36 protein-coding genes (1 of these 36 running past the window's edge) are annotated in these 48,390 nt (G+C 64.7%); 14 read left to right on the plus strand and 22 right to left on the minus strand.

Annotated elements, in window-relative coordinates; all coding sequences use genetic code 11:
• The 6 genes from parE to OU426_RS13275 all read right to left on the minus strand — a co-directional run.
• Positions 1-1,370, minus strand: partial view of a DNA topoisomerase IV subunit B gene (gene parE / locus OU426_RS13250; protein WP_267634502.1) — the 5' portion only. 592 nt of this gene lie to the left of the window's left edge; 1,370 of the gene's 1,962 nt are visible here — the first part of the coding sequence; the start codon lies at positions 1,368-1,370; its stop codon lies off the left edge, out of view.
• A 317-nt stretch (positions 1,371-1,687) separates the two neighbouring features.
• On the minus strand, positions 1,688-2,311 hold the full coding sequence (locus OU426_RS13255; RefSeq protein ID WP_267634503.1) for a queuosine precursor transporter: 624 nt from the start codon (positions 2,309-2,311) through the stop codon (positions 1,688-1,690).
• A 96-nt stretch (positions 2,312-2,407) separates the two neighbouring features.
• Positions 2,408-3,292 carry an esterase-like activity of phytase family protein gene (locus tag OU426_RS13260; protein ID WP_267634504.1) on the minus strand — a complete coding sequence of 295 codons (885 nt, stop codon included), beginning with the start codon at positions 3,290-3,292 and terminating at the stop codon, positions 2,408-2,410.
• Complete coding sequence (gene mepA / locus OU426_RS13265; RefSeq protein ID WP_267634505.1) at positions 3,265-4,161, minus strand: penicillin-insensitive murein endopeptidase; 897 nt, start codon at positions 4,159-4,161, stop codon at positions 3,265-3,267. The genes OU426_RS13260 and mepA overlap by 28 nt, the downstream gene beginning before the upstream one ends.
• On the minus strand, positions 4,158-5,528 hold the full coding sequence (locus OU426_RS13270; RefSeq protein WP_267634506.1) for an MFS transporter: 1,371 nt from the start codon (positions 5,526-5,528) through the stop codon (positions 4,158-4,160). Before OU426_RS13270 ends, mepA begins: the two co-directional genes overlap by 4 nt.
• Positions 5,529-5,722: 194 nt before the next feature.
• Positions 5,723-6,253 (minus strand): acyl-CoA thioesterase, encoded by a 531-nt coding sequence (locus OU426_RS13275; RefSeq protein ID WP_267634507.1) that lies wholly within the window; start codon positions 6,251-6,253, stop codon positions 5,723-5,725.
• 142 nt (positions 6,254-6,395) lie between these two features.
• Here OU426_RS13275 and OU426_RS13280 point away from each other — a divergent pair, with 142 nt between their 5' ends.
• Together OU426_RS13280 and recQ are read left to right on the plus strand one after the other, a co-directional pair.
• Complete coding sequence (locus tag OU426_RS13280; RefSeq protein WP_267634508.1) at positions 6,396-6,689, plus strand: YggT family protein; 294 nt, start codon at positions 6,396-6,398, stop codon at positions 6,687-6,689.
• A gap of 3 nt (positions 6,690-6,692) precedes the next feature.
• Positions 6,693-8,735 (plus strand): DNA helicase RecQ, encoded by a 2,043-nt coding sequence (gene recQ, locus OU426_RS13285; RefSeq protein ID WP_267634509.1) that lies wholly within the window; start codon positions 6,693-6,695, stop codon positions 8,733-8,735.
• Positions 8,736-8,776: 41 nt separating this feature from the next.
• On the opposite strand, the gene OU426_RS13290 is transcribed toward recQ, so the two are convergent.
• On the minus strand, positions 8,777-9,826 hold the full coding sequence (locus OU426_RS13290; RefSeq protein WP_267634510.1) for a hypothetical protein: 1,050 nt from the start codon (positions 9,824-9,826) through the stop codon (positions 8,777-8,779).
• Positions 9,827-10,038: 212 nt separating this feature from the next.
• A complete protein-coding gene (locus OU426_RS13295; RefSeq protein ID WP_267634511.1) occupies positions 10,039-12,270 on the minus strand; it encodes an ATP-binding protein in 2,232 nt (743 codons plus the stop codon).
• Positions 12,271-12,427: 157 nt separating this feature from the next.
• On the opposite strand from OU426_RS13295, the gene OU426_RS13300 reads away from it, so the two are divergent.
• Complete coding sequence (locus OU426_RS13300; protein ID WP_267634512.1) at positions 12,428-17,902, plus strand: alpha-2-macroglobulin family protein; 5,475 nt, start codon at positions 12,428-12,430, stop codon at positions 17,900-17,902.
• A gap of 1 nt (position 17,903) precedes the next feature.
• Positions 17,904-19,964, plus strand: coding sequence for a penicillin-binding protein 1C (pbpC, locus tag OU426_RS13305; RefSeq protein ID WP_267634513.1), 2,061 nt, complete (start codon positions 17,904-17,906; stop codon positions 19,962-19,964).
• A gap of 131 nt (positions 19,965-20,095) precedes the next feature.
• On the opposite strand, the gene OU426_RS13310 is transcribed toward pbpC, so the two are convergent.
• The 6 genes from OU426_RS13310 to OU426_RS13335 all read right to left on the minus strand — a co-directional run bounded on the left by OU426_RS13310 (position 20,096) and on the right by OU426_RS13335 (position 26,493).
• Entirely contained in the window at positions 20,096-21,271 is a 1,176-nt protein-coding gene (locus OU426_RS13310) for an acetyl-CoA C-acyltransferase family protein (protein ID WP_267634514.1), read from the minus strand.
• A 30-nt stretch (positions 21,272-21,301) separates the two neighbouring features.
• The gene (locus OU426_RS13315) at positions 21,302-22,159 is read right to left on the minus strand and encodes a metallophosphoesterase (RefSeq protein ID WP_267634515.1); all 858 of its coding nucleotides are present in this window, start codon (positions 22,157-22,159) and stop codon (positions 21,302-21,304) included.
• A complete protein-coding gene (locus OU426_RS13320) occupies positions 22,156-22,890 on the minus strand; it encodes a metallophosphoesterase family protein (protein ID WP_267634516.1) in 735 nt (244 codons plus the stop codon). Before OU426_RS13320 ends, OU426_RS13315 begins: the two co-directional genes overlap by 4 nt.
• A 76-nt stretch (positions 22,891-22,966) precedes the next feature.
• On the minus strand, positions 22,967-23,560 hold the full coding sequence (locus OU426_RS13325) for a dimethylsulfonioproprionate lyase family protein (RefSeq protein ID WP_267634517.1): 594 nt from the start codon (positions 23,558-23,560) through the stop codon (positions 22,967-22,969).
• 103 nt (positions 23,561-23,663) lie between these two features.
• Entirely contained in the window at positions 23,664-25,259 is a 1,596-nt protein-coding gene (gene serA, locus OU426_RS13330) for a phosphoglycerate dehydrogenase (RefSeq protein ID WP_267634518.1), read from the minus strand.
• Between the two features lie 88 nt (positions 25,260-25,347).
• Complete coding sequence (locus OU426_RS13335) at positions 25,348-26,493, minus strand: phosphoserine transaminase (RefSeq protein WP_267634519.1); 1,146 nt, start codon at positions 26,491-26,493, stop codon at positions 25,348-25,350.
• 214 nt (positions 26,494-26,707) lie between these two features.
• Between OU426_RS13335 and serB the strand changes: the two genes are divergently transcribed.
• Positions 26,708-27,580: a phosphoserine phosphatase SerB gene (gene serB / locus OU426_RS13340; RefSeq protein ID WP_267634520.1), complete on the plus strand. Its 873-nt coding sequence runs from the start codon at positions 26,708-26,710 to the stop codon at positions 27,578-27,580.
• A gap of 24 nt (positions 27,581-27,604) precedes the next feature.
• Positions 27,605-28,363, plus strand: a complete 759-nt coding sequence (locus tag OU426_RS13345) for a TSUP family transporter (protein WP_267634521.1) — start codon at positions 27,605-27,607, stop codon at positions 28,361-28,363.
• A gap of 190 nt (positions 28,364-28,553) precedes the next feature.
• Here OU426_RS13345 and rpoC read toward each other — a convergent pair whose 3' ends face one another.
• From rpoC to secE, 8 genes are all read right to left on the minus strand, one after another.
• On the minus strand, positions 28,554-32,795 hold the full coding sequence (gene rpoC, locus OU426_RS13350; RefSeq protein ID WP_267634522.1) for a DNA-directed RNA polymerase subunit beta': 4,242 nt from the start codon (positions 32,793-32,795) through the stop codon (positions 28,554-28,556).
• A 54-nt stretch (positions 32,796-32,849) separates the two neighbouring features.
• Positions 32,850-36,986: a DNA-directed RNA polymerase subunit beta gene (gene rpoB / locus OU426_RS13355; protein WP_267634523.1), complete on the minus strand. Its 4,137-nt coding sequence runs from the start codon at positions 36,984-36,986 to the stop codon at positions 32,850-32,852.
• Positions 36,987-37,234: 248 nt separating this feature from the next.
• Complete coding sequence (gene rplL, locus OU426_RS13360) at positions 37,235-37,612, minus strand: 50S ribosomal protein L7/L12 (RefSeq protein WP_267634524.1); 378 nt, start codon at positions 37,610-37,612, stop codon at positions 37,235-37,237.
• Positions 37,613-37,679: 67 nt separating this feature from the next.
• Positions 37,680-38,195: a 50S ribosomal protein L10 gene (gene rplJ / locus OU426_RS13365; RefSeq protein ID WP_267634525.1), complete on the minus strand. Its 516-nt coding sequence runs from the start codon at positions 38,193-38,195 to the stop codon at positions 37,680-37,682.
• A 258-nt stretch (positions 38,196-38,453) separates the two neighbouring features.
• Positions 38,454-39,152, minus strand: a complete 699-nt coding sequence (rplA, locus tag OU426_RS13370) for a 50S ribosomal protein L1 (protein ID WP_267634526.1) — start codon at positions 39,150-39,152, stop codon at positions 38,454-38,456.
• Between the two features lie 3 nt (positions 39,153-39,155).
• Complete coding sequence (rplK, locus tag OU426_RS13375; RefSeq protein WP_267634527.1) at positions 39,156-39,608, minus strand: 50S ribosomal protein L11; 453 nt, start codon at positions 39,606-39,608, stop codon at positions 39,156-39,158.
• A gap of 87 nt (positions 39,609-39,695) precedes the next feature.
• On the minus strand, positions 39,696-40,229 hold the full coding sequence (gene nusG / locus OU426_RS13380; RefSeq protein ID WP_267634528.1) for a transcription termination/antitermination protein NusG: 534 nt from the start codon (positions 40,227-40,229) through the stop codon (positions 39,696-39,698).
• Between the two features lie 196 nt (positions 40,230-40,425).
• A complete protein-coding gene (gene secE, locus OU426_RS13385; RefSeq protein WP_267634529.1) occupies positions 40,426-40,617 on the minus strand; it encodes a preprotein translocase subunit SecE in 192 nt (63 codons plus the stop codon).
• Positions 40,618-40,801: 184 nt separating this feature from the next.
• On the opposite strand from secE, the gene OU426_RS13390 reads away from it, so the two are divergent.
• The 8 genes from OU426_RS13390 to fusA all read left to right on the plus strand — a co-directional run bounded on the left by OU426_RS13390 (position 40,802) and on the right by fusA (position 48,236).
• Positions 40,802-41,689 carry a DMT family transporter gene (locus tag OU426_RS13390; RefSeq protein ID WP_267634530.1) on the plus strand — a complete coding sequence of 296 codons (888 nt, stop codon included), beginning with the start codon at positions 40,802-40,804 and terminating at the stop codon, positions 41,687-41,689.
• An 85-nt stretch (positions 41,690-41,774) separates the two neighbouring features.
• Positions 41,775-42,500 (plus strand): glycosyltransferase family 2 protein, encoded by a 726-nt coding sequence (locus tag OU426_RS13395; RefSeq protein ID WP_267634531.1) that lies wholly within the window; start codon positions 41,775-41,777, stop codon positions 42,498-42,500.
• 22 nt (positions 42,501-42,522) lie between these two features.
• The gene (locus OU426_RS13400) at positions 42,523-42,813 is read left to right on the plus strand and encodes a lipid-A-disaccharide synthase N-terminal domain-containing protein (protein WP_420712601.1); all 291 of its coding nucleotides are present in this window, start codon (positions 42,523-42,525) and stop codon (positions 42,811-42,813) included.
• Positions 42,810-44,243, plus strand: coding sequence for an ArnT family glycosyltransferase (locus OU426_RS13405; protein ID WP_267634532.1), 1,434 nt, complete (start codon positions 42,810-42,812; stop codon positions 44,241-44,243). Before OU426_RS13400 ends, OU426_RS13405 begins: the two co-directional genes overlap by 4 nt.
• Positions 44,243-44,944: a phosphatase PAP2 family protein gene (locus OU426_RS13410; RefSeq protein WP_267634533.1), complete on the plus strand. Its 702-nt coding sequence runs from the start codon at positions 44,243-44,245 to the stop codon at positions 44,942-44,944. Before OU426_RS13405 ends, OU426_RS13410 begins: the two co-directional genes overlap by 1 nt.
• 295 nt (positions 44,945-45,239) lie before the next feature.
• Positions 45,240-45,611 (plus strand): 30S ribosomal protein S12, encoded by a 372-nt coding sequence (gene rpsL / locus OU426_RS13415; RefSeq protein ID WP_107674699.1) that lies wholly within the window; start codon positions 45,240-45,242, stop codon positions 45,609-45,611.
• A 12-nt stretch (positions 45,612-45,623) separates the two neighbouring features.
• A complete protein-coding gene (gene rpsG, locus OU426_RS13420) occupies positions 45,624-46,094 on the plus strand; it encodes a 30S ribosomal protein S7 (protein ID WP_267634534.1) in 471 nt (156 codons plus the stop codon).
• 24 nt (positions 46,095-46,118) lie between these two features.
• Positions 46,119-48,236 (plus strand): elongation factor G, encoded by a 2,118-nt coding sequence (gene fusA, locus OU426_RS13425; protein ID WP_267634535.1) that lies wholly within the window; start codon positions 46,119-46,121, stop codon positions 48,234-48,236.
• The last annotated feature ends 154 nt before the right edge of the window (positions 48,237-48,390 follow it).

The raw sequence follows: 48,390 nt of genomic DNA on the forward strand, positions 1-48,390 counted from the left end.
AGCGCCTGGTTGGTGCGGTCGCGCGCCATCTTGGCCGAGCCGCCCGCGCTGTCGCCTTCGACGATGAAAAGCTCGGTCCCCTCGCGGTTGGTTGCGGAACAATCGACAAGCTTCCCCGGCAGGCGCAGCTTCTTGGTGGCAGATTTGCGGGCGGTTTCCTTTTCCTGCCGGCGGCGCAGGCGTTCTTCGGCGCGCAGCACAAGGAAATCGAGGATGGCGCCCGCCGATTTGGTGTCGGAGGCGAGCCAGTTGTCGAAATGGTCCTTGACGGCGCCCTCGACCAGACGCGCGGCTTCGGTCGTCGCAAGCCGGTCCTTGGTCTGGCCCACGAATTCCGGCTCGCGGATGAAGCAGGAGACGAGCGCGCAGCCGCCTGCCACCATATCCTCACGCGTGATGAGCTCGGCCTTGCGGTTCTTGACCAGATCGCCATAGGCGCGGATGCCTTTCAGGACCGCGGCCCAGAACCCCGCCTCATGGGTGCCGCCCTCGGGCGTCGGCACGGTGTTGCAGTAGGAATGGATGAAACCGTCGACAGAAGGCGTCCAGTTGATTGCCCATTCGACCTGACCGGGAACCCCGAATTTTTCCTGGAACGAGACTTTTCCAGCGAAGGGCCGGTCGGCATAGGTCGAGGCTTTCTGGAGCTGTTCGGAGAGGTAATCGGCAAGGCCGCCGGGGAAGTGGAAGGTGGCCTCCTGCGGGGTTTCGCCGTCACTGATTGCCGATTTCCAGCGGATCTCGACGCCCGAGAAGAGATAGGCCTTGGACCGCACCATCTTGAAGATGCGGGCGGGCTTGAAACGGTGATGGCCGAAGATCTGTTCGTCGGCATGGAAGGTGGTGGTGGTGCCGCGGCGGTTCGGGGTCTGGCCGATTTCCGTCACCGGGCCCAAGGGAACGCCGCGGGAAAAGCGCTGTTCGACGATCTTGCGGTCGCGGGCGACCTGCACGACCATCGAGTCCGAGAGCGCATTGACGACCGAGGCGCCGACGCCATGGAGGCCCCCCGACGTCTGGTAGGCGTCGCCGCCGAACTTGCCGCCGGCATGCAGCGTGCAGAGGATGACTTCCAGTGCCGACTTGCCGGGGAATTTCGGGTGCGGGTCGAACGGCATGCCGCGGCCGTTGTCGCGGATGGTGATCGCATAGTCCTCGTGCAGTTCCACCTCGATCCGGTTGGCATGGCCCGCCACCGCCTCGTCCATCGAATTGTCGAGGATTTCCGCCACGAGGTGGTGGAGCGCCCGTTCGTCCGTGCCGCCGATATACATGCCGGGGCGCTTGCGGACCGGTTCCAGCCCCTCGAGCACCTCGATCGAGGAGGCGTCATAGGTGCCGGACCCGCCGGAGAGGAGATCGTTGGACATGGGGGCTCGCTGCTCGGATCTGTTCTTGGTGGGCCAGATTAGACCCGGGGCGAGCGGGGGGCAAGCGGGCCGCCAAAGGAAAGGGCCGCCCCGTTTTCACGAAGCGGCCCCCCGAGTTCCAAGGAGATGGCCCAGTTAGGGTGCCGGTTAAGGCATGGCCCAGCCATGGGTTACAGCCTGTGAGTTTGCCCTCAGGCCACGGCCCCCCTGACTGTCCTGACACCTCTCTCCAATATCACTCTAGACACTGGATCACCTCCTTTCCTGGTTGCCGTTAACCAGAAGCGTGCCACAGATTTTGTGGTTGTCAAAAGAAATCACGCAACCCTTTTGGTAAAATTCGAAACAATGAGTCTGAAAGGTATCAACGCTATAGCGGCGAGCGCGAGTTTCACCAGCCAGTCGCCGAAACCAAGCGAGACCCAGAACGGGACAGACGGGCCATGGCCGAGAAGCGGTTTCATCTCGGCCGCCCAGGAGACGTCATTGGACGGCTCGATGACGCTGAGCGCCGAGGCGAAGGCGACGGTGAAGAAGACCGCCGTGTCGAGCGAAGCACCGGCGAGCGTCGAGACGAAAGGTGCCTTCCACCAGCTGCCGTCGCGCAGGCGGTTGAAGACATGGATGTCGGTCAGCTGCGCCAGAAGGAAGGCGAGGCCGGAGCCAAGTGCGACGCGCAGGGTCACGAGCGGGCCAAACTCGCCCATGATCTGCGAGCCGATGAGCGAGCAGACGAGGCCCGCGACAAAACCCGCGATCACCACGCGGCGCGCGGCGGCGGCGCCCTGGAAGCGGTTCGTCAGGTCGGTCACCAGGAAGGAGAACGGGTAGGTGAAGGCCCCGAAGGTCAGCCAGTCGCCATAGGGAAACTGCACGAGGATGTTGGAGGCCACGACAATGGCGGCCATGGCAAGAATGCCAGGAAGAAGCGAACGGGTCATGTGTCTTTCCGTTTTTTACAAGGTCGCGGAGACTTGGCTTCCGCGCCCATCGCGGAAACAGCGCGCGCCATACGCCGCGCGCGAGGCCCGGTCAAGTCATTCCTCGATGCGGACCTCGACGAACTCGGTCGACATGACGGGCAGGAAATTGTTGTCGGCCACCATCGTGGCGCGCAAGCTGCCCGCCGCATCCTGCCAGACCGACAGGCCTTCGAGATTGCCGAAAGCGCCCGCGCGGCTTTCCATCAGGATCTCATCCTGCGTGGGCTGCCCTTCTGCGAGCGTGATCCGCCGCAGGCGCGAACGGAAGCCTACCAATCCCCAGAGATCGCGTTCGAGGATATAGAGCCGACCGTCCGGTCCGAAGTCGGCCCCGACCGGTCGCCAGTGATGATCCTCGGGCAGCCGGAATGCCTCAGACCAGGTGCCATCCGCATAGCGCCAGACCGGGAAAGACCGGACCCCGCGCCCCGGCCCTTCGGGCATGGTGTAGAGCGCGCCGTCCAGCGCCATCGCCAGCGCCTCCAGCCCGTCATTGTAGATCGTGCTGAACACGGTGAAGACAGGCATGCGGTCGATGAGGCGCCCGTCGGCCGCATAGCGGGCGATGCGGTTGCGGAGTTCGAAGGACACATAGAGCGACCCGTCCGGCGCGAGCGCCAGACCTTCGGCATCATCATGCTCGCCATCAAGTGCCGCGCCGTCCGGACCGGTCAGCGCCGCCCCCGGCCCGTCGAGCGTGATACCGGCGATCGCACCTGCGCCATCCCGCCGGAAGCGGCCGTGAAACAGCCGCGCCGAATCCGACAAAGCGATGAAGCCCGCGCCATCCGCCGTCACCTCGATCGCCGACAGGCCGCCGAACCTGTCCGCCGCCTCGGTCGCGTCGTAGGTGCCGACCACCACGGCGCGCGGCGCGGCGGCAGCGCCCGAGGCGAGAAGCAGGGCGAGGATCAGTCCGAGTTGAGAACGCCGGTACATGCCTTGGGAAGGTCCGACATGAGATATTCGCGCGGCCCCCGCTTCTTCGGCCCCGGTTCCTTCTTCGGCGGGTTCTTCAGCTCCTCAAGATAGGTGGTCACCCACCACATCAATGTATCGTCGCAGCCGTCGCCGCCGTTTGACAGCTCGCTGACCGTCGGGCTCTGCACTTCGCAGCTCTTCGAGCCCTTTGGGCATTTCAGCCGCACGTGGAAATGATCGTGGTGACCATAGATCGGGCGGAGCTTCTGCAGCCATTTCTTGTCTGAGGCCTTCGCGCTCTTGCACATCTCGATCTTGATCGCGGCGGCGACGAAGATCCGGTCGACGCGCGGGTCCGACGCCGCCATCTTCAGGACGGCGGCGTGTGACTTCGTCCAGTTGCCATTCACCTTCTTCTGATCCTCGGTGCGCACGATCATCGCGCCGAGCTTCTCGCGCTCGCCTTTCGAGAGGCTCAGGGACGGTGGCGGCGTGTACCAGATGTCGGCATCAAGCCCGGTCTGGTGGCTGAGATGGCCCGAAGGGCTCGGGCCGCCGCGCGGCTGGGCGAGATCGCCGATGTAAAGGCCTTTCCAGCCGACCTGCGTGGCTGCCTGCGAAAGGTCGATCAGATATTGCACCAGAACCGGATGGCCCCAGTTGCGGTTGCGCGACAGCCGCATCGCCTGCCAGGTCGGCCCGCTTTCGGGCAGCTGCACCATGCCCGCGCCGCAGCCCTTGGAGTAAAAGCCTATCGCCTCTGCGGTCTGGCCCGACGGTCCCGGCACCGCGCTGAACAGCGCCGCGGCGCGTGCTTCCTTCGCCGTGGCCGTGCCCGCCCCCAGACAAAAGGCGGCCAATAGCATCAGAGCTGCCGTGATCCTCATGGCGTCCGTTCTCCCATCGGCTTGACCCATCTCAGGATCACCATGCCGACAAGGAAGAGCGCGATCAACGGTATGGCGATGCCGATCCGCTGAGATCCGCTGATGGTGGTAAAGAGTGCGATTGAGAAGGGCGCGATGAAGGCGGTGCATTTGCCCGAAAGGGCGTAAAGCCCGAAGCTTTCCGTCGCGCGTTCTTGCGTGGTGTGGAACACCATCATCGTGCGGCTCGACGATTGCAGCGCGCCGCCCGCCGCCCCGATCAGGCAGCCGCAGGCATAGAAGATATAGTCGGGCCAGGGCGAGCCTTCGGCGAAAGGCACGCCATAGAAGGCCTCGCGCGACATGCCGGCGATGACGAGGCAGACGGCGATCAGCACATACATCGACAGGTTGATGACCGGCTTCGGCCCCCGCGCACTGTCCATCTTGCCGCCGACCCAGCTGAAGATCGCGGCCGCCACGGCGCCGACGATGCCGAAGATGCCGATCTTGATCACCGACCAGCCCAGCACGCCCGAGGCATAGACCCCGCCGAAGGCATAAAGCGCATTGAGCGCGTCGCGATAGAACATCGAGGAAAGCAGATGCGCGCCTAGGCTCGTCCGCTCCTTCAGCGACTTGATGAGGCGCCAGAGATCGCGCATCGCCGCGCCAAGGTTCACACGCCGCGCCGGGCCCTTCGGTTCCCGCACCCACAGAAAGAAGGGCACCATGAAGATCACATACCAGATCGCCGTGATCGGCCCGACCGCGCGCGTTCCTTCGCGCGCCGACGCATCAAGACCGAACAGCGGATCGGCCCCGATCAGGGTCTTTCCGGTCGCTGCATTCTCGGCGAAGAACAGAAGCATGATCACCAAAGCGATGATCCCGCCGAGATAGCCGAAGGCGAAGCCAGAGCCCGATATCTTGCCCATATCCTCGTCGCCCGTCAGATCGGGCATCAGCGAATTGGTGAAGATAGTGGCGAACTCCATGCCGATGAGGCCGAGCCCGAACCAGATGAGCGCCCAATGCAGGTCGGACGCGCCCGGGAGCAGATACCAGAGGCCCCAGGAGCCTGCGACATAGAGGATCGAGAAGATCCAGATCCAGATCATCCGCTTTCCCGAGCCATCGGCAATCGCGCCAAGGATCGGCGCCAGCAGCGCGATGATCACCCCCGAGATCGACTGGCCCCAACCCCAGTAGGCCTGCGCCGCGGCGCCCGCCGCCTCGGCATCCATTCCCTGGGCGCCGAAATGCGCCCGCGCCACCTCGGCGAAATAGGGGCCGAAGACGAAGGTCAGGAGCAGCGTATTGTAGGGCTGGCTCGCCCAGTCGAAGAACCACCAGCCCCAGATCCGCTTCTTCGCCGCCGCGTCCATCCGTCCCTCCCTTGGGTCATGCCCGGCTCTTCCGGCCCGGTTTTCGGCGGATCAAGCCCGAAAGCCGTCAGGATGGCAAGCGCGCCGTGGCGTCCTTTCCGAAACCCGCCTCTCTTTCATCTTGGCGAAAATACCTCAGGGGGTCCGGGGGACAGCGTCCCCCGGCGGGTCGGCCGGGCGCAGCCCGGACGAAATCACTTTTCCGGCGGCCAGGGACGCAGGCCCTCGGCGGCGATCCAGGCTGCGACCCAGGCGGGCAACGCGGGGCTCTCGCGGCTCACGCCCATTTCCGCCAGCACCTCCGCCACCGGCACGATCCCCGCTTTCGAGGTCACGGCCGAGCGGATCACCTGCTGGCTGGTGCAGTCCTCGCCCTTCCACATGCTCTGTTCCATGTAGAAGAACCGCGCATCCCAGCCGATGCAGCGGGTGCGGATCGCAAGCCGGTCGAAGGCGCGGACCCGGCGGCGGTAGCGTATGGCGCTGCCAGCGACAGCGATGCCCCAGCGACGGCGCGAGAGTGCCGCATTGAAACCGGTCCGAAGCCCCAAAGGCACGCGGCCGAGGTCAAAGAGCGTCAGCGTCCGGCCGTTGTTCAGTTCCAGAAAGAAATCGAGATCCCAGGGCCAGCAGATGTGATGGCTCACATGCGTGTCCAGAAGCCCTATCTTCGGCTGTCTCCGCCCGAGCCAGATTTCCTTCGCCATGCGCACGAACGGATACATCGCTCTCTTCCCATCTTGTCTAGGGTCTCGTGGGCGTCTCGTGACGCCGGGTGACGCAAAGGTCAACCGGCGACGTGGCGTTAGCGGCTTGCGGGGCGCGGCGTCAGCCTTTACCTCTGACCCAAACCGGCAGGAGAGGCAGATGGTTTCGCTCTATCAGGCATTGGACGTGATCCTTCAGGTCATCTGGTTCGTGATGATCGCCCATATCATCCTGTCGTGGCTTCTGAGTTTTCAGGTGCTGAACCCGCGCCAGCCGCAGGTCGCGCAGATCTGGTTCGGGCTGAACCGCCTGCTGGAGCCGATCTATGCCCCGATCCGCCGCTTCCTGCCGCAGACGCCGGGGCTCGATTTGGCGCCGCTCGTCGCCTTCGTCATCCTGATCATCCTGCGCCAGACGCTTCGGAACAACGCGGGCTTCTTCTACGGCGCCTGAGCGATGCAGGCGCCAGAGGAGCTTCTCGCCTCCGTCTTCGGATTTCATTCCTTCCGGCCCGGCCAGGCAGAGATCGTCGCCGAAGTGGCGGCTGGCCGGAATGTGCTTGCGATCATGCCTACGGGCGGCGGCAAGTCCCTGTGCTTCCAGCTTCCGGCCCTGATGCGGCAGGGCGTGACGGTCGTCATCTCGCCCCTCATCGCGCTGATGCGCGATCAGGTCCGCGCCCTGCGCGAAAGCGGGGTCGAGGCCGGGGCGCTGACCTCGGGCAATACCGAGGAGGAAACCGAGAGCGTTTTTCAGGCGCTCGACGCGGGGCGGCTGAAGATCCTCTACATGGCGCCGGAACGGCTTGCTTCGGGCGGCACATTGCAGCTTCTCAGACGGATCGGCACCTCGTTGATTGCAGTCGACGAGGCGCATTGCGTCAGCCAGTGGGGCCATGATTTCCGCCCCGATTACCTGCGCATCGGCGAGTTGCGACGCACGCTGAACCTGCCGCTCGCCGCCTTCACCGCGACGGCGGACGAGGAAACACGGGCCGAGATCGTGGCACGGCTTTTCTATGGTGCGGCACCCCGGACCTTCCTCAGGGGCTTCGACCGGCCGAACATCCATCTGGCCTTCGGAGTGAAGGACCAGCCGCGCCGCCAGATCCTGACATTCGCCGCCGCTCGGCGCGGGCAATCGGGCATCGTCTATGTGGCGACGCGGGCCAAGACCGAAGTGCTGGCGCAGGCGCTGCGCGAGGAAGGCCATGCCGCCTGCCATTATCACGGCGGCATGGAGGCCGAGGCACGGCGCGATGCCGAAGCGCGGTTCCAGCGCGAGGACGGGCTGATCGTCGTTGCCACCGTCGCCTTCGGCATGGGGATCGACAAGCCCGATATCCGCTGGGTAGCCCATGCCGACCTGCCGAAATCCATCGAGGCCTATTATCAGGAAATCGGCCGGGCGGGCCGCGACGGCGCGCCGGCCGAGACGCTGACGCTTTATGGTCCCGAGGATATCCGCCTTCGCCGGGCGCAGATCGATGAAGGGCTGGCGCCGCCTGAACGCAAGGCCGCCGATCACGCGCGGCTCAATCATCTTCTGGGGCTGGCCGAGGCGACGGGCTGCCGCCGCCAACTGCTGCTGTCCTATTTCGGCGAAGCGTCGGACCCTTGCGGCGCCTGCGATCTCTGCGATGCGCCACCCGAGACCTTCGATGCGACCGATGCGGTCAGGAAGGCGCTGTCGGCGATGCTGAGAACCGGCGAGAGCTATGGCGCGGGCCATCTGATCGACATCCTGACCGGCACGCTGACCGACAAGGTGCGGGGGCGGGGGCATGAGGCGCTGCCGACCTTCGGCGTCGGGCGCGAGCTGACCAAGGCGGAATGGCAGGCGGTCTTTCGCCAGATGACCGGGCGCGACCTGATCCGCCCGGATGCCGAACGCGCGGGCGCCTTCCGCATGACCGAGGCCGCGCGGCCGATCCTGAGGGGCGAGGAACCGATAACGCTGCGCCGCGACACGATCCGCAAGGCCGTGGCGCGGCCTATGGTCAAGGCCCTGGTGTCGGAGGAGGATGCGCCGCTTCTCTCGGCGCTCAAGGCCAAGCGCCGGGCGCTCGCCGAGGCAGCGCGGGTGCCCGCCTATGTGATCTTCCCCGACCGCACGCTGATCGAGATGGTCGAGGCGCGGCCGGCGACGCTTGATCAGATGGCGCAGGTCTCGGGCGTGGGCGCAAAGAAGCTTGAAAGCTATGGCGCGGCCTTCCTGGAGGTGATCACCGGCGCGGCCGAGCGTTTGCATCCGGCGCGAGCGAAGATCGCGGGGAGGCCCGAGGCCGATCTTTACGACCGGCTGAGCGAGGTGCTGTTGCGGCTGACGCGGGGGGAGGACGGCACGGGCAAACCCCTGTCCTGCACGCCCGCCGCGCTGAGGCGTATCGCCGAGGCGCGGCCGCGAGATATGGCGCAGCTTGGCCGGGTGGGCGGGCTCGACGAGGCCAAGCTCGACCGGTTCGGGCAGGCTTTTCTGGAGGAACTCGCCCGGGATTAGACGGCGCCCCTGATCGGGCGCCGCCTGTCGTCATCCCGCCATCAGGCCGTGATCGTGCCGTCTCCCACCACCGCGACCGAGAAGGCGCCGTCGCCCGAGGCTTTCGCGCAATTGATGGTCGAGGTCAGCGAGCCGGAGGTCGCCGAGGAGCTCATCGCATTGTGACTGTCGGTATCGTTGGCCACCTGCTCGGCCGAGACGTCGAATTCGGTCCAGACATTGTTGTCGACCGAGATCGAGGTCAGCGGCGATTCGGTGCCGATGGCGACCTTCGTCGAGGTTGCCGTGTTGTCGCCATAGCTGTAGCGGAAGCCGAGCTGGCATCCGACCAGCGCCATGTCCTTCTTCTGGCCGGTGACGATGCCAAGCGTGCGGTAGACCGCCGTCACGCCGTTCGTCTGCGGGATGGCGATGGCCGGATTGATCGCGTCAGTCCAGCCGCTGATCTTGCCGTGGACCTCGTAATGATCGACCCAGTTCAGCGTCTTCGACGTGTTGTTCACCACGAAGGACATGATGTAGGCGGGCTTCAGCATGAAATAGAGGAAGGGCACCAGAACGGCGACGACGATGGCCACGACAAGCGCGACCACAGGTCCCGCGCCGCCCGCCGCCGCGATGCCCGCAACACCGGCCTCTACCACGGCCGTGGCACTGCCGATGGTGATGGCGGCGGTGGCGAACATGGCGGTGAAGCCTGCCGCTGTCATCAAATAGCAGCCGGCATTGTACATCTGCACCGAGATCTGGGTGGCGTCCTGCATGTCCTTGATGAAGGAAAGCGAGTTGACCATCGTGGTCATCGTGTTGATCAGATCGTCGCCCGACTGGGTCGTCAGTGTGGTGAACTGCGAAGGCAAGAGCGAATAGACCCCGCCGCCGGTCGGGTCAGACCCGGTCAGCTTGCGGTATTCGGCAAAGGCATGCGTGCGCAGCTCGTCGCAGATCGCCATACGCTCCTTATCGGATTTAGCGGCATGCAGGCGCCGCGAATGGTCGGGAAAGGTTTCATCGAAAATCTTCTTCGCCGGGGCGAGAAGCATCTGGAGTTTTTCGTTCTGGTGCGAAATTTCGGTGAGTGCAGAAGCCATCTTTTACCTTCCATGTCTGGCACCGGACTGGTGCGGTGCCGACCTTGGAGCGGCGGGCCTTACCGTGGAGTTAAGAGGCGTGGCTTTCGGAAGTTCTAGTAAATGAAGGATTTTTCTGGCGTCTGGCCAAATAATGAACGGCCGCCATGCCGCCGGGCGACCGGCCGAATGCGGTGCGGCAGGCCCAAAGTCCGTGACTTTCGATAGTGGCCCTAACTGCCGGGGACGTCCGCGGCGGGAGGGCGGGCACCCTTGGGGCAGTTTGCGACGATCTGCACGCCGATAGCGGCTTTCTTCAGCGGCTTCGTCAGATAGTGATCGACGCCCGCCGCGATGATGCTGTCACTATCGCCATCCATCGCATGGGCGGTCATCGCGACGATGGGGACGTGTTCGCCAAGGCCTGCCTCCGCCTCGGCGGTGCGGATCGCGCGCGTTGCCTCGCGCCCGTCCATGCCGGGCATGGAAATATCCATGAAGATCAGGTCGGGCCGGAAGGTCCGCCAATGCTCGACTGCCTCGCGGCCGTTTTCGGCGAAGACCAGATCGATGTCGAAGGCCTGCACCATCTTGCGGAACACCAGCTGGTTGGTGCGGTTGTCCTCGGCCGCAAGGACACGCATCTGCCTGAGGCTCGCCGGTTCCACCCGGGTCGCGGGCGGTGGCGCGGGGTCCACCGGGCGTGCGGTTTCCGATAGGTCCTGCAGCCTGCGGAAAAGGTCAGATCGCAGGATCGGTTTCTGCATCAAGCCCTGCACCAGCCCCGCCGAGGTGCGGATGTTCATCGGCGCGGTGCTGTAAAGGAGGATCGGCCCGAGATAGCCTGCGCCGCGCAGCTGGGCAGAGATTTCGACGCCCCGACCGGGGCCGGAGGCACCATCGCTCAGATCCTGGTCGATCATCACCAGATCAAAGCCCGGCTCGCGACCCAGGAGGCCAGTGGCCTCGGACGCGCTGCGACAGGTCTCGACCGCGAGGCCCATGCCCGCGAGCTGGCGCGAGAGAATCTCGCGCCCGAGGATCGCCGCGTCGAGCACGAGGGCCCGGCGGAGCGTGATCGGCCTGTTTTCCGGTTCCTCGGGCAGGGGCTCCGCCGCTGCAACGGCGATACGGAAGCCGAAGCAGGACCCGCGTCCCGGCTCGCTGTCCACCCAGATCTCGCCGCCCATGAGTTCGACCAGCTGCCGGGTGATGGCGAGGCCGAGGCCGGTGCCTTCGAACTTGCGGTTCGACTGATCCTCGACCTGATTGAACTCGCCGAAGATATGGCCGACATGTTCGGGCGCGATGCCGATGCCGGTATCCTCGATCGAGATATGCAGATCGTAGCGTCCCCCATCGAGCGGCATGCCGACGACGCGGGCCAGCACATGACCTTCCTGCGTGAACTTCACCGCATTGCCGATGAGATTGGTGAGGATCTGGCGGATGCGGCCGGGGTCGGCCACATAGCGGGTGGGCAGGAAGAGGTCGAAATCGAGATTTAGGCTCACGCCCTTTTCGCGCGCCGACGGTTGGAGAAGCAGCATCACCTCGTGCAGGCAATGTTCGAGGTCGAACGGTTCGGGGTAAAGCCGCAGCTTGTCGGCCTCTGCCTTCGAATAATCGAGCACGTCATTGATGATCTGCAAAAGCGCCTCGCCCGAGGATTTGATTGTCTCGGTGAACAGGCGCTGTTCGTCGCTGAGGTTCGTCTCGCACAGAAGGTCGGCCATGCCCACCACACCGTTCATCGGTGTGCGGATTTCGTGGCTCATATTGGCGAGGAAGGCGGATTTGGCGCGGCTTGCCGCCTCGGCCTTCGCGCGCGCCTCTTCCAGTTCCGCCTCTCGGCGCATCACGTCGGTGATGTCGGAGATGAGGCAGACGAGGTCCCCCGCCTCGCCGCGCCGGTCGATGAATTTCACGAACCTTTCGTCGGTCAGTTTCACGGTCTTTGGCGGGATCTCGTCGCGCATCAGGCGGGCGATCATCTCGTTATGCCAGTCATGCTGGTCGCCACCATCGAGTTCGACGATCTCTTTCTCGGCGAGCATACGGATCAGGTGGTCGTAGCTCTGGCCCGCCTGCAAGTCGCACCGGCCGCGGAAAAGTGCGACGAAGGCGCCGTTGGCGATGATGAGCCTGAGGTCGGCATCGAAGACGGCGAAACCGTCGCGGATGGTTTCCAGCGCCTCCCACATGCGGCGCTGCGCCTGCTTCAGCGCGGCATGGGCGCGGTCGAGTTCCGATTCCACCTGCGCGGTGCGGCCTTTCAGCACTTCGCGCTCGCTTTCCGCCTCGGCGAGCCCGTGGCGCTGTTCGACCACAGTATCGGACAGGCTGCGCGCATGATCTGACAGCCGCGCGTTCGCCTCGTGGAGTTCGCGCGCCTTCTGATCCAGAAGCCGTTCGGCCGCCAGACGCGCCCGCCTTTCCCGCACCAGTTTCTCGGCGATATTCACCGTCCGCCTCCGACTCGCGTCCCAGCTCTCGGCGCAGTTTGGCCGAGCAAGGTAAAAAGGCGCTAAACGCGTGAAAGGTATGGAATACCGCCAAGGGGCCACATTGCTTTCACGGGCAGCGCGTGGCACGCTCTTGGCGCTAACAGTGGAGGGTTCGATGCGCGGTTCTGGTCTTCTTGCGGTTGTCGTGGCAGCGGTCCTGGCGACGGGCGCGCTGGCACAGGACCGGACGCTGATCCCCGAGAAGCGTCTCGTGCTGACCGAGAATACTGATTTCTACGGATCGGACCTGAAATCCCTGTTCGACACATCGCTCGATGCCTGCGCCGAGGCCTGTTTCGCCACCGACGGTTGCGCGGTGATGACGTTCAACGCCAATGCCAATGCCTGTTTCCTGAAAAGCGACGTCACTGACATGAAGCCCTATCAGGGTGCCTTCTCTGGCTGGGTCAAGCTTGCCGACGACAAGGCGATGATCGTGGCGCCGAAGCGGGCGTCGGAGCTTACCTTCCTTCAGGACGCGGATTTCGATCAGGCGCTGCAGCAGGCGCGCGACCTGGCGATGTCCCATATCACCGGCGAATGGCCGGCAGAGGAGCTTTTGAAGGCAGCAGCCCAGGCGCGCGCGGATGGCGATTACCTGGGTGCCTCGCGCTTTCAGGGGGCGGCGCTCAACCTGACGGATGCCGCCAATCAGTGGGTTGAATATGCAGACCTTCTGCTTTCGATACAGACCAACGACTGGAACGAACGGCAGTCGAACGGATGGCGCGCGCTGTCGGCCTCGGTGAACGGCTATCTGAGGTCCGACGGTCCGGCGCTGCAGGCCACCGCGCTGATGGTGATGGCGCGGGCGCTGGAAGTGGTGGAGCGCGGGCGCGACATGATCCCGGCGCTGCATCTCGCGCAAGAGATGGCGCCGCGCGACGATGCAGCGGCCCTTCTGGAGGAGGCGATCGGCAAATACGGCTTCCGGATCGAGGAACATCGGGTCGACAATGATGGCGCGGAGGCGCGCATTTGCGCGACCTTCAACGGGACGCTCGCGCTTTCCGGCGTCGACTATGCGCCTTACGTGGCGCTGCCGGAGGCGGGACTCGCGGTCGAGAATACCGACAATCAGATCTGCGTGACCGGGGTCGAGCACGGCAAGCGCTATCAGCTCACGTTCCGCGAAGGCCTGCCCGCTGCCGATGGCGAGGCGCTGGCCAAGGATATCACCATCAGCGCCTATATCCGCGACCGCGCGGCGTCGGTTCGCTTCCCGGGCCGCGCCTATATCCTGCCACGCGCGCAGGAGGCGGGCATTCCGGTCGAGACGGTGAACGTGCCGAAGCTGGACCTCAAGCTCAGCCGCGTGTCGGACCGCAATCTGGTCGCGGCCTTCCGCGAGGATCTGATTGCCCGCCCGCTCGACTATTGGTCGGCGGACTATTTCAACAGCCAGTATTCCGAAGAGGTCTGGACCGGCGAGGCGGACACAGCGCAGGCCGAGGCCAACCGCGACGTGACGACGCGCCTGCCGCTGGATGCGGTCCTGAAGGATCTGGGGCCGGGTATCTATGCGCTGCAGGCGACGGTGCGTGACAGCGATCCCGAACAAGTGCCGCCGGCGACCCAATGGTTCGTGATCTCCGACCTCGGCTTCACCACGATGCAGGGTACGGACGGGCTCCATGTCTTCGTGCGCAGGCTGGGCGATGCTTCGGCGGCGGAAGGGGCGACGGTGACGCTTGTGTCGCGTGCCAATTCGGTGATCGGACAGGCCAAGACCGACAAGGATGGCTATGCGCGGTTCTCCAGCGGGCTTGTTTCGGGCACGGGTGGCTCGGCGCCCGCCGTCATCACGGTGGAAGAGGGCGAGGATTTTTCGTTCCTGTCGCTGACCGAGCCGGAATTCGATCTGTCCGACCGGGGCGTCGCCGGGCGGCCCGCAGCACCCGCGGTCGATGTGTTCCTCTCGACCGACCGCGGCGCCTATCGCGCGGGCGAGACGGTGAATGCGACGATCCTTGCGCGGGACGCCAACATGGTGGCGATCGAGGGGCTACCCTTGACCGTGCGGATCATGCGCCCCGATGGCGTGGAATACAGCCGCCAGCTTGCGCCCGATGCGGGTGCGGGCGGGCGGGCTGTCAGCTTTGCCATCGCAGGTGCGGCGCCGCGCGGTACCTGGCGGATCGAGACCTTCGCCGAGGGTGAGAACAGCCTTCTCGCGTCCCAGACCTTCCTTGTGGAAGATTTCCTGCCCGAGCGGATCGATTTCGAGCTGGCCTCGGCAGAAGGCCCGCAGCGGCAGGGGCAAGAAACCGAGATCGCCATCGATGCGCGCTATCTTTTCGGGGCGCCGGGGGCCGATCTGCCGGTCGAGGGCGATTACCGGATCAGCGCGGTTTCTGAGCTGCCGGACTTCCCCGGCTATCAGTTCGGCCAGTATGATGTGCCCTTCTCGACCACCTATGACACGCTTTATGACGTGGGCGCGACCGATGCGGACGGCAAGGGCACGATCTATGTCTCGCTGCCCGATCTTGGCGCCGAGGCGAAACGGCCCTTGTCGGTGCGCTATGCGATCCGGCTGACCGAAGGCTCGGGCCGCCCGGTCGAACGGACGGTCGAGCGGCTCTTGCTGCCCGCGACGCCGGTTGTCGGGATCAAGCCCGCCTTCGAGGGCGGCGTCTCGTCGCAGGGGGCGGATGCTGCTTTCGATCTGATCGCGGTCGGGCCGGACGGCAAAGCCGCCCCCCTGACGGTGAAGTGGAAGCTCAACCGTCTTGAGACCCGCTATCAGTGGTATTCGCTTTACGGCCAGTGGAACTGGGATGTGACCACGACCCGCACGCTTGCCGCCTCGGGTGAGGCGGATCTGGGCGCGGCGCCGGTGACGGTTTCGGGCAAGGTCGACTGGGGCTCATACGAGCTGGTCGTCGAAAGTGCCGACGGCTCGCAGGCGGCGGCGTCCTACCGGTTCTATGCGGGTTGGTATGTGCCCGCTGACGCAGCCTCGACGCCCGATACGCTGGAACTGGCGCTCGACAAGCCTGCTTATCTTCCGGGCGAGACGGCGAAGGTCCGGATCGTACCGCGCGCCGATGGCGCGGCGCTGATCTCCGTCATCTCGAACCATCTGATCGCGATGAAGGCGGTGCCGGTGAAAGAGGGCGAGAATACCGTCGATCTGCCGGTGACCGACGACTGGGGCGCGGGCGCCTATGTGACGGCCTCGGTCATCCAGCCGATGGATGCGGCGGCGGGCCGGACGCCCGCACGGGCGCTGGGCCTCTCCTACGCCAAGGTCGACCCGGGCGCGAAGCGGCTGGCGACCACGCTTGAGGTCGCCGCCGAGGCCGACCCGCGCGGACCCTTGCCGGTCGCGGTGAAGGTGGAGGGCGTGGCCGCCGGCGAAAAGGCCTGGGTCACGATTGCCGCCGTCGATGTCGGCATCCTGAACCTGACCGCTTTCAAGGCGCCGGACCCCGAGGATCATTTTTTCAGCCAGCAACGGCTCGGCATGGCAATCCGCGATGTCTATGGCCGCCTGATCGACGGTCAGAACGGCGCGATGGGCGTGGTGCGGTCGGGTGGCGACGCGGGCGGCGTGAAGCTGAAATCCCCGCCGCCGACCGAGGAACTGGTCGCCTATTTCTCCGGCCCGGTCGAGGTCGGCGCCGACGGCTATGCCCGCACAGAATTCGCGCTGCCCTCGTTCAATGGCACGGTGAAGGTGATGGCGGTGGCCTGGTCGAAATCGTCGATCGGGCAGGCGGAAAAGGATGTGCTGGTCCGCGATCCGGTGGTGGTGACGGCATCGGTGCCGCGCTTCCTCGCGCCGGGCGATACATCCACGCTTCGGCTGGAGATCGTTCATGCCACTGGCCCCTCGGGGCGGATGGGGCTCGATGTGACATCGGAAGGCTTGACGCTCGGCGACGGGCCTTCGGGTGTCGACCTCGCGGACAAGGCCAAGGCAACCCTGTCGATCCCCTTCACCGCACCAGATACCGAACAGGACGCGACGATCCGCGTGGCGCTGACCACGCCCGACGGCAAGCAGCTGGTGAAGAGCCTCACGATCCCGGTCCGCGACCTCAGCCCCGAGACGATCCGCCAAAGCCAGTTCACGCTGGCGGCGGGCCAGACCTTCACGCTTGACGCCAATGTCTTCGAAGGCTTCCAACCCGGCACCGCCACGGCGACGCTGGCGCTTGGCCCCATCGCGCGCTTCAACGCGCCGGGTATCCTCGCCTCGCTCGACCGCTATCCTTACGGCTGCACCGAGCAGATGACGTCGAAGGCGCTGCCGCTTCTCTATTTCGAGGAAGTGGCAAGCGCGATGGGCAGCCTGGGCGAGACCGGCGAGATCCATCAGCGCGTGCAGGAGGCCATCGGCGAGATCCTTCTCAACCAGTCCTCGAACGGCGCCTTCGGCCTCTGGTACCCGGAATCGGGCGACATGTGGCTTGACGCCTTTGTCACCGATTTCCTCAGCCGCGCCCGTGCGCAGGGCTATGACGTCCCCGACACCGCCTTCCGCAATGCGCTCGACAATCTCAGGAACCAGATCAACTACCAACCCGATTTCGATGCGAACGGCGGGCCGGTGGCCTATGCTTTGATGGTGCTGGCGCGCGAGGGCGCGGCGGCGATGGGCGATCTGCGCTATTATGCCGATGTGAAGGCCGATGCGTTCGACACGCCGATCGCGGCGGCCCAGCTTGCGGCGGCGCTCGCCTCCTACGGCGACCAGACGCGGGCGGATGCCTTGTTCAAGCGCGCGGCCGAGATGGTCGTCGTCGATATCGAGACGCATTCGAATACGCCCGAGGCCCAGATCTGGCGCGCCGACTATGGCACCAGCCTTCGCGATGCGACCGCGGTTCTGGCGCTGGCGGCAGAGGCCGGATCGACGGCAGTGCCTGCCGACCGGATTGGCCAGGCGGTGGCAGCACGGCTCCTGTCGCGGTCGCTTTCCACACAGGAAGCGACGTGGGCGCTGCTGGCCACCCATGCCTCGCTGTCGGGTCAGGCGGCCGACCAGTTCTCGGTCAACGGTGCGCCCTTCACCGGGCCGCTCGTCCGGGTGATCGAGGATCAGACAGCGGGCGGCGCCGCGCAGGTGATCCGCAATGAAGGGGCGAGCGAGGCGACGCTCACGCTCACCACCTTCGGGGTGCCCGCCGCGCCGGAACCGGCGGGCGGCAACGGCTACCGGATCGACCGCAGCTGGTTCACCATGGACGGCGCGCCGGTCGATCCGTCGGCGGTGAAGCAGGGCACGCGGCTTGTGGCCGTGGTCGAGGTCACGCCTTTCGGCCCCGGCGAGGCGCGGCTGATGGTCAACGATCCTCTGCCCGCGGGCTTCGAGATCGACAATCCGAACCTGATCCGGGGTGGCGACATCGCAGCCCTCGACTGGCTCTCGACCGTCGATTATCCGCGCAATGTCGAGTTCCGGCAGGACCGTTTCCTCGCCGCCGTCGACTGGACCTCGTCTGATCCCTTCCGGCTGGCCTATATCGTCCGCGCCATCTCTCCGGGCAGCTACGACCTGCCCGCCGCGACGGTCGAGGACATGTATCGGCCGGATTACCGGGCGCGGACCACCGAGGGCCGCCTGACGGTGACCGAGTAACATGGGGCCCCGGGCCCGTCGCCCGGGCCTGCACCGGGTGGTCTTTCTGGCGGCGGCGGTCCTTCTTGCCGCCGCCATCGCCCGCGACCGGCTGGACCAATGGGTCGCGGCGACCGACCTGCCGCCGCTTGTGATCGACACTTCGGTCGAGGTGCGCGACCGCGATGGCGCGCTTCTCAGGGCCTTCACCGTCGCCGACGGCCGCTGGCGGCTTGATCCCGGTCCGGTCGATCCTTTGTTCCTGAAAATGCTCGTGGGCTTCGAGGACGGGCGGTTCTACAGCCATTCCGGCATCGATCCGATGGCGATCGCCCGGGCGGGCCTGCAGGCCTTGTGGAACGGGCGCGTGGTGTCCGGCGGTTCCACGCTGACCATGCAGGTGGCGCGGTTGCTGGAAGACAGCGGCACCGGCCGCTGGCAGGGCAAGCTCCGCCAGATGCGGCTGGCGCTGGCGCTGGAGCGGCGGCTGACCAAGGCGGAAATCCTCGACCTATACCTGCGCATCGCGCCCTATGGCGGCAATCTCGAAGGGGTGCGGGCGGCCTCGCTTGCCTATTTCGGCAAGGAACCGCGCCATCTGACCCCGGCCGAGGCCGCCCTGCTGGTGGCGATCCCGCAAAGCCCTGAGGCCCGCCGCCCCGACCGTTTCCCCGGCGCTGCCGCCGAGGCGCGCGCGCGGGTCCTCGCGCGGATGGAAGGGCAGGGCGTCCTGACCGCCGAGCGGGTCGCCGCCGCCGAGACCGAACCCGTGCCCACCGCCCGCCGCCCCTTTCCCGATCATGCCGCGCTGCTGGCAGAGGCGCTCCGCCGCGCCGATCCGGTCAAGCGCCTGCATCTGACGACGCTTGATGGCGATCTTCAGGCCTCGCTGGAAAAGCTCGCCGCCCCCGCCGCAGCCGGCGCCGGCGAACGGCTTTCGGTCGCGATCCTCGTCGCCGATCACAGGACCGGGGAAATCCTCGCCTCGGTCGGCACGGCGGACTGGGGCGACGAACGCCGCCAGGGCTTCGTCGACATGACGGAGGCGCTGCGCTCGCCCGGTTCGACCCTGAAGCCCTTCGTCTATGCGCTGGCTTTCGATCAGGGCCTCGCCCATCCCGAAACCCTGATCGACGACAGGCCGGTCGCCTTCGGCACCTATGCGCCGCAGAATTTCGACCGCGCCTTCCGCGGCACGCTCACGGTGCGCGAGGCTTTGCAGGCCTCGCTCAACATCCCGGTCGTCAGCCTGACCGACGCGATCGGCCCGGCGAACCTCCTGGCCGCGCTCCGCCGTGCGGGCGCCCGCCCGCAGATCCCGGGCGGCCAGCCGGGTCTTGCCGTCGCCTTGGGCGGCCTCGGGATTTCGCTGAAGGACCTTGTTCAGTCCTACGCGGCGCTCGCGCGCCTCGGCCAGCCCATCCAGCTCTCCGCTGAACCGGGCGGCGCGACAGAGCTGCCGCAACGGCTCTTCGCGCCCGAGGCGGCTTGGCTCGTGGATGACATCCTCGCGGGCCTACCGCCGCCGCCGGGCGCGGCGCCGGGGCGCCTCGCCTACAAGACCGGCACCAGTTACGGCCACCGCGACGCGCTGGCGATAGGCTTTGACGGCGGCCATGTCGCGGGTGTCTGGATGGGCCGCGCCGATGGTACGCCGGTGCCCGGCGCCTTCGGCGGCGAGCTTGCAGCGCCTCTCCTCTTCGAGGTCTTCGGGCGGCTGAAGCCGCGCTTCGACCCGCTGCCGCCCCCCCCGCCCGCAACGCTGATCCTACCCAATGCGCGTCTGCCGCAACCCCTGCGCACTTTCCGCCCACGCGGCGCGGCCTTCGCGGAGGCCGCCCCCGACGCGCCGAAAGTGGCCTTCCCGCCAGATGGCGCCACGCTCGACGCTCCCGACGGCGCGGTCACGGTGAAGGTCCGCGACGGCAGCGCGCCGTTTTTATGGCTGGTGAACGGCACCCCCGCCGCCCTCGGCCAGACCGGCCGCGAAAGCCTTCTGGCGCTCGGCGGTCCGGGCTTTTACCGGCTCTCGGTCATCGACGCCGAAGGCCGCAGCGCCGCCGTCGCCGTCACCGTGAACTGATCCACCGCTCTTTCGTTCCGAAAATATCCCCGCCCGAGGCAAACCCGAGTGGCGCGGGCCAAAGCCCGCGCCGCGAGAGATGTCTTGGCCGCGCCTCAAGGCGCGGCCGCAACTGGATCAGGGCTGAACGGTCAAAGCCGCTCGATGGCAAGCGCGATGCCCTGACCGCCGCCGATGCACATGGTGATGAGGCCGTATCGCCCGCCCGTCCGCTCCAGCTCGTGAAGCGCCTTCACCGTGATGATCGCCCCGGTCGCCCCCACCGGATGGCCAAGCGCGATGGCGCCGCCATTGGGGTTCACCTTCGCCGGATCGAGATGAAGTTCCTTCGACACCGCGAGCGCCTGGGCCGCGAAGGCCTCGTTCGATTCGATCACGTCGAAATCGTCAGCTTGCATCCCGGTCTTCGCGAGAAGCGCGCGGACCGCAGGCACCGGGCCGATCCCCATCACCTCGGGGCGCACGCCCGCGACCGCATAACCGACGATCCGCGCGCGCGGTGTCAGGCCTGCCGCCTGCGCCGCCTCGGCGCGGGCCAGCACGACCGCGCCCGCGCCATCATTTATGCCGCTCGCATTGCCCGCCGTCACCGTGCCCTCCTTCTGGAAGACCGCCTTCAGCGCGGCCAAAGCCTCCAGGCTCGTGGCCTTGGGATGTTCGTCGCGATCGAAGATCACCGGCCCCTTGCGCGAGGATATCTCGACCGGCGCGATCTCGCGCTCGAACCGCCCTTCGGCGATGGCCTTCGCCGCCCGCGTCTGGCTTTCCAGCGCGAACGCATCCTGCGCCGCGCGGCTGATCCCGTGCTCGGCCGCCACATTCTCGGCCGTCACGCCCATGTGGCCGGTGCCGAACGGGCAGGTCAGCGCGCCGGTCATCATGTCGACGGCTTTCGTATCGCCCATCTTCTGACCCCAGCGCGCGGCCTGAAGCGCGTAGGGCGAGCGGCTCATACATTCCGCCCCGCCCGCGAGCGCGAAATCGGCGTCGCCAAGCGTCAAGGCCTGCGCGGCCGAGACAATGGCCTGCACGCCCGAACCGCAGAGGCGGTTCACATTCATCGCGGGCGTGCCGTCCGGCACACCGGCATTCATCGCCACCACGCGGCTCAGATACATGTCGCGCGGCTCTGTGTTGATCACATGGCCCATGACGACCGTGCCAATCCGCTCCGCCGCGACGCCCGACCTTTCCAGCGCGGCCTTGGCCGCCACCGTGCCGATGTCGATCGGCCCCATGCCCGAAAGCGAACCGCCGAATGTGCCGATGGCGGTGCGCGCGCCGCCCAGAATCACGATATCCGTCATGGAACCCTCCTTGCCGTGTCTGCGGCAAGGTTAGGCGCTGCCGGTGACCGTGATAAGCGTAATCTCGGGCGGCTGGAAAAGACGTAGCGGCAGACCGGAATAGCCGATGCCACCCGAGACGATCAGATGCCGCCCGCCCTCGCGCACATGGCCCCAGCCGTAGCGCCCGCCGTAGCGCGACGGCGTCATCGGCCGCCAGCCGAAGAGGTTCGCCTGTCCGCCATGGGTGTGGCCGGAGATCTGCAGGAAGGCGCGGGTGTCGCCTTCGGCGAAATAGTCCGGCTCATGGGCGAGAAGGATAGCAGGGATGTCGGATTCGACACTTTCGAACGCCGCCTCCGGCCGGTGAAAACCCGGCTGCGGATTGCGGGCCAGCGGGCGCTGGCTGTCGAGACCGACAAGATGAAACCGGCCATCGCCATGGGGCAGGGCGACGGAGTCGTTCCTCAGAAGCGGGATATCATGGGCCGCCAGCGCCTCGATCACCGAATTCCGCTGAAACCGCGTGACGCGCGACAGCGCGCAATCGCGCCAGTCGTGATTGCCCATCACCGCGAAGCGGCCAAGCGGCGCCCGGAGGGCCGCGAGAGCGGCCATGAAATCGGCCGCCGCGATCCGCCGGCCCGGCAACTGCCGTGCGGCGATGAAATCGCCCGCGAGCAGTATGAGATCGGCGCCGAGCCCGTTCACCTGTCCGACGATCCGTTCGATCGCCGGAACGGTGACCCAGGGCGCGCAGACATGCGGATCGGCGATCACCGCGATGGAAAGCGGGGGAAGCGTCCAGCGCGCATCCGCGACCCTGTGCCGGACAAGGCGGGGGCGCGCGCCGATGGCGACGGGCCGCCAGCGCGCGAAGCGCGCGCCTTGCGCCCCTGTGACGCTCACGGCGCGATCCGCACCCGTCCGCGCGGGGTGAGCTGGAAGACCTCGCTTCCCTCGATCGCGACGGCGCTCATGGGATCGCCATAGCCCGCGCCTGAATCGAGGTTCAGCCGGTTGCCGTAGTGTGTGACGCGGTCCACCGGCGTATGGCCATGAACGATCAGCGCACCATGGTCGCGCTCGTCCTTCAGGAAATCATTGCGGATCCACAGAAGGTCATCCTCGGTCTGGTGGCGCAGGTCCACCCCCGGCCGGACGCCCGCATGGACAAAAAGGCTCGTGCCGCGCAGATGGTAATTCTGCAGTCCGTCGAGGAAAGCGACATGCGTGGCCGGAACCGCCGCCCGGGCATCGGCCTGCAGATCATGCAGAAAGCGCTCGCCCGCGCCTTTTACCCCATAAGAGGCCAGCGTCGCAGCGCCGCCGAGCCGTTCGTGCAGCCAGTAAAGATCGGTCCGGAGCCGCGGGTCCTGATAGTCGGCATCGTCGAGGAAGCCGCGGAACATCCGGTCGTGATTGCCGCGCAGGACGACCCAGTCCGCCCCCCTTGCCCGGCCCGCGATCAGAAAGTCGATCACGCCCTTGCTGTCGGGCCCCCGGTCCACGAGATCGCCGATATGGATGACCGGCGCCTCTGCCGGCCCCTGCGCCGCGCGGTCCTTCTCGATCAGAAGGTGCAGATCCTGAAGCTGGCCCAGATGGCCGTGAATGTCGCCGATGGCGTAGGTGAGCATGTGAATCGATGCCTTGCAGGACAGGTCGCGCGGACCCTACGGGCGGCGCGGCAGGGATGCAATCGGACGGCTGCGATCAGGCGTCGGGATCGGGCAGAATGGCGTAGGAATGGGTGTTGATATCACCGCTCCAGCGCCAAAGCGCCAGAAGGCCCTCGGGCCCGGTGCGGAAAGCATGCGGCATGCGGCTTGGATGATGGATCACGTCGCCCGGCCCCCGTGGTAGACGGTCTTCGCCCGCCGTCCAGTCGGCGCGACCGGCGAGGATGACATAGGTCTCGTCGGCATCATGGTTGTGCAGCGGATAGTAGCTGTCAGGCCGCTGGTAGAAGAGGCCGAGGCGGAAGTCGGCAGAAAGGATCGGCCCCTCAGGGCTCATCAAGGTTGCCACCGCGATGATATCGGCCACGCTGCCAGTGCGGTCGGCGACGGGATTGGTGCCCCAGGGGACCAGTTCTTGCACGGCGAGTACCGCGCGGGCGGCGGGCAGGGGGGAGGTCGCGGCGGTCCTGCGGATTAGCGCATCAAGCGCGCAGGGCGGTTGCGCTTCGGCGGCGAGCACCCCGGCGAGGAGCGATGCCGCTGTGCGCGTCGCCTCCGGGCGGCCCTCGGCGCGGTAGAGCGCCGCGAGGGCGGCGCGCAAGGTTTCAAGACGATGATCTTGGGTCATGGGACAGTCCGGGCCAGTGGATCGGTCCGGACTTTTGCTGTGCTTTTGCGTCCGGGCTGCGCGGAATACGACATTGTTTGTCGCCCTTTGCGCCCCGGCAGGGTCAGGCGACGTCAAAGACGAGTGGCCGGATCTGGTTGAACTTGCCGGTGGCGGCCAGCGACTTCAGCACGTTCTCCCTCGGCGCTTCGTCCAGGTAAAGCAGCGCGATGGCATCGCCGCCCTGGGCCGCGCGACCGAGGGTGAAGTTCGCGATGTTCATGCCCGCGTCGCCCAGCGTCTGGCCGAGCGTGCCGATGATGCCCGGCACATCCTCGTTGGTCGTATAAAGCATGTGTGCCCCGATCTCGGCGTCGATGTTGATGCCCTTGATCTGGATGAAGCGCGGCTTGCCGTCCGAGAAGACGGTGCCTGCGATGGACCGTTCGCGCTTGTCGGTAACAACGGTCAACTTCATGTAGCCGTCGAAGACCCCGCCCTTCTCCTGCCGGGTCGTGGCGATCTGCACGCCACGTTCCTTGGCGATGACCGGGGCCGATACGAGGTTCACGTCGGGGTTCGTCACCTTCATGATCCCGGCAATCGCCGCGCAGTTCAGGGCTGCAAGGTTCATGTGGCTGACCGTGCCGTCGTAAAGGACGTTGATCGCCTTGATCGGTTCGTCGGTCAACTGGCCCGCGAAAGCGCCGAGATGCCCGGCAAGCCGGATCCATGGCCCCATGACGGCAGCTTCTTCGGCCGTGACTGAGGGCATGTTGAGCGCGTTCTGCACGGCGCCGGTCAGCAAGTAATCCGACATCTGCTCGGCCACCTGCAGGGCGACATTCTCCTGCGCCTCGGTGGTCGATGCGCCGAGATGCGGGGTGCAGACCACGTTCGGCAGGTTGAAGAGCGGGCTTTCGGTCGCGGGTTCCGTCTCGAACACGTCGAGTGCGGCGCCCGCAACCTGGCCCGAGGTCAGGGCATCGTAAAGCGCGGCTTCGTCAATCAGGCCGCCACGCGCGCAGTTGATGATGCGGACACCCTTCTTCGTTTTGGCCAGCGCTTCACGGCTCAGGATGTTGCGGGTCTTGTCGGTCAGCGGCACGTGCAGCGTGATGAAATCGGCGCGGTGCAGCAGGTCGTCGAGTTCGACCTTGGTCACGCCGAGGGTCTTCGCACGTTCCTCCGACAGGAACGGATCGTAGGCCACAACCTTCATATGGAGGCCAAGGGCCCTGTCGCAGACGATGGCGCCGATATTGCCCGCGCCAATCACGCCGAGGGTCTTGTTGAAAAGCTCGACCCCCATGAAGCGGTTCTTCTCCCACTTGCCAGTCTTGGTCGAGACCGAGGCTTCGGGCAGGTCGCGGGCGACGGCGAACATCATGGCGATGGCATGTTCGGCGGTGGTGACCGAATTGCCGAAGGGCGTGTTCATCACGATCACGCCGCGTTTCGAGGCGGCGGGGATGTCGACATTGTCGACCCCGATGCCGGCACGGCCGATGACCTTGAGGTTGCTTGCGGCCGCGAGCAGCTTTTCCGTGACCTTGGTGGCCGAACGGATGGCCAGGCCGTCATACTGGCCGATCACTTCGAGGAGCCTGTCCTTGTCCTTGCCGAGGTCGGGCAGATAGTCGACCTCGACGCCCCGGTCGCGGAAGATCTGGACGGCGGTTTCGGACAGCTTGTCGGAGACGAGAACTTTGGGAGCCATTTGGGCATTCCTTCTTGCGAGTGGCTCTTCGTTGCCTCGGGCCACTCATCGCGGGTTACGAAGAGCGCCCGAAGGGCGACGATGAGCGTTACTGGGCGGAGAGTTCGGCTTCAAAAGCCCATTCGATCCAGGGCATCAGGGCAGCGACATCTGAAGTTTCGACCGTCGCCCCGCACCAGATGCGGAGGCCGGCGGGCGCGTCACGGTAGGCACCGGCGTCGAGCGCCACGCCTTCCTTTTCCAGCCGTTTCGCAACCGCCTTGGCGAAGGTGGCGCCGTCCCTGATGCGGGGATCGGTGAACTTCAGGCAGACCGAGGTGGTCGAGCCGGTCGCCGGGTCTTCGGCCAGATCGGCGATCCAGCCCTTGCCCGCGATGAAGCTGCGCACCGCGCCTGCGTTTGCGTCGCAGCGCGCAATCAGCGCCTTCAGCCCGCCGAGGTCCTTCGCCCATTTCAGTGTCACGAGGTAATCCTCGACGGCGAGCATCGAGGGCGTGTTGATCGTCTCGCCCTCGAAAATCCCTTCGATCAGCTTGCCGCCCTTGGTCAGGCGGAAGATCTTCGGCATCGGCCAGGCGGGCGTGTGGCTTTCCAGCCGCTCGACCGCGCGGGGGGAGAGGATCAGCATGCCGTGCGCGCCTTCGCCGCCCAGCACCTTCTGCCAGCTGAAGGTCACGACATCGAGCTTGTCGAAGGGCAGGTCCATCGCGAAGGCGGCCGAGGTCGCGTCGCAGATCGTCAGGCCCTTGCGGTCAGAGGGGATCAAGTCGCCGTTTGGCAGACGCACGCCGCTCGTCGTGCCGTTCCAGGTGAAGACAACGTCCTTGTCGAAGTCGACGGTCGCGAAATCGACGATCCGGCCGTAGTCGGCCTTTTTCACGCTGGCAACGAGTTTCAGCTGCTTGACGATATCGGTTGCCCAGCCTTCGCCGAAGCTCTCCCAGGCCAGAACCTCGACGCCGCGCGGGCCGAGAAGCGACCAGAGCGCCATTTCCACGGCGCCGGTGTCGGAGGCGGGAACGATGCCGATCCGGTAGTCCGCGGGCACCTCAAGCACCTCGCGGGTCAGCTCGATCGCCTCTTTCAGCTTGGCCTTGCCGACGGCTGCGCGATGCGAGCGGCCAAGGGGCGCGTCTGCAAGCATGTCGAGGGAAAAGCCGGGGATCTTGGCGCAGGGGCCGGAAGAGAAGCGCGCGTTAACCGGGCGCACAGCCGGTTTGGTCAGGTCCGTCATGGTATCCTTCCAGATATATGCCCTTCGTTGGGGAAGGGTGTCCCGCCGCCACGCTTACGGGGCGTCACGGGTAGGCGCAAGCGGAAAATGTGTCGCATTTCGCCGCTTTATCGTACGAAAGCGACATCTCACGTTCCATTGCCGGAGAATGGGCGCTGGAAACTCGTCGGTGCCCGTGCTTTACCGCGACCACCGAAAGCCTTCAGGACGCCCGATGTTCACCGCGACGCTTCTTGCCAGCCCCGCCAGCGCCAACCTCGACCGCGCGACCGTCGAATCCCTTCGCGACGCTTGGGGCGGCGGCATGGCGCATTGGCTGAATCCCGGGATCGCTGCCGAATTCCCGCTGGCCGAGGTGCCGAACAACCTCTGGCAGGTCTGGGAGGGGTTGCAGGGGCTCGGGGTCGACTTGGTGGTTCAAAAGACCGAAGGGCGGCGGAAGAAGATGCTTTTGGCCGACATGGATTCGACGATGATCGGGCAGGAGTGCATTGACGAACTCGGCGCAAAGGCCGGCTTCGGCGAACGGATCGCGGCGATCACGGCGCGGGCGATGAATGGCGAGCTGAATTTCGAGGAAGCGCTGATCGAGCGGGTGGGCCTGATGAAAGGCCTTGCTACGTCGGTCATCGGCGAGGTTCTGGCCGAACGGATCACCTACACGCCGGGCGGTGCCACGCTTATTGCGACGATGAAACGCGAGGGCGGATATGCGGCGCTCGTCTCGGGCGGGTTCACCGCCTTCACCGGTCCGGTCGCCGCGCATCTCGGCTTTGACGAGAACCGCGCCAATCTGCTTCTGGAAGAGGGTGGCAGGTTGACCGGCGATGTGGCCCGCCCGATCCTCGGGCGCGAGGCGAAGGTTCAGGCGCTGCACGAGATTTCGGCGCGCCTGGGCCTGACGGCGGACGATGTCATCGCGGTGGGCGACGGCGCAAACGACCTTGGCATGCTGGGGATCGCGGGGGCGGGCGTGGCGCTGCACGCGAAACCCTCGGTCGCGGCCGAGTGCGATATCCGCATCAACCACGGCGACCTGACGGCGCTTCTCTACATTCAGGGCTATGCGGCGGCCGAGTTCGCCTGACGCGCCTAGGGTGCAGGAGATGTCATGTTCGAAGTCACGCTGTCCATCGCGCTTCTCCTCCTCGTCGCGGCTTTCTTCGCCGGGCTGATCGATTCGATCGCCGGGGGCGGGGGGTTGATCACCGTGCCGGCGCTGTTGCTGGCCGGTATCCCGCCGGTGCAGGCGCTGGCGACGAACAAGGTACAGGGCGCCTTCGGGGCAGGCACGGCGGCGCTTGCCTACGCGCGCAAAGGCCATGTCGATCTGCGGGCGCAGCAGCTGCCAGCGCTTCTCTCTTTCGCGGCAGCTTTCGCGGGCTCCCGCCTCGTGCCCTACATCCCGACCGAGGCCTTTCGGCTGATCCTGCCCGTGATCCTGATCGGGGTCGCGGCCTTTTTCGCACTGAAACCGGGCCTGAGCGATGCCGACCGCCACCGGCGACTGTCGCCCGCCCTCTTCACCGCCCTCTTCGTGCCGCTGATCGCGCTTTACGACGGGCTGGTGGGGCCGGGGACCGGGTCGTTCTTCATGATCGGTTTCGTGCTTCTGGCGGGGCATGGCGTGCTGAAGGGCACGGCCCATACGAAGCTTCTGAACTTCGCCTCGAATGTCGGCTCTCTCGCCGCCTTCGCGCTTCTCGGCGCACCGCTCTGGAAACTTGGCCTCGCCATGGGGCTTGTCCAGATCGCAGGCGCGCAGGTCGGCGCGCATCTCGCGATGAGGAACGGCGCGGGGCTGATCAAGCCGCTTCTCGTCGTCACCTCGACCGCGATGGCACTGAGGCTCATCTGGCAGATGCTCTGACGCCCGGAAACCTTCAAAGTTTCCGGCACGATTTCTTTTCAAGAAATCGTTTCCCCCGGCCTGCATCCAATCACGGGAAAACCATTGTCCCGTCGCGCAAGACCGCGCGGCGTCAGCGAACCCGGCTGAGGGCGCCACAAAGAAAAACCCCCGCCATTGGCGGGGGTTTCGATCTTCAGTGCAGGGCCGATCAATCGCGGCTTTCGAGGCTTTCGGCCAGTGCAGCGCTTTCGTCGATCTCGGGCACATCCTCGATCGGGGCAGCGAGGGCCACGGCCTGTTCGGCCTCGGTGCGGCGCTGTTCGATCACTTCCAGATCGCGGTCGTGGGCGATCTTCTTGACGCGGCTCGTCGCCCCGCCGGTGCCCGCCGGAATGAGGCGGCCGACGATGACGTTTTCCTTCAGGCCGACAAGCGTGTCGCGCTTGCCCTGCACGGCGGCCTCGGTGAGGACGCGGGTGGTTTCCTGGAAGGATGCGGCCGAGATGAACGAACGGGTCTGAAGCGAGGCCTTGGTGATCCCGAGGAGCACCGGCTCGCCATTGGCGGGACGACCGCCGCGGGCGATGACCTTGGCGTTTTCTTCGTCGAACTCCTGCTTGTCGACATGCTCGCCCTTCAGAAGCGTCGTCTCTCCGCTGTCAAGGATCTCGATCTTCTGCAGCATCTGGCGGACGATCACCTCGATGTGCTTGTCGTTGATCTTCACGCCCTGCAGTCGATAGACGTCCTGCACCTCGTCGATGAGGTAGTCGGCCAGCGCCTCGATCCCCATGATCCGCAGGATGTCGTGCGGGGCAGGGTTGCCGTCCATGATATAGTCGCCCTTCTGGACATGGTCACCTTCCTGAACCGGAATGTGCTTGCCCTTGGGCACCATGTACTCGACCGGCTGCAGGCTTTCGTCCACAGGCTCGATCGTGATGCGGCGCTTGTTCTTGTAGTCCTTGCCGAAGCGGACATAGCCCTCGATCTCGGCGATGATGGCGTGGTCCTTCGGACGGCGCGCTTCGAAGAGTTCCGCCACGCGGGGAAGACCCCCGGTGATGTCCTTGGTCTTCGCACCTTCGCGCGGGATACGCGCGACCACGTCACCGGCCTTGATCTCCTGCCCGTCCTCGACCGACAGGATCGCGTCGACCGACATCGTATAGGAGACCGGGTTGCCCTGGTCGTTACGCATCGGTTCGCCCGTCGCCGGATCCATCACGATGATTTCCGGCTTCAGATCGTTGCCCTTGGGCGCAGTGCGCCAATCGGTCACGATCTTCTGGGTCATGCCGGTCGCATCGTCGGTCACTTCGCGCACGGCGATGCCCGAGATCAGGTCGACGAACTTCGCCACACCGGCCTTTTCGGCGATGATCGGCAGGGTGTAGGGGTCCCATTCGAAGAGTTTCGCGCCGCGCTTGACGGTCGCGCCATCCTTCACATGGACCTTGGCACCATAGCTGACCTTGTAGGTCGCGCGTTCCTGGCCCGCCTCGTCGATGATCGCGATCTGCATCGAGCGGCCCATCACGACCTGCTCGCCATTGTCATTGGCAAGAAGCATCGCATTGCGGAACTCGACACGGCCTTCCTGGCTCGCTTCCTGGAACGACTGCTGGCCGCCCTGGGCGATGCCGCCGATGTGGAAGGTCCGCATCGTCAGCTGCGTACCCGGTTCGCCGATCGACTGCGCCGCGATGATGCCCACCGCTTCGCCCTGGTTGACGAGCGTGCCGCGTGCAAGGTCGCGGCCGTAGCACATGGCGCAGACGCCTTCCTCGGCTTCGCAGGTCAGCGCCGAGCGGATGCGGACCGAGGCGACGCCAGCGGTTTCGATCTTGTCGGCTTTGCGTTCGTCGATCAGCTCGTTCTTGGCGACGATCACCTCTTCGGTGCCTGGCACGCAGACATCGTCGGCGGCGACACGGCCGAGCACACGCTCGGAGAGCGGCGCCACGACCTCACCGTCGTTGACCGCGGCCGAGGCCGTGATCGCGCGTTCGGTGCCGCAATCATGCATGCGGATGATGCAGTCCTGCGCCACGTCCACCAGACGGCGGGTCAGGTAGCCCGAGTTCGCCGTCTTCAGCGCGGTGTCGGCCAGACCCTTCCGGGCGCCATGGGTCGAGTTGAAATATTCAAGAACGGTCAGACCTTCCTTGAAGTTCGAGATGATCGGCGTCTCGATGATCTCGCCCGACGGCTTGGCCATCAGGCCGCGCATACCGCCAAGCTGCTTCATCTGCGCGGGCGAACCCCGCGCACCGGAGTGCGACATCATGTAGACCGAGTTCGGTTCCTTCTCGGCCCCGGCGTCATCCTTACGGACAGCCGAGATTTCCGCCATCATCGCGTTCGCGACGGCGTCGGAGCATTTCGACCAGGCATCGACAACCTTGTTGTACTTTTCGCCCTGAGTGATCAGGCCGTCCATGTACTGCTGCTCGAATTCCTTCACCTGATCCTGGACGTCGCCGACGATCTTCCATTTCGATTCCGGGATGACCATGTCGTCCTTGCCGAACGAGATGCCGGCCCGGAAGGCTTCGCGGAAGCCGAGACCCATGATCTGGTCGCAGAAGATGACCGACTCTTTCTGGCCGCAGTAGCGGTAGACGGTGTCGATGACGTTCTGCACATCCTTCTTCCGCAGAAGTCGGTTCACCAGTTCGAACGGCGCCTTGGCGTTCTTCGGCAGAAGCGCGCCAAGCCGCATGCGGCCGGGCGTCGTTTCATACCGCTTGACCACTTCGTTGCCTTCGGCATCGATCTGGGTGATCCGCGCAGTGATCTTGGCGTGCAGGTGCACTTCACCGGCGTTCAGCGCATGTTCGACCTCTTCGACCGAGGCGAACTTCATGCCTTCGCCCTGCATCCCCTCGCGCATCATCGAGGTGTAGTAGAGGCCAAGAACCATGTCCTGCGACGGAACGATGATCGGCGCGCCGTTGGCGGGCGAGAGCACGTTGTTCGTCGACATCATCAGGACGCGCGCTTCCAGCTGGGCTTCCAGCGAAAGCGGCACATGGACGGCCATCTGGTCGCCGTCGAAGTCGGCGTTGAAGGCCGAGCAGACGAGCGGGTGCAGCTGAATCGCCTTGCCTTCGATCAGGATCGGCTCGAACGCCTGGATGCCCAGACGGTGCAGCGTCGGCGCGCGGTTCAGAAGGACCGGATGTTCGCGGATGACTTCATCCAGAATATCCCAGACCTCGGGGCGCTCTTTCTCCACAAGCTTCTTCGCTTGCTTGACGGTCGAGGACAGGCCCTTCGCTTCAAGCCGCGAGTAGATGAACGGCTTGAAGAGTTCGAGCGCCATCTTCTTCGGCAGGCCGCACTGGTGCAGCTTCAGTTCCGGGCCGGTCACGATGACCGAACGGCCGGAGAAGTCGACGCGCTTGCCGAGAAGGTTCTGACGGAAGCGACCCTGCTTGCCCTTCAGCATGTCGGACAGCGACTTCAGCGGACGCTTGTTGGCCCCCGTGATGACGCGGCCGCGACGGCCGTTGTCGAACAGCGCATCGACCGATTCCTGCAGCATCCGCTTTTCGTTGCGGACGATGATGTCGGGCGCGCGCAGTTCAATGAGCCGCTTCAGGCGGTTGTTGCGGTTGATGACCCGGCGGTAGAGGTCGTTGAGGTCCGAGGTCGCGAAGCGGCCACCATCGAGTGGCACCAGCGGGCGCAGTTCCGGCGGGATGACCGGAACGACGGTCAGCACCATCCACTCCGGGCGGTTGCCGGATTCGAGGAAGGATTCAACGATTTTCAGCCGCTTGATGATCTTCTTGGGCTTCAGTTCGCCGGTGGCTTCCTTCAACTCCTCGCGCAGCTGTTCCGCGGTCGCCTCTAGGTCGATCGCGGCCAGCATCTCGCGGATCGCTTCCGCGCCGATGTTCGCCGTGAAAGCGTCGGCGCCGAACTGGTCCTGCGCGTCGAGGAATTCCTCTTCGGTCAGAAGCTGACCGTAGGACAGATCGGTCAGACCCGGTTCGATGACGACATAGTTTTCGAAGTAAAGGATGCGTTCCAAATCGCGCAGCGTCATGTCGAGCATCAGGCCGATGCGCGAGGGCAGCGATTTCAGGAACCAGATATGGGCAACGGGCGCGGCCAGTTCGATATGGCCCATGCGCTCGCGCCGCACCTTCTGGAGCGTAACCTCAACGCCGCATTTCTCGCAGACGACGCCGCGATATTTCATGCGCTTGTATTTGCCGCAGAGGCATTCGTAGTCCTTGATCGGCCCGAAGATGCGGGCGCAGAAAAGACCGTCACGCTCCGGCTTGAAGGTCCGGTAGTTGATGGTCTCGGGCTTTTTGATTTCCCCGTAGGACCACGACAGGATGCGCTCTGGCGAGGCGAGCGAGATCTTGATCTCGTCGAACGCCTTCGGCGCGGCCAGCGGGTTGAACGGGTTGGTCGAGAGTTCCTGGTTCATTTTCAAATCCTTGAAAGGGCGCGGGGGGTGAGGGTAGGCGGGGGAGACCCCGCCTTATTCCTCGACCTCCGCATCCAGGAGTTCCATGTTGAGGCCGAGGCCCCTGACTTCCTTGACGAGAACGTTGAACGATTCCGGCACGCCGGCCTCGAAATTGTCCTCGCCCTTGACGATCGCCTCGTAGACCTTGGTCCGGCCCGCCACATCGTCCGACTTGACGGTGAGCATTTCCTGCAGCGTATAGGCGGCGCCGTAGGCTTCCAGTGCCCAGACCTCCATCTCCCCGAAGCGCTGGCCACCGAACTGCGCCTTACCACCGAGCGGCTGCTGGGTGACGAGCGAGTAGGGGCCGGTAGACCGGGCGTGGATCTTGTCGTCGACGAGGTGGTGAAGCTTCAGAAGATACTTCACGCCAACGGTGACCTTGCGCTGGAACTTCTCGCCGGTGCGGCCGTCGAAGAGATCCGACTGACCGGAGAGGTCGAAGCCCGCACGCTTCAGCGCATCGTTCACGTCCGCTTCCTTGGCACCGTCGAAGACCGGGGTCGCGAGCGGCACGCCGCGGCGTACGGTTTCGGCGCGATCCACGAGGTCGTCATCGGCAAGTGCACCGAAGCCTTCCTCGTAGGCATCATCGCCATAGCCGTGACGCAGGGCGTCCTTCACCGGCGTCAGGTCGCCCGAGCGGCGATAGTCCTGCAGCGCGTCGTCGATCCGGAGCCCGAGGCCGCGCGAGGCCCAGCCCATGTGGGTTTCCAGGATCTGACCGACGTTCATCCGCGACGGCACGCCCAAGGGGTTCAGCACCATGTCGACGGGGGTGCCGTCGGCAAGGAAAGGCATGTCCTCCATCGGGACGACCTTCGACACGACACCCTTGTTGCCGTGACGACCGGCCATCTTGTCGCCCGGCTGCAGCTTGCGCTTCACCGCGACGAAGACCTTGACCATCTTCATCACGCCCGGAGGCAGGTCGTCGCCACGGCGGACCTTTTCGACCTTGTCCTCGAATCGGTGCTCAAGCGCGCGCTTCTGCGCCTCGAACTGGGCGTTGAGCGCTTCGACATTCTGGGCGTCCTGCTCCTCACCGAGGGCAAGCTGCCACCACTGGCCACGCGACAGCGATTCCAGCAGGTCGGCGTCGATCACCGCACCGGACTTGATGCCTTTCGGGCCTTTGACCGCGGTCTTGCCAAGGATCATCGACTTCAGACGCGCGTAGATGTTGCGCTCAAGGATCGCCTGTTCGTCGTCGCGGTCACGCGCCAGACGTTCGACTTCCTCACGCTCGATCTGCAGCGCGCGTTCGTCCTTGTCCACACCGTGACGGTTGAAGACGCGAACCTCCACGACCGTGCCGAAATCACCCGGCGGCAGACGCAGCGAGGTGTCGCGGACGTCGGACGCCTTTTCACCGAAGATGGCGCGGAGGAGTTTCTCTTCCGGCGTCATCGGGCTTTCGCCCTTCGGCGTGATCTTGCCCACGAGAATGTCGCCCGGGCCCACTTCGGCGCCGATATAGACAATGCCCGCCTCGTCGAGGTTGCGCAGGGCTTCCTCGCCGACATTCGGGATGTCGCGGGTGATCTCTTCCGGCCCGAGCTTCGTGTCGCGGGCGGCGACTTCATGTTCCTCGATATGGATCGAGGTGAAGACGTCGTCGCGCACGATGCGCTCGGAGATCAGGATCGAGTCTTCGTAGTTGTAGCCGTTCCAGGGCATGAAGGCGACGATGACGTTCTTGCCGAGCGCCAGTTCCCCCATGTCGGTGGACGGGCCGTCGGCGATCACCTCGTTCTTCGTGACCCGGTCGCCCACCTTCACCAGAGGCTTCTGGTTGATGCAGGTCGACTGGTTCGAGCGCTGAAACTTGCGCAGACGGTAGATGTCGACGCCGGCGTCACCCAGTTCAAGGTCCTCGGTGGCGCGCACGACGATACGGGTCGCATCGACCTGGTCGATGATGCCGCCACGCTTCGCCATGATCGCGGCGCCCGAATCCTGGGCCACCACGGCCTCGATCCCGGTGCCGACGAAGGGCGCGTCCGCCTGCAGAAGCGGAACCGCCTGACGCTGCATGTTCGAACCCATCAGCGCGCGGTTGGCGTCGTCATTTTCCAGGAACGGGATGAGCGAGGCGGCGACGGAAACGAGCTGCTTCGGCGAGACGTCGATCAGGTCCACCTGTTCGCGGGGCGCGAGCGTATATTCGCCCGACTGACGGGTCGAGACGAGCTCGTTCACGAACTGGCCCTGGGCGTCGAGGTCGGCGTTGGCCTGCGCCACGGTATGGCGCATTTCCTCGGTCGCCGACATGTATTGCACGTCGTCAGTGACCTTGCCATTCGTGACCTTGCGGTAGGGGGTCTCGATGAAGCCGTACTTGTTCACCCGCGCGAAGGTGGCGAGCGAGTTGATCAAACCGATATTCGGGCCTTCCGGCGTTTCAATGGGGCACATCCGGCCGTAGTGGGTCGGGTGAACGTCGCGCACCTCGAAGCCCGCGCGTTCGCGGGTCAGACCGCCCGGCCCGAGGGCCGAGAGACGGCGCTTGTGGGTGACTTCCGACAGCGGGTTGGTCTGGTCCATGAACTGCGACAGCTGCGAGGAGCCGAAGAATTCGCGCACCGCCGCTGCCGCCGGTTTGGCGTTGATCAGATCCTGCGGCATGACCGTGTCGATCTCGACCGAGGACATGCGTTCCTTGATCGCGCGTTCCATGCGCAGAAGGCCGACGCGATACTGGTTTTCCATCAGTTCGCCGACCGAGCGCACCCGGCGGTTGCCGAGATGGTCGATATCGTCGATCTCGCCCTTGCCGTCGCGCAGTTCAACCAGCGCCTTCACGCAGGCGATGATGTCGTCGCGGTCGAGCGTGCGCTGGGTGTCGGGCTTGCCGAGGTCGAGGCGCATGTTCATCTTCACCCGGCCGACGGCCGAGAGGTCATAACGCTCCTTGTCGAAGAAGAGCGTGTCGAAGAGCTGGCTTGCCGCTTCGACGGTGGGCGGCTCGCCCGGGCGCATCACGCGGTAGATGTCCATGAGCGCGCCATCGCGGCCCATGTTCTTGTCCGCCGCCATCGTGTTGCGGATGTAGGGGCCGACGTTGATGTTGTCGATGTCGAGCACAGGAATCGTCGCGATGCCGTTGTCGAGAAGCACCTTCAGCGTGCCGCCCGAGACGTCGCCGTCCTTGTCGAGCGTCTGGGTGATCTCGTCCCCCGCTTCGACATAGATCGCGCCGGTGTCTTCATTGATGATGTCCTTGGCGACATAGCGGCCGAGGATATGGTCGTAGGGCACCAGAAGCTCGGTGATCTTGCCGTCTTCGACCCATTTCTTGACCATGCGCGGGGTGACTTTGTCACCGGCCTTGCAGATCACTTCGCCGGTCGCGGCATCCACGAGGTCATAGGTCGGACGGGTGCCGCGCACCCGCTCGGGGAAGAATTTGGTGACCCAGCCCTTGTTCTTCACGAGCTTGAAGTCGACCGTGTTATAGTAGGCATCCATGATGCCTTCCTGGTCGAGGCCAAGCGCATAGAGAAGCGTCGTCACCGGCAGCTTCCGGCGGCGGTCGATGCGGGCGAAGACGATGTCCTTGGCGTCAAACTCGAAATCCAGCCAGGAGCCGCGGTAGGGAATGATCCGGCAGGCGAACAGCAGCTTGCCCGAGGAATGGGTCTTGCCCTTGTCATGGTCGAAGAAGACGCCGGGCGAACGGTGCATCTGGGACACGATGACCCGCTCGGTGCCATTGACGATGAACGTGCCGTTGGGCGTCATCAGAGGCATGTCGCCCATGTAGACGTCCTGTTCCTTGATGTCCTTCACGGACTTGGCGCCGGTGGTTTCGTCCACATCGAACACGATGAGGCGCAGCGTCACCTTCAGCGGCGCCGAATAGGTCATGTCGCGGGTCTGGCATTCCTCGACGTCGTACTTCGGCTTCTCGAGCTCGTACTTCACGAATTCGAGGATCGCATTCTCGTTGAAGTCCTTGATCGGGAAGACCGACTGGAAAACGCCCTGAATCCCTTCGCCGTCCGCGGCCTTCGGGCCATCGCCCGAGCGCAGGAAGAGGTCATAGGAGGATTTCTGAACCTCGATGAGGTTCGGCATTTCCAGAACTTCGCGGATCTTGCCGTAGTAGCGGCGGATACGTTTCTGGCCAACGGTCGCTTGCGACATGCTCGTCGTTACCTTTCGTCTTTTTCGCGGGTGCGTCTCCGTCGGGGTCACGGAGGCGCGCCGCATGCGAACGGGCGGATCGGTTCAATTCATGCCCCCCGTCCCAAAGGGAGGCTCCCGAACCTTTGATCCGGCCTTGGAAGGGGCGGGCGATGGCACGCCCCTTCCAAGACGGGATCGGCTGGACCCGCATTCCTGCGGGCCCAGCCTTTGAAATCGCGGGCGGGGTCCGAAAACCCCGGCCTTGATTACTTGAGCTCGACCTTGGCGCCAGCCGCTTCGAGCTTCTTCTTGATGTCCTCGGCTTCGGCCTTCGGAGCACCTTCCTTGACCTTGCCGCCGGCTTCCACGAGGTCCTTGGCTTCTTTCAGGCCAAGACCGGTGATGCCGCGAACTTCCTTGATCACGTTGATCTTGTTCGCGCCAGCGTCGGTCAGGACGACGTCGAAGTCGGTCTTTTCCTCAGCCGCTTCAGCAGCGCCAGCAGCCGGACCAGCCGCCATCATGACAGCGCCGCCAGCGGCGGGCTCGATGCCGTACTTGTCCTTGAGGATGGTTTTCAGTTCTTGCGCCTGAAGAAGGGTCAGACCGACGATTTCTTCGGCGAGTTTGTTCAGATCAGCCATTTCTCTGTTCCGTTCTAAGTTAGGGTTCCAACGTCAGGGTAACAACCCCACGAAGGCAATCAGTTGCTCACGCCGCCTGGCGTTCCTCGATGGTCGAGAGGATGCCCGCGATGTTCGAAGCAGGCGCGCCAATGGCCCCGGCGATGTTCGATGCAGGTGCGCCGATGCAAGACACGATCTGAGCGATGAGCTCTTCGCGCGACGGCATCGAGGCAACGGCTTTGACACCGGCCTGGTCCAGAGCCGCATTGCCCATAGCACCACCAAGGATAACGAACTTGTCGTTTGCCTTGGCGTACTTTTCCGCGACCTTGGCAGCTGCCACGGGGTCTTCGGAATAGGCCAACACGGTCATGCCCGTGAGAAGCGTGCCGATGCTTGCGCAGGGCTTGCCTTCCAGGGCGATCTTGGCGAGCTTGTTCTTGGCGACGCGGACGGACCCACCCGCTTCACGCATGCTTGCGCGCAGGTCCTGCATCTGAGCAACCGTCATGCCTTCGTAGTGGGCAACCACCACAACGCCAGAGCTTTCAAAGATCTGGCCGAGTTCCTCGACCATTTTCTCTTTTTGCGCTCTATCCACGGTTTCACTCCAAGTATGGGGGTTTCCCCCCGGCTCTCATTTGCCCCCGATCGTCTGGGGGCGTTCGGGTCCGTGATGGTCCCGAGGCCATGACCGCCCGAGGCTTCAGCCCCGGTAAATCCGTCTCGTTTCCCATCTCAGGAAGGAATTATGGGACGCCTTTATCAGGTTGGCCCCACCCTCCGTCTCGGACAGGACAGGGCCCTTTCAGGCCCTGCCATTCGCCGGGTTTCGAGGCCCCGGCAAATTCTTGTGCGCTCAGTGCGCGGTCGCCGACGCGAGGTCGAGCGAGACGCCCGGACCCATGGTCGAGGAAAGCGACACTTTCTTCAGGTAGGTGCCTTTCGCGCCCGAGGGCTTGGCTTTCGACACTGCATCGACAAAGGCGCGGATGTTCTGGGCGAGCTTTGCCTCGTCGAACGACACCTTGCCGACGCCAGCGTGGATCACGCCCGCTTTTTCGACCTTGAACTGCACCTCGCCGCCCTTGGCGCCTTCGACGGCCGCTTTCACGTCCATCGTCACGGTGCCGACCTTGGGGTTCGGCATCAGGTTGCGGGGCCCGAGGATCTTACCCAGACGGCCGACGAGCGGCATCATGTCGGGGGTGGCGATGCAGCGGTCGAACTCGATCTTGCCGGACTGGATCGTTTCCATCAGGTCTTCGGCGCCGACGATGTCAGCCCCTGCGGCCTTGGCTTCGTCAGCCTTGCCACCACGGGCAAAGACGGCGACACGGACGGTCTTGCCCGTGCCGTTCGGCAGGGCGACGACGCCGCGGACCATCTGGTCGGCGTGACGGGGATCGACGCCGAGGTTCATCGCGATTTCGACGGTTTCGTCGAATTTCGCCGATGCGGCACCCTTGATCAGTTTGACGGCATCCTCGACCGAGAGGTTCGACTTGCCTTCGAAGGCGGCGTTGGCCGCTTTGATACGCTTACCAAGCTTGGCCATGACTTACCCCTTCACCTCGATGCCGCAGGACTTGGCCGAGCCGAGGATGATCTTCATCGCGGCTTCGACGTCGTTTGCGGACAGGTCCTTCATCTTGGCTTCGGCGATCTGGCGCACCTGGGCGGCCGTCACGGTGCCAGCGACGACGCGGCCCGGCTTTTCCGACCCTTTGGGGCGGTTGCGCTTGCCCACCGGCTTCAGGCCAGCGGCCTTCTTCAGGTAGTAGGAGGCCGGGGCGGTCTTCATCTCGAACGAGAAGGACTTGTCGGCGTAATAGGTGATCACGGTCGGGACGGGCGAACCCGGTTCCATTTCCTGCGTCTTGGCGTTGAACGCCTTGCAGAATTCCATGATGTTGATGCCGCGCTGACCGAGCGCGGGACCGATCGGCGGCGACGGGTTGGCTTGCCCCGCCTTCACTTGCAGCTTGAGCTGCCCAACGACTTTCTTGGCCATCTGGCCTTCTCCTTTTCACACGCCCCAAAACAGGGCCTTGCTTAGTGGTCCGGCTTCGGCGCTGCCTCAGCCTCCCACGACCTCACGTCAGGCGCCTTTCGACACCTGGGTGAATTCCAGTTCAACGGGCGTCGGGCGCCCGAAGATCGAGACGGTGACCTTGAGGCGGCTGTGCGCCTCGTCCACTTCCTCGACCATGCCCGAGAAGCCCTCGAACGGGCCGTCGGACACTTTGACATTCTCGCCGATCTCGAACCGGATCAGGTTCCGCGGCTGTTCGGTGTTTTCCTGAGCGCGCTTCAGGATCCCGTTCACTTCGGCATCGCGCATCGGCATCGGCTTGCCTTGCGGGCCAAGGAAGCCCGTCACGCGGTTGATCGACGTGATCAGGTGATAGCCACGGTCGGTCATGTCCATGTGGACAAGCACGTAGCCGGGCATGAAGCGGCGTTCGGACGTCACCTTTTTCCCACGACGAACCTCGATGACCTCTTCGGTCGGCACGAGAACCTCGTCGATCTCTTCCTCAAGGCCTTTCTCGGCCACGGCATGCTTGATCTGTTCGGCGACTTTCTTCTCGAAGTTCGAGAGTACGCTCACCGAATACCACCGCTTCGCCATCTGCCCCAGACCTCGCTCGACCGACGATCTTCCGCCGGATTATTCCAATCAATTCAGCGGGTTAACCCGCTACCGCCCCGAACAAAAACAGCGCGCATGCCGAATCGCTGCGCGCCGGTTCCGGGAAAGTCCTGCTCCTCTAGCGGCTAAGTCGCTGGAATTCAAGCCGCCGAAGACCTTTCCGGTGCCGGGCGCCTTATCCGGCCATCCCGAGGATCGCCCGCAAACCACCCTGGATGACCATATCAACCAGGAAGAAGAAGACCGAGGTGATCGCCGCCATGATGAAGACCATGATGGTGGTGGTGACCACTTCGCGACGGGTCGGCCAGACGACCTTGGCCACTTCGGTGCGCACCTGCTGGAGGAACAGAAGGGGATTGGCCATGGCTTTGCGTCTTTCTCGTGGTTTTCGCGACCCGAGGGCAGATACGCCCGCCGCGCGATGAATTCAAGCCCGGGCTTTATTCGCCGCGAGGGCCGCCCGGATGCTTGCCATTGTCCGGCGAAGCGGATTAGCTCGCCCGGCCGACCTCACTTCCGGGCCTCGGTGCTTTCCTTTCGGGTGTCTCATGGCGGTTTCCGACAATCTGCGCGGCGCGGCACTCATGTGTGCGGCGATGGTCGCCTTCACGGTCAATGACACATTCATGAAGGCGGTGACGGTTGACCTGCCGGTGCTGCAGGCCATCGCGATGCGCGGGGTGGTCACTTCTGTCTTTCTTCTGGCCATCGCCTGGCGGGCAGGCGCCTTCGCGGCCTGGCCCGGCAGGGCGGACCGCTTCTGGCTTGCGATGCGGACCCTGGGCGAGGTGCTGGGCACGCTTACCTTCCTTTTCGCGCTGAAGCACATGCCCATCGCAAACCTATCGGCGATCCTGCAGTTCCTGCCGCTTGCGGTGACGCTGGCGGCGGCGGTCTTTCTTGGCACCCCGGTCGGCTGGCGGCGGCTGACGGCGATCCTGATCGGCTTTGCGGGCGTGATGATGATCATCCGGCCGGGGACAGAGGCCTTCGACCGCTGGTCGCTGCTCGGGGTGGTTTCGGTCGCCTGCGTGGTCTTGCGCGACATCGCGACGCGGAAGCTGTCGGCGGAAGTGCCGTCGCCGCTCGTGGCACTTGCGGCGGCGCTGTCGGTGGGGCTCAGCGCGGGGCTTCTCCTGCCCTTCACCGGCGTCGTGGCCGTTTCGGCTGTCCAGCTGGCGCAGGTCGCGGGTGCGGCTGCCTTCCTGATCGTCGGCTATCTGACCGTGGTAATGACGATGCGCGTAGGCGACATTTCGGTCATCGCGCCCTTCCGTTATGTCTCGCTCGTCGCGGCGATCCTTCTCGGCTGGGCGGCGTTCGGCGAGTTCCCCGACCGCTGGACGCTGTCCGGGTCCGCCATCGTCGTCGCGACCGGCATCTATACATTCCTGCGCGAGCGGCGGCTGGCGCAACAGGCGGAGACGCGCCCCTAGACCCGAAGTTCACGGCGCGCCGCATTTACAATCAGGGGGGGCTCTAGTAGCACGGAGCCGAATTCCAAAGCTGGACGCAGGCCCGATGGTCGCCCTTTCAATCGTCATTCCCGCCAAGAACGAGGCCGGAAACCTGCCCGCGCTGCTTGATGGCATCGCGGCTGCCTGCGCGGGCGTGGAGCATGAGGTGATCGTGGTCGATGACGGCTCGACCGATGACAGTATCGCCATGCTGACCGCACGGATCGCGGGACAGGGGAACCTGAGGCTTCTGCGCCATGACCGGTCAGGCGGGCAAAGCGCTGCGGTTCATTCCGGTGTCAGGGCGGCGCGCGGGCCCGTGATCTGCACGCTCGACGCCGATGGCCAGAACCCGCCGGACAATCTGCCGAACCTCTTCGCGCCGCTGTTCGCGGACGGGTCCGAGGCGGTCGGTCTGGTGGCGGGCCAGCGTGTTGGCCGCCGCGATACATTGTCGAAACGCTGGGCATCGAAATTCGCCAACTGGCTGCGCTCCCGCATGCTGAAGGACGGCACCCGCGACACGGGCTGCGGGCTGAAGGCCTTCCGCCGCGAGGCCTTTCTGGCGCTTCCCTATTTCGACCATATGCACCGCTATCTGCCCGCGCTTTTCTCGCGCGATGGTTGGGAGGTGCGCCACGTCGACGTGACCCATCAGGCGCGCGGCGCGGGGCGGTCGAACTACAACAATCTTCAGCGCGGCCTTGTCGGTGCGGTCGATCTTTTTGGCGTGATGTGGCTCATCCGTCGCAAGAAGAAGGCGCGCGCGACGGAAGTCGCGGGAAAGTAGGAGAGCGGCCTTGGAAAAACTCATGGCGCTCATGCATGTCGACAACAGGGCAGAACTGCTCTGGGTCGCGTTCGGGCTTTTCGGCCAGCTGATGTTTACCGGACGGTTCCTTGTGCAGTGGATCGCATCGGAAAGGGCCAAGCGTTCGGTCGTGCCGGTGATGTTTTGGTATTTCTCGCTTGCGGGCGGGGTGATCCTTCTCAGCTATGCGATCTATCGCAAGGATCCGGTCTTCATTCTCGGCCAGTCTCTCGGTGTCTTCATCTATCTGCGAAACCTCTGGCTGATCCGTCAGTCGGGAGAAGCCGCGTGACGCAGGCCCGAGGCTGGTTCGGCCCGGCGCTATCGATTGTCGTCGCTGTGACGTTGGCGCGGCTCGTGCTTCTGGCTTTCAACCGCGCCGATCTTTTCGTCGATGAAAGTCAGTACTGGCTTTGGGGCCAGAACCTCGATCTCGGCTATTATTCAAAGCCGCCGCTGATCGGCTGGCTGATCCGCGCGGTCACCGACCTTGCGGGCAACGACAGCCCCTTCTGGGTACGGATGCCGGGCGCGGTGCTGCATGCTGTGACGGCACTTCTTCTGGCGCTGGCGGCGGAGCGACTTGCAGGGCCCCGCGCCGCCTTCTGGACGGCGGTCAGCTACGCGACCCTGCCGTTCGTTGCCGTCGGTTCGCTTCTGATCTCTACTGATACAGTGATGGCGCCCTTCTATGCGCTCGCGCTTCTTGCCTGGCTCAGGCTGATGGACAGTCGCACACCCGGTTGGGCGCTGACCGCTGGGGCGGCGATCGGCGCGGCATTCCTAGCCAAATATGCGGCGATCTATTTTCTTCTGGGGGTCGCGCTCGCGGCTGGCCTGACGCGCGAGGGGCGGATCGGCTGGAAGAATGCGCTTCTGCTTCTCGCCGCCTTCGGGCTGGTGATTTCGCCGAACGTGGTCTGGAACCTCACTCATGATCTGACGACGGTCAGCCATACGATGGACAATGTCGGCTGGGTGCGGAGCGATGCACCCGCCTCGTCCCTCAATCCCGCTGGACTTGCCGAATTCTTCTTCAGCCAGTTTGCCGTCTTTGGCCCGGTCCTCTTTGCTACGCTCCTTATTTCTTATGTGTCCGGCTGGCGCGTGGGCGGAACCGAGAGGGCGCTGGTTCTCGCCTCTCTGCCGCCGCTTCTGGTGGTTTCGGTCCAGGCCTTGATGGAAAAGGCCTATGCCAACTGGGCGCTTGCAGCCTATTTCGCGGGGTGTCTTCTGGTTGTGCCCTCCCTCGTGCGGCGGTGGCCCCGGCTTCTGCCCGCATCCGTCGCGGTCAATGGCACGATTGCCATCCTGCTTCCGGTGCTGACCGCGCTTGCGCCCTGGCCCGAGAGGGACGGCGCGCCACTTATGAAGCGCTATCTCGGCCGGGCGGAACTGAGCCGGGAAATCATCGCGGTGGCGAGAGCGGAGGGCGTGGGCCTGATCTATGCCGACGATCGCGACATACTGGCCGATCTTTTCTACACCGGTGAGGGGCAGGGCCTTGCCTTCGCCGCGCCGCGCCCGACGGGACGGCCGCGCAACTATTATGAACAGATATATCCGCTGCCGCAGGATCATGGGCGGATGCTCGCAGTGATTGCGGCAGCGCCGGTCTGTGATGGCGGCATTCTGGCGCCCTTGCGCGCGTTCGATCTTTCGGGCGGCGCCTATGCCGGGCGGACACTGGCGGCCTATCTGGTGCCCGAGGGGTGCCTGTGATGATGCTCACCCACCGGACAAGATGGCTCGACCTTCTTGCCGCGCTGGTTCTCGCCGCGCTGATCTTCACGCTCTGGCCGGGGCTGGACCTCTGGTTTACCAGCCTCTTCTATGCGCCCGGCGCGGGCTTTCCGCTCGCGCGCATCGCAGCCCTCGAAGCCGCGCGGAATGTGGTCTGGGACCTGTCGATAGCGCTCTGGCTTCTGTCAGTGATCGGGCTCGCGCTGGCGCTGTTCGGTCGGCAGTTGGCCGGGGTCGGCGCGCGGGTCTGGGGGTTCGTCTTCAGCCTCTATCTTCTGGGGCCGGGGCTGCTGGTCAATGGTCTCCTGAAACAGCACTGGGGCAGGGCCCGCCCTGCCGATGTGACCGAATTCGGCGGCGCCCTAAACTTCACACCTGCGCTGATTCCCTCCGACCAGTGCAGCAGCAACTGTTCCTTCGTTTCCGGAGAGGGATCGGCGGCTGTCGTTCTCGGGATCGCGCTTCTGACGTTGCGTCCGGCGCTTGCCGGAAGGCTGCCGGGCTGGGCGCTTCGACCATGGGGAGCGGCGGCGGTTCTGCTGCCGGTTGCTGCACTCTTGCAGAGAATTGCGACCGGGCGCCATTTTCTGTCAGATTCGGTCTTCGCGGCTCTCTTCATGTGTCTTCTGGCACTGATCCTCGCCGCGCTGATCCGGCTTCGCGACGCGCCTCGCAGCTAGACACCGAAGCCGCGCTACAGGCTCTGGGGGTCTTGTTGACATCCCCTGCGACTCCTCCTATACGGCGCGCACCTGACCGGGGGCGAAGTGTGTCTGCGGACAGGGATCAAAACTGAAGTGGTCACGATCCGGGCCAAAAGCCTCGATCCTCTGGAATTCCACCGCGTCGCCCCCGCGAAGGGGACGAATGCGGTTTTGGTGTTTTGCGGACGCGCAGGGCACGACATGACGAAAGCCCCCGGAAAACGGCGTGGACGCGCGCACGTTGAACGGGTTGCAACATAGGGCGAGATTAATGCCGACGATCCAACAGCTGATCCGCAAGCCGCGGGAAGCGAATGCAAGAAAGTCCAAGTCGCAGCACTTGGAAAGCTGCCCGCAGAAGCGCGGTGTCTGCACACGGGTCTACACCACGACCCCGAAGAAGCCGAACTCCGCTATGCGTAAGGTGGCTAAGGTTCGTCTGACGAACGGCTTCGAAGTCATCAGCTATATCCCCGGTGAAAAGCACAACCTTCAGGAACACTCCGTCGTCCTGATCCGTGGCGGCCGGGTGAAAGACCTTCCGGGCGTCCGTTACCACATCCTGCGCGGTGTCCTCGATACCCAGGGTGTCAAAGATCGTCGTCAGCGTCGTTCGAAGTACGGCGCCAAGCGTCCGAAATAAGGAGAGAGCGCCATGTCGCGTCGTCACGCCGCTGAAAAGCGCGAAATTCTGCCCGATGCCAAGTACGGCGACCGGGTCCTGACCAAGTTCATGAACAACCTGATGGTCGACGGCAAGAAATCCGTCGCCGAGACCATCGTCTATTCGGCGCTGACCCGCGTCGAGGGCAAGCTGAAGCGCCCGCCGGTGGATGCGTTCCACGAGGCGCTCGAAAATGTGAAGCCGTCGCTCGAGGTCCGCTCGCGCCGCGTTGGTGGTGCGACCTACCAGGTTCCGGTCGAAGTTCGTCCCGAGCGCCGCGAGGCGCTGGCGATCCGTTGGCTGATCACCGCCGCCAAGAACCGTAACGAGAACACGATGGAAGAGCGCCTTGCAGGCGAGCTTCTCGATGCCGTGAACTCGCGCGGTTCGGCCGTCAAGAAACGCGAAGACACCCACAAGATGGCCGACGCCAACAAAGCGTTCAGCCATTACCGCTGGTAATACGGCCAGCCGAGGACAGATAAAATGGCACGCGAATATCCGCTTAATCTTTACCGTAACTTCGGGATCATGGCCCACATCGACGCGGGCAAGACCACGACGACGGAACGGATCCTCTACTACACCGGCAAGTCCCACAAGATCGGCGAGGTGCATGATGGCGCCGCGACGATGGACTGGATGGAGCAGGAGCAGGAGCGTGGCATCACGATCACCTCGGCTGCCACCACCACTTTCTGGGAACGGACCGAGGACGGCAAGAACCCCCTGTCGCCGAAGCACCGTTTCAACATCATCGACACCCCCGGCCACGTGGACTTCACCATCGAGGTCGAGCGTTCGCTCGCCGTTCTCGACGGCGCGGTCTGCCTTCTTGACGCCAACGCCGGCGTCGAGCCGCAGACTGAAACCGTCTGGCGCCAGGCCGACCGCTACAAGGTGCCGCGCATCGTCTTCGTCAACAAGATGGACAAGATCGGTGCCGACTTCTTCAAATGCGTGAAGATGATCAAGGACCGCACCGGCGCGACCCCTGCACCGATCGCGCTGCCGATCGGCGCCGAGGACAAGCTCGAGGGCATCATCGACCTCGTGACCATGCAGGAATGGGTCTACCAGGGTGAAGACCTTGGCGCCTCCTGGGTCATCCAGGACATCCGCGACAGCCTGAAGGCGGAAGCCGAAGAATGGCGCGGCAAGCTCATCGAACTTGCTGTCGAGCAGGACGATGATGCGATGATGGCCTACCTAGAAGGCGAGGAGCCCGATGTCGAAACCCTGCGCAAGCTGATCCGCAAGGGCACGCTCGCCATGGCCTTCGTTCCGGTCACCGCGGGTTCTGCGTTCAAGAACAAGGGCGTCCAGCCGGTTCTGAACTCGGTCATCGACTATCTGCCCTCGCCGCTCGACGTGCCGGCCTACATGGGCTTTGCCCCGGGCGACGAGACGGAAGAGCGTAACATCCCGCGGTCGGCCGACGACAAGCAGCCCTTCGCGGGCCTCGCGTTCAAGATCATGAACGACCCGTTCGTGGGTTCGCTCACCTTCACCCGGATCTATTCGGGCGTCCTGAAGAAGGGCGACCAGATGGTCAACTCCACGAAGGGCCGCAAGGAACGCGTGGGCCGGATGATGATGATGCACGCCATCAACCGCGAGGAAATCGACGAAGCCTTCGCGGGCGACATCATCGCGCTCGCCGGTCTCAAGGAAACCACCACGGGCGACACGCTCTGCGATCCGTCGAACCAGGTGGTTCTCGAAACCATGACCTTCCCCGAGCCGGTGATCGAGATCGCCGTCGAGCCGAAGTCGAAGGCCGACCAGGAAAAGATGGGCCTCGCGCTCGCGCGTCTGGCCGCCGAAGACCCGTCCTTCCGCGTCGAGACCGATCTGGAATCGGGTCAGACGATCATGAAGGGCATGGGCGAACTTCACCTCGACATTCTCGTCGACCGGATGAAGCGCGAATTCAAGGTCGAGGCGAACATCGGTGCGCCGCAGGTGGCCTACCGCGAGACCATCTCGCGCGAAGCCGAGATCGACTATACCCACAAGAAACAGACCGGCGGTACGGGCCAGTTCGCCCGCGTCAAGCTGGTCATCACTCCGGTCGAACCGGGTGTGGGCTATTCGTTCGAATCGAAGATCGTCGGCGGCGCGGTGCCGAAGGAGTATATCCCCGGCGTCGAAAAGGGCATCAAGTCTGTGATGGACTCGGGTCCGCTCGCGGGCTTCCCGGTCATCGACTTCAAGGTGGCGCTGATCGACGGTGCCTTCCATGACGTCGACTCGTCGGTTCTCGCCTTCGAAATCGCCTCGCGGGCTGCGATGCGTGACGGTCTGAAGAAGGCCGGCGCGAAGCTGCTCGAACCGATCATGAAGGTCGAGGTGGTGACGCCGGAAGAATATACCGGTGGCATCATCGGTGACCTGACCTCGCGTCGGGGCATGGTGCAGGGCCAGGACACGCGCGGCAACGCCAACGTGATCAACGCCTTCGTGCCGCTTGCGAACATGTTCGGCTACATCAACAACCTGCGCTCGATGTCCTCGGGTCGCGCCGTCTTCACCATGATCTTCGATCACTATGAAGCGGTCCCGCAGAACATCTCTGACGAGATCCAAAAGAAGTACGCATGACGTGGTGGGCGGTTCGCCCACCCTACCAGAAGTAGGGTGCGTGTCCGGCACGCACCACCACAATCAAGGAGGCCAAAATGGCGAAGGCAAAGTTTGAACGTAACAAGCCGCACGTTAACGTCGGCACGATCGGGCACGTTGACCACGGCAAGAC

This window comes from Frigidibacter sp. RF13 (assembly GCF_026626305.1).
Lineage (GTDB): Bacteria > Pseudomonadota > Alphaproteobacteria > Rhodobacterales > Rhodobacteraceae > TMP-24.

What these genes read in the sequence shown, in the direction of transcription:
- OU426_RS13255 (WP_267634503.1), bottom strand. Translation starts at nt 2,311, where the DNA reads ATGACCCGTTCGCTTCTTCCTGGCATTCTTGCCATGGCCGCCATTGTC.
- OU426_RS13260 (WP_267634504.1), bottom strand. Translation starts at nt 3,292, where the DNA reads ATGTACCGGCGTTCTCAACTCGGACTGATCCTCGCCCTGCTTCTCGCC.
- mepA (WP_267634505.1), bottom strand. Translation starts at nt 4,161, where the DNA reads ATGAGGATCACGGCAGCTCTGATGCTATTGGCCGCCTTTTGTCTGGGG.
- OU426_RS13270 (WP_267634506.1), bottom strand. Translation starts at nt 5,528, where the DNA reads ATGGACGCGGCGGCGAAGAAGCGGATCTGGGGCTGGTGGTTCTTCGAC.
- OU426_RS13275 (WP_267634507.1), bottom strand. Translation starts at nt 6,253, where the DNA reads ATGTATCCGTTCGTGCGCATGGCGAAGGAAATCTGGCTCGGGCGGAGA.
- OU426_RS13280 (WP_267634508.1), top strand. Translation starts at nt 6,396, where the DNA reads ATGGTTTCGCTCTATCAGGCATTGGACGTGATCCTTCAGGTCATCTGG.
- recQ (WP_267634509.1), top strand. Translation starts at nt 6,693, where the DNA reads ATGCAGGCGCCAGAGGAGCTTCTCGCCTCCGTCTTCGGATTTCATTCC.
- OU426_RS13290 (WP_267634510.1), bottom strand. Translation starts at nt 9,826, where the DNA reads ATGGCTTCTGCACTCACCGAAATTTCGCACCAGAACGAAAAACTCCAG.
- OU426_RS13300 (WP_267634512.1), top strand. Translation starts at nt 12,428, where the DNA reads ATGCGCGGTTCTGGTCTTCTTGCGGTTGTCGTGGCAGCGGTCCTGGCG.
- pbpC (WP_267634513.1), top strand. Translation starts at nt 17,904, where the DNA reads ATGGGGCCCCGGGCCCGTCGCCCGGGCCTGCACCGGGTGGTCTTTCTG.
- OU426_RS13310 (WP_267634514.1), bottom strand. Translation starts at nt 21,271, where the DNA reads ATGACGGATATCGTGATTCTGGGCGGCGCGCGCACCGCCATCGGCACA.
- OU426_RS13320 (WP_267634516.1), bottom strand. Translation starts at nt 22,890, where the DNA reads ATGCTCACCTACGCCATCGGCGACATTCACGGCCATCTGGGCCAGCTT.
- OU426_RS13325 (WP_267634517.1), bottom strand. Translation starts at nt 23,560, where the DNA reads ATGACCCAAGATCATCGTCTTGAAACCTTGCGCGCCGCCCTCGCGGCG.
- serA (WP_267634518.1), bottom strand. Translation starts at nt 25,259, where the DNA reads ATGGCTCCCAAAGTTCTCGTCTCCGACAAGCTGTCCGAAACCGCCGTC.
- OU426_RS13335 (WP_267634519.1), bottom strand. Translation starts at nt 26,493, where the DNA reads ATGACGGACCTGACCAAACCGGCTGTGCGCCCGGTTAACGCGCGCTTC.
- serB (WP_267634520.1), top strand. Translation starts at nt 26,708, where the DNA reads ATGTTCACCGCGACGCTTCTTGCCAGCCCCGCCAGCGCCAACCTCGAC.
- OU426_RS13345 (WP_267634521.1), top strand. Translation starts at nt 27,605, where the DNA reads ATGTTCGAAGTCACGCTGTCCATCGCGCTTCTCCTCCTCGTCGCGGCT.
- rpoC (WP_267634522.1), bottom strand. Translation starts at nt 32,795, where the DNA reads ATGAACCAGGAACTCTCGACCAACCCGTTCAACCCGCTGGCCGCGCCG.
- rpoB (WP_267634523.1), bottom strand. Translation starts at nt 36,986, where the DNA reads ATGTCGCAAGCGACCGTTGGCCAGAAACGTATCCGCCGCTACTACGGC.
- rplL (WP_267634524.1), bottom strand. Translation starts at nt 37,612, where the DNA reads ATGGCTGATCTGAACAAACTCGCCGAAGAAATCGTCGGTCTGACCCTT.
- rplA (WP_267634526.1), bottom strand. Translation starts at nt 39,152, where the DNA reads ATGGCCAAGCTTGGTAAGCGTATCAAAGCGGCCAACGCCGCCTTCGAA.
- rplK (WP_267634527.1), bottom strand. Translation starts at nt 39,608, where the DNA reads ATGGCCAAGAAAGTCGTTGGGCAGCTCAAGCTGCAAGTGAAGGCGGGG.
- nusG (WP_267634528.1), bottom strand. Translation starts at nt 40,229, where the DNA reads ATGGCGAAGCGGTGGTATTCGGTGAGCGTACTCTCGAACTTCGAGAAG.
- secE (WP_267634529.1), bottom strand. Translation starts at nt 40,617, where the DNA reads ATGGCCAATCCCCTTCTGTTCCTCCAGCAGGTGCGCACCGAAGTGGCC.
- OU426_RS13390 (WP_267634530.1), top strand. Translation starts at nt 40,802, where the DNA reads ATGGCGGTTTCCGACAATCTGCGCGGCGCGGCACTCATGTGTGCGGCG.
- OU426_RS13395 (WP_267634531.1), top strand. Translation starts at nt 41,775, where the DNA reads ATGGTCGCCCTTTCAATCGTCATTCCCGCCAAGAACGAGGCCGGAAAC.
- OU426_RS13400 (WP_420712601.1), top strand. Translation starts at nt 42,523, where the DNA reads ATGGCGCTCATGCATGTCGACAACAGGGCAGAACTGCTCTGGGTCGCG.
- OU426_RS13410 (WP_267634533.1), top strand. Translation starts at nt 44,243, where the DNA reads ATGATGCTCACCCACCGGACAAGATGGCTCGACCTTCTTGCCGCGCTG.
- rpsL (WP_107674699.1), top strand. Translation starts at nt 45,240, where the DNA reads ATGCCGACGATCCAACAGCTGATCCGCAAGCCGCGGGAAGCGAATGCA.
- rpsG (WP_267634534.1), top strand. Translation starts at nt 45,624, where the DNA reads ATGTCGCGTCGTCACGCCGCTGAAAAGCGCGAAATTCTGCCCGATGCC.
- fusA (WP_267634535.1), top strand. Translation starts at nt 46,119, where the DNA reads ATGGCACGCGAATATCCGCTTAATCTTTACCGTAACTTCGGGATCATG.